56 protein-coding genes (1 of these 56 running past the window's edge) are annotated in these 57,671 nt (G+C 39.6%); 22 read left to right on the top strand and 34 right to left on the bottom strand.

What is annotated here, in order from left to right; all coding sequences use genetic code 11:
* From ETF27_RS05335 to ETF27_RS11655, 12 genes are all read left to right on the top strand, one after another.
* On the top strand, positions 1-1,061 hold the 3' portion of the coding sequence (locus ETF27_RS05335) for a glycoside hydrolase family 10 protein (protein WP_181951316.1). It extends 640 nt beyond the left edge of the window; 1,061 of the gene's 1,701 nt are visible here — the last part of the coding sequence; the start codon falls outside the window, past its left edge; the stop codon is at positions 1,059-1,061.
* A gap of 515 nt (positions 1,062-1,576) precedes the next feature.
* Positions 1,577-1,993, top strand: coding sequence for a methylaspartate mutase subunit S (gene glmS / locus ETF27_RS05330; RefSeq protein ID WP_130828806.1), 417 nt, complete (start codon positions 1,577-1,579; stop codon positions 1,991-1,993).
* The gene (gene glmL / locus ETF27_RS05325) at positions 1,993-3,375 is read left to right on the top strand and encodes a methylaspartate mutase accessory protein GlmL (protein WP_130828805.1); all 1,383 of its coding nucleotides are present in this window, start codon (positions 1,993-1,995) and stop codon (positions 3,373-3,375) included. The genes glmS and glmL overlap by 1 nt, the downstream gene beginning before the upstream one ends.
* A 23-nt stretch (positions 3,376-3,398) precedes the next feature.
* Entirely contained in the window at positions 3,399-4,862 is a 1,464-nt protein-coding gene (locus ETF27_RS05320) for a methylaspartate mutase subunit E (RefSeq protein ID WP_130828804.1), read from the top strand.
* Between the two features lie 121 nt (positions 4,863-4,983).
* Entirely contained in the window at positions 4,984-6,219 is a 1,236-nt protein-coding gene (locus tag ETF27_RS05315; protein WP_130828803.1) for a methylaspartate ammonia-lyase, read from the top strand.
* 123 nt (positions 6,220-6,342) lie between these two features.
* Positions 6,343-7,719, top strand: a complete 1,377-nt coding sequence (locus tag ETF27_RS05310) for an acyclic terpene utilization AtuA family protein (RefSeq protein ID WP_130828802.1) — start codon at positions 6,343-6,345, stop codon at positions 7,717-7,719.
* 22 nt (positions 7,720-7,741) lie between these two features.
* On the top strand, positions 7,742-8,062 hold the full coding sequence (locus ETF27_RS05305) for a DUF4387 domain-containing protein (protein WP_130828801.1): 321 nt from the start codon (positions 7,742-7,744) through the stop codon (positions 8,060-8,062).
* Positions 8,063-8,245: 183 nt separating this feature from the next.
* Positions 8,246-9,190: a P-loop NTPase family protein gene (locus ETF27_RS05300; protein WP_130828800.1), complete on the top strand. Its 945-nt coding sequence runs from the start codon at positions 8,246-8,248 to the stop codon at positions 9,188-9,190.
* Positions 9,191-10,033, top strand: a complete 843-nt coding sequence (locus tag ETF27_RS05295) for a fumarate hydratase (protein ID WP_130828799.1) — start codon at positions 9,191-9,193, stop codon at positions 10,031-10,033.
* Positions 10,034-10,052: 19 nt separating this feature from the next.
* Positions 10,053-10,613, top strand: coding sequence for a Fe-S-containing hydro-lyase (locus ETF27_RS05290; RefSeq protein WP_130828798.1), 561 nt, complete (start codon positions 10,053-10,055; stop codon positions 10,611-10,613).
* Between the two features lie 97 nt (positions 10,614-10,710).
* On the top strand, positions 10,711-11,940 hold the full coding sequence (locus ETF27_RS05285) for a hypothetical protein (RefSeq protein WP_240048132.1): 1,230 nt from the start codon (positions 10,711-10,713) through the stop codon (positions 11,938-11,940).
* Positions 11,941-12,060: 120 nt separating this feature from the next.
* On the top strand, positions 12,061-12,192 hold the full coding sequence (locus ETF27_RS11655; RefSeq protein WP_255418101.1) for a hypothetical protein: 132 nt from the start codon (positions 12,061-12,063) through the stop codon (positions 12,190-12,192).
* On the opposite strand, the gene ETF27_RS05280 is transcribed toward ETF27_RS11655, so the two are convergent.
* The 32 genes from ETF27_RS05280 to ETF27_RS05120 form a co-directional block, all read right to left on the bottom strand.
* Positions 12,170-12,595 carry a DUF6078 family protein gene (locus tag ETF27_RS05280; protein ID WP_130828797.1) on the bottom strand — a complete coding sequence of 142 codons (426 nt, stop codon included), beginning with the start codon at positions 12,593-12,595 and terminating at the stop codon, positions 12,170-12,172. The two genes, ETF27_RS11655 and ETF27_RS05280, sit on opposite strands and share 23 nt — an antisense overlap.
* Positions 12,596-12,780: 185 nt before the next feature.
* The gene (locus tag ETF27_RS05275) at positions 12,781-14,745 is read right to left on the bottom strand and encodes an NAD(+) synthase (protein WP_130828796.1); all 1,965 of its coding nucleotides are present in this window, start codon (positions 14,743-14,745) and stop codon (positions 12,781-12,783) included.
* 12 nt (positions 14,746-14,757) lie between these two features.
* Complete coding sequence (locus ETF27_RS05270; RefSeq protein WP_130828795.1) at positions 14,758-15,945, bottom strand: DUF2027 domain-containing protein; 1,188 nt, start codon at positions 15,943-15,945, stop codon at positions 14,758-14,760.
* A 13-nt stretch (positions 15,946-15,958) separates the two neighbouring features.
* Positions 15,959-17,230: an S-adenosylmethionine:tRNA ribosyltransferase-isomerase gene (locus ETF27_RS05265; RefSeq protein ID WP_130828794.1), complete on the bottom strand. Its 1,272-nt coding sequence runs from the start codon at positions 17,228-17,230 to the stop codon at positions 15,959-15,961.
* Positions 17,231-17,237: 7 nt separating this feature from the next.
* A complete protein-coding gene (locus tag ETF27_RS05260) occupies positions 17,238-17,939 on the bottom strand; it encodes a phosphatase PAP2 family protein (RefSeq protein ID WP_130828793.1) in 702 nt (233 codons plus the stop codon).
* 15 nt (positions 17,940-17,954) lie between these two features.
* Positions 17,955-20,522 carry a BatD family protein gene (locus ETF27_RS05255; RefSeq protein ID WP_130828792.1) on the bottom strand — a complete coding sequence of 856 codons (2,568 nt, stop codon included), beginning with the start codon at positions 20,520-20,522 and terminating at the stop codon, positions 17,955-17,957.
* Between the two features lie 6 nt (positions 20,523-20,528).
* The gene (locus tag ETF27_RS05250; RefSeq protein WP_130828791.1) at positions 20,529-21,200 is read right to left on the bottom strand and encodes a tetratricopeptide repeat protein; all 672 of its coding nucleotides are present in this window, start codon (positions 21,198-21,200) and stop codon (positions 20,529-20,531) included.
* The gene (locus ETF27_RS05245) at positions 21,197-22,222 is read right to left on the bottom strand and encodes a VWA domain-containing protein (RefSeq protein ID WP_130828790.1); all 1,026 of its coding nucleotides are present in this window, start codon (positions 22,220-22,222) and stop codon (positions 21,197-21,199) included. Before ETF27_RS05245 ends, ETF27_RS05250 begins: the two co-directional genes overlap by 4 nt.
* Before the next feature lie 29 nt (positions 22,223-22,251).
* The gene (locus tag ETF27_RS05240) at positions 22,252-23,223 is read right to left on the bottom strand and encodes a vWA domain-containing protein (protein WP_130828789.1); all 972 of its coding nucleotides are present in this window, start codon (positions 23,221-23,223) and stop codon (positions 22,252-22,254) included.
* A 12-nt stretch (positions 23,224-23,235) separates the two neighbouring features.
* The gene (locus ETF27_RS05235; RefSeq protein ID WP_130828788.1) at positions 23,236-24,300 is read right to left on the bottom strand and encodes a BatD family protein; all 1,065 of its coding nucleotides are present in this window, start codon (positions 24,298-24,300) and stop codon (positions 23,236-23,238) included.
* Positions 24,300-25,169: a DUF58 domain-containing protein gene (locus ETF27_RS05230; protein WP_130828787.1), complete on the bottom strand. Its 870-nt coding sequence runs from the start codon at positions 25,167-25,169 to the stop codon at positions 24,300-24,302. The genes ETF27_RS05235 and ETF27_RS05230 overlap by 1 nt, the downstream gene beginning before the upstream one ends.
* 50 nt (positions 25,170-25,219) lie before the next feature.
* Entirely contained in the window at positions 25,220-26,215 is a 996-nt protein-coding gene (locus ETF27_RS05225; protein ID WP_130828786.1) for an AAA family ATPase, read from the bottom strand.
* 242 nt (positions 26,216-26,457) lie between these two features.
* Complete coding sequence (locus tag ETF27_RS11455; protein ID WP_240048131.1) at positions 26,458-27,777, bottom strand: HU family DNA-binding protein; 1,320 nt, start codon at positions 27,775-27,777, stop codon at positions 26,458-26,460.
* Entirely contained in the window at positions 27,777-28,064 is a 288-nt protein-coding gene (locus ETF27_RS05210) for an HU family DNA-binding protein (protein WP_130828785.1), read from the bottom strand. Before ETF27_RS05210 ends, ETF27_RS11455 begins: the two co-directional genes overlap by 1 nt.
* 29 nt (positions 28,065-28,093) lie before the next feature.
* Positions 28,094-29,395, bottom strand: coding sequence for a 30S ribosomal protein S12 methylthiotransferase RimO (gene rimO, locus ETF27_RS05205; protein WP_130828784.1), 1,302 nt, complete (start codon positions 29,393-29,395; stop codon positions 28,094-28,096).
* Between the two features lie 39 nt (positions 29,396-29,434).
* On the bottom strand, positions 29,435-30,391 hold the full coding sequence (ftsY, locus tag ETF27_RS05200; protein ID WP_130828783.1) for a signal recognition particle-docking protein FtsY: 957 nt from the start codon (positions 30,389-30,391) through the stop codon (positions 29,435-29,437).
* A 250-nt stretch (positions 30,392-30,641) separates the two neighbouring features.
* Entirely contained in the window at positions 30,642-30,800 is a 159-nt protein-coding gene (locus ETF27_RS05195; protein ID WP_130828782.1) for a DUF4295 domain-containing protein, read from the bottom strand.
* 38 nt (positions 30,801-30,838) lie between these two features.
* Entirely contained in the window at positions 30,839-31,027 is a 189-nt protein-coding gene (gene rpmG, locus ETF27_RS05190; RefSeq protein WP_130828781.1) for a 50S ribosomal protein L33, read from the bottom strand.
* A 2-nt stretch (positions 31,028-31,029) separates the two neighbouring features.
* On the bottom strand, positions 31,030-31,293 hold the full coding sequence (rpmB, locus tag ETF27_RS05185) for a 50S ribosomal protein L28 (RefSeq protein ID WP_130828780.1): 264 nt from the start codon (positions 31,291-31,293) through the stop codon (positions 31,030-31,032).
* Between the two features lie 125 nt (positions 31,294-31,418).
* Positions 31,419-31,922: a CinA family protein gene (locus ETF27_RS05180; RefSeq protein WP_130828779.1), complete on the bottom strand. Its 504-nt coding sequence runs from the start codon at positions 31,920-31,922 to the stop codon at positions 31,419-31,421.
* Positions 31,923-31,952: 30 nt separating this feature from the next.
* On the bottom strand, positions 31,953-32,984 hold the full coding sequence (tsaD, locus tag ETF27_RS05175; RefSeq protein WP_130828778.1) for a tRNA (adenosine(37)-N6)-threonylcarbamoyltransferase complex transferase subunit TsaD: 1,032 nt from the start codon (positions 32,982-32,984) through the stop codon (positions 31,953-31,955).
* 9 nt (positions 32,985-32,993) lie between these two features.
* Positions 32,994-33,854 carry a type I methionyl aminopeptidase gene (map, locus tag ETF27_RS05170; RefSeq protein ID WP_130828777.1) on the bottom strand — a complete coding sequence of 287 codons (861 nt, stop codon included), beginning with the start codon at positions 33,852-33,854 and terminating at the stop codon, positions 32,994-32,996.
* Between the two features lie 411 nt (positions 33,855-34,265).
* Positions 34,266-34,745 (bottom strand): SsrA-binding protein SmpB, encoded by a 480-nt coding sequence (gene smpB, locus ETF27_RS05165; protein ID WP_130828776.1) that lies wholly within the window; start codon positions 34,743-34,745, stop codon positions 34,266-34,268.
* Positions 34,738-35,250, bottom strand: coding sequence for a DMP19 family protein (locus tag ETF27_RS05160; protein WP_130828775.1), 513 nt, complete (start codon positions 35,248-35,250; stop codon positions 34,738-34,740). Before ETF27_RS05160 ends, smpB begins: the two co-directional genes overlap by 8 nt.
* A 200-nt stretch (positions 35,251-35,450) precedes the next feature.
* Positions 35,451-37,091 carry a dipeptidase gene (locus tag ETF27_RS05155; RefSeq protein WP_130828774.1) on the bottom strand — a complete coding sequence of 547 codons (1,641 nt, stop codon included), beginning with the start codon at positions 37,089-37,091 and terminating at the stop codon, positions 35,451-35,453.
* Between the two features lie 27 nt (positions 37,092-37,118).
* Positions 37,119-38,759, bottom strand: a complete 1,641-nt coding sequence (locus ETF27_RS05150; protein WP_130828773.1) for a M23 family metallopeptidase — start codon at positions 38,757-38,759, stop codon at positions 37,119-37,121.
* A gap of 29 nt (positions 38,760-38,788) precedes the next feature.
* Complete coding sequence (locus tag ETF27_RS05145) at positions 38,789-38,992, bottom strand: hypothetical protein (RefSeq protein WP_130828772.1); 204 nt, start codon at positions 38,990-38,992, stop codon at positions 38,789-38,791.
* Positions 38,989-39,933 carry a DUF4296 domain-containing protein gene (locus ETF27_RS05140; protein ID WP_130828771.1) on the bottom strand — a complete coding sequence of 315 codons (945 nt, stop codon included), beginning with the start codon at positions 39,931-39,933 and terminating at the stop codon, positions 38,989-38,991. The genes ETF27_RS05145 and ETF27_RS05140 overlap by 4 nt, the downstream gene beginning before the upstream one ends.
* A 16-nt stretch (positions 39,934-39,949) precedes the next feature.
* Positions 39,950-40,618 (bottom strand): lipoprotein signal peptidase, encoded by a 669-nt coding sequence (locus ETF27_RS05135; RefSeq protein WP_130828770.1) that lies wholly within the window; start codon positions 40,616-40,618, stop codon positions 39,950-39,952.
* A gap of 55 nt (positions 40,619-40,673) precedes the next feature.
* Positions 40,674-41,057 carry a TraR/DksA family transcriptional regulator gene (locus ETF27_RS05130; protein ID WP_130828769.1) on the bottom strand — a complete coding sequence of 128 codons (384 nt, stop codon included), beginning with the start codon at positions 41,055-41,057 and terminating at the stop codon, positions 40,674-40,676.
* Positions 41,058-41,156: 99 nt separating this feature from the next.
* Complete coding sequence (ileS, locus tag ETF27_RS05125; protein ID WP_130828768.1) at positions 41,157-44,834, bottom strand: isoleucine--tRNA ligase; 3,678 nt, start codon at positions 44,832-44,834, stop codon at positions 41,157-41,159.
* A gap of 772 nt (positions 44,835-45,606) precedes the next feature.
* Complete coding sequence (locus ETF27_RS05120; RefSeq protein WP_130828767.1) at positions 45,607-45,828, bottom strand: hypothetical protein; 222 nt, start codon at positions 45,826-45,828, stop codon at positions 45,607-45,609.
* Between the two features lie 138 nt (positions 45,829-45,966).
* Between ETF27_RS05120 and nth the strand changes: the two genes are divergently transcribed.
* The gene (nth, locus tag ETF27_RS05115) at positions 45,967-46,617 is read left to right on the top strand and encodes an endonuclease III (protein WP_130828766.1); all 651 of its coding nucleotides are present in this window, start codon (positions 45,967-45,969) and stop codon (positions 46,615-46,617) included.
* A 10-nt stretch (positions 46,618-46,627) separates the two neighbouring features.
* Complete coding sequence (locus ETF27_RS05110) at positions 46,628-47,338, top strand: DUF2461 domain-containing protein (protein WP_130828765.1); 711 nt, start codon at positions 46,628-46,630, stop codon at positions 47,336-47,338.
* A gap of 62 nt (positions 47,339-47,400) precedes the next feature.
* Here ETF27_RS05110 and ETF27_RS05105 read toward each other — a convergent pair whose 3' ends face one another.
* Both ETF27_RS05105 and ETF27_RS05100 read right to left on the bottom strand, forming a co-directional pair.
* The gene (locus ETF27_RS05105; RefSeq protein ID WP_130828764.1) at positions 47,401-48,582 is read right to left on the bottom strand and encodes a clostripain-related cysteine peptidase; all 1,182 of its coding nucleotides are present in this window, start codon (positions 48,580-48,582) and stop codon (positions 47,401-47,403) included.
* A 97-nt stretch (positions 48,583-48,679) separates the two neighbouring features.
* Positions 48,680-51,373 (bottom strand): valine--tRNA ligase, encoded by a 2,694-nt coding sequence (locus ETF27_RS05100; protein ID WP_130828763.1) that lies wholly within the window; start codon positions 51,371-51,373, stop codon positions 48,680-48,682.
* A gap of 131 nt (positions 51,374-51,504) precedes the next feature.
* Here ETF27_RS05100 and mazG point away from each other — a divergent pair, with 131 nt between their 5' ends.
* The 8 genes from mazG (at position 51,505) to ETF27_RS05060 (ending at position 57,362) form a co-directional block, all read left to right on the top strand.
* On the top strand, positions 51,505-52,398 hold the full coding sequence (gene mazG, locus ETF27_RS05095; protein WP_130828762.1) for a nucleoside triphosphate pyrophosphohydrolase: 894 nt from the start codon (positions 51,505-51,507) through the stop codon (positions 52,396-52,398).
* A gap of 13 nt (positions 52,399-52,411) precedes the next feature.
* Entirely contained in the window at positions 52,412-52,969 is a 558-nt protein-coding gene (locus ETF27_RS05090; RefSeq protein WP_130829727.1) for a lipocalin-like domain-containing protein, read from the top strand.
* Positions 52,970-52,972: 3 nt separating this feature from the next.
* Positions 52,973-53,887, top strand: a complete 915-nt coding sequence (locus ETF27_RS05085) for a ribonuclease Z (RefSeq protein ID WP_130828761.1) — start codon at positions 52,973-52,975, stop codon at positions 53,885-53,887.
* A 130-nt stretch (positions 53,888-54,017) separates the two neighbouring features.
* On the top strand, positions 54,018-54,329 hold the full coding sequence (locus tag ETF27_RS05080) for a T9SS type A sorting domain-containing protein (RefSeq protein WP_130828760.1): 312 nt from the start codon (positions 54,018-54,020) through the stop codon (positions 54,327-54,329).
* 31 nt (positions 54,330-54,360) lie between these two features.
* The gene (locus ETF27_RS05075) at positions 54,361-54,909 is read left to right on the top strand and encodes an RNA polymerase sigma factor (RefSeq protein ID WP_130828759.1); all 549 of its coding nucleotides are present in this window, start codon (positions 54,361-54,363) and stop codon (positions 54,907-54,909) included.
* A 76-nt stretch (positions 54,910-54,985) separates the two neighbouring features.
* The gene (locus ETF27_RS05070; protein ID WP_205012816.1) at positions 54,986-55,372 is read left to right on the top strand and encodes a hypothetical protein; all 387 of its coding nucleotides are present in this window, start codon (positions 54,986-54,988) and stop codon (positions 55,370-55,372) included.
* Between the two features lie 28 nt (positions 55,373-55,400).
* Positions 55,401-55,814 carry a hypothetical protein gene (locus ETF27_RS05065; RefSeq protein WP_130828757.1) on the top strand — a complete coding sequence of 138 codons (414 nt, stop codon included), beginning with the start codon at positions 55,401-55,403 and terminating at the stop codon, positions 55,812-55,814.
* Positions 55,815-55,847: 33 nt separating this feature from the next.
* Positions 55,848-57,362, top strand: a complete 1,515-nt coding sequence (locus tag ETF27_RS05060) for a glycoside hydrolase family 10 protein (protein WP_130828756.1) — start codon at positions 55,848-55,850, stop codon at positions 57,360-57,362.
* Positions 57,363-57,671: the final 309 nt, after the last annotated feature.

Genomic DNA, 57,671 nt, shown 5'->3' with positions numbered 1-57,671 from the left:
CATATAGAAACGGCGACACACCGAACAACAGAAGAGAAAACATTACCAGAATTGTAAAAGCCGTACACGATAAAGTGAAAGCAATAAAACCATGGGTGAAAATATCATGTTCCCCCATCGGAAAGTATTCCGATCTTTCGCGCTACTCGTCAAAGAACTACAACGCAAGGGACAGAGTGTCTCAAGAGGCGCAAGCATGGGTAAAGGCAGGAATAATGGATCAGCTCTATCCCATGCAGTATTTCCTTGGGAATAATTACTACCCCTACTGCGCTGATTGGATGGAAAATTCCAATAATAAAGATATCATCTCAGGGTTAGGAACTTATTTCTTAGATCCACGGGAAGGCAAGTGGACTCTAAGCGATATCAGTAGGCAAATGTATGTTAGTCGGTCCTTGGGAATGGGACATGCCCATTTTCGTTCCTCATTTTTATTAAACAACCGAGAGGGAATTTTTAGCTTTGAAAAATATTTCAATGCATACCCGGCACTAACGCCTGCTATGACATGGCAAAGTAAATCTCTTCCAAATGTTCCTATACTGAAGAAAGATATTGATTTCATCACTTACACAACGAATAACGACGCAATTATTAATTGGCAAGGAAACGCACCTTATTATAATATATATATAGACACAAACTATCCAGTGGATATCACGAATTCAAGAAATCTGGTGATTTCCAGATACGATGGAACTTCATTCAGGCACAGCAATGCGCACGTCAAAAAAATATATTATGCCATTACCGCAATGGATCGGTTTGGCAACGAAAGTGCTCCACTTCAAGCAACAGCGAAACCTTCAGAAAAGAAAAAATTATTGGACAATAATGGCGCTGAACTCGAACTACCGAACGAATGTCAAGAAAACGATTTTAAATATTACACCATCGAGTCATTGGAAGGCGTGGTTTTACGAAAAATATTCGCAGACTATTCAAATGCAAGAACCATAGGAATATACATGCTTCCACAAGGTGTTTATTCCATTAGAGGACACAAGTCAAAACACAAAACTGGTAGCAGAATAGGTTTCTTCGCAATTAAAAAATAACATGAAAATTTTTAACAAGAAAGCAATTTTTATCAACTTCCTAAATTACTGCTAATCAACAACTTAAAAATCGCTATTTAAAAGCTAAGCAATTGCATCGCAATAGCTTAGCTTTTGCGTTTCATTTGCTAAGCTTTTACAATTCAAAAGGTAAGCTTTATAAACACAATCATAGAAAACAATTGACATTCCAAAAACTACCACCAACAGATTAACATTTCCAACCATTGAAAAGATGTAGCGAACAGATCCACCTACGAAATAAGCTATTGGAATACTTTTACGTTAGACAAAGCTATATTAACCTATTCGCATATTCTGATTTTGATAACTTCGCCAACAATAAAAAAGAAATGATGTCATTCTATTCTATTAAAAATAGAAACGATATGTAAATATATCTTAATAATTGAATTTTCTTGCAGGATTGTTTGTTCATGAAAAATTAAGATTGTAAGTTTGCACATAGATATGAAAATACCTAAACGGAAAGATTTATTTTTTAATTAAAAACTATGGAAAAGAAAACGGTTGTAACAGGCGTTATAGGTGCTGACGCTCATGCTGTAGGTAACAAAATCATTGCCTTTGCGTTAGAGCAGCACAATTATAACGTTGTCAATCTTGGTGTAATGGTGTCGCAAGAGGAGTATATATCCGCAGCAATTGAAACGAAAGCAGATGCTATTTTAGTTTCATCCATGTATGGTCATGGAGAAATAGACTGTCAGGGATTTCGTCAGAAATGCGATGAAGCAGGTTTGCAAGGCATTCCAATCTTCGTAGGAGGAAATCTTGTTGTGGGCAAACAGAACTTTGAAGACGTTGAGAAGAGATTTTTGGCAATGGGGTTCACGAAAGTATATCCTCCCGGAACCGACATTGAAGTTTCCATCAAAGACCTTGATAAAGTTTTAGGAAAGGAAAATTAATGAAATACTTGACAGTGGACTTTGGCAGCACTTATACAAAGCTCACGGCGATAGATTCCGAAGCGAGAAAGGTGCTGGGTACTGCGTCTGCGTTCACAACCATTGAAACGGATGTGATGGAAGGTTTTCGCAACGGCATGCGAAACTTAGAGGAGAAAATCGGAAAATTTGAATACGAAAGGCTTCTCTGTTGCAGCAGTGCAGCCGGTGGTTTGAAAATGGTCGCTTTAGGATTGGTTCCGGAGCTAACAGCAAAAGCTGCGAAAATGGCAGCCTCAAGTGCAGGAGCAAAAGTTGTGAAAACCTACTCGTTCGAGATTTCACAGGCGGAACAAGAGGAAATATACCAAATAAACCCCGACTTGGTTTTACTTTGTGGTGGAACAGATGGAGGGAACAAAGAGGTCATTCTTGCTAACGCAAAACGACTTTGCCAAATCGACCGTAACTTTTCTATTATCGCGGCAGGCAATAAAACAGCCTCCTACGAACTGGAAGAGATATTTAAGCATTCTGACAAGAAATGTGTAATCACGGAAAACGTGATGCCACAATTCAACGTTATCAACATCAATCCCGCAAAACAAAAAATCAAGGAGCTTTTCATTAGCCGAATCATCGAAGCCAAAGGTCTTACAAAGGTTCAGAAGATGAGCGGTTATGACATAATCCCCACTCCGTTGGCTGTATTAACCGGCTGCGAGCTTTTAAGTAAGGGAAACGGAAGAGACGAAGGAATAGGCGATTTAATGGCTGTGGATTTAGGTGGAGCGACCACCGACATTTATTCCATGGCGAAAGGTCAGCCCACCATCGGCGATGTAGTTACCAAGGGGTTACCCGAGCCTTACAGTAAGCGCACCGTTGAGGGGGATTTGGGCATGAGGTATAGTCTCACCGCTATGGCAGACGAGATTGACATGGAGCTCTTCTCAGATGAATTAGGAATAGAGCAGAAAAAAATAGAAGAGTGGATTGACAAATGTGCCAATAGTCCCGCTACCCTACCCGCTAACGAGGAAGAAGCGAGAATTGAACAAGGACTGGCACGTAACGCCGTGAAAGTTGCCGTGGAACGCCACTGCGGTTATTTTGAACCGGCATACACTCCCATGGGACAGGTATTTACACTTACGGGAAAAGACTTATCCGAAGTTCCATACGTAGTAGGAATTGGCGGTTCGATTATTAACAACTCCAATCCTGAAAAAATTCTTAGTGGAGCCGCGAAAGCAGCATCAAAAGATCCCATGTTTGCCAAACCGAAACATCCACAATATATGCTTGACAAGAAATACATCTTCGCGTCAATGGGATTGCTAAGCGCATTTGAACCCAAGTTGGCATTGTCAATATTGAAAAAGGAAATAACGAAAATTTAACATTTACAATCATTCTAATCGCGATGGAATTAAAGAATCAGAAACTAAGTAATGACGTGTTCTTCAAAGAACGGGAAGAGGTCTTGAGCCAATGGGAGACCGGTAAAGACGTGGATTTTGACGAAGCAGTAGAATACCAAAAAACCATCCCTGCCGAAAAGCATTTCTGCGCTAAGTTGCAGAAAGCAAAAGAAAACGGGGACACCCTAATTCAGCCTCGTGCAGGCGTGGCTCTCTATCAAGAGCACATAAAGTTGTTGCAATTCCTCGAAGAAGAGGGAGGAGCCGACTTGCTACCATCAACAATTGATAGTTACACGCGTTTGAACAGATACAACGAGTGCCAAATAGGTATAGACAAAAGTTTTGAAACAGGTCGGTCCATGCTGAATGGTTTTCCGGCAGTAAACTATGGTGTTAATATCTGTCGGCAAGTAACATCGGCAGTAAAAAGTCCGGTTCAGGTAAGGCACGGAACCCCCGATGCTCGCTTATTGACGGAAATAGCGATTGCCGGTGGATTTACATCCTATGAAGGTGGCGGTATTTCTTATAATATCCCTTATTCCAAGAATCACCCGATTGACAAAGTAATTCGTTACTGGCAATATACCGACCGACTCTGCGGATTGTACGAAGAAGCCGGCGTATCAATCAATCGTGAACCCTTCGGTCCTTTAACCGGTACGCTCATCCCTCCTTGCATCTCCAACGCCGTAGCGGTAATCGAGGCAGTATTGGCAGCCACACAAGGAGTAAAAGACTTAACAGTGGGCTACGGACAATGTGGCAACTTAATTCAAGACGTTGCTGCCATCCGCTCTCTTGACATCATGACAAGAAAATATCTTGATAAATTCGGATATAAAGATGCCAGAGTAACTACTGTATTCCACCAATGGATGGGTGGTTTCCCACAAGACGAAGCAAAAGCATTCGGCGTAATCTCATGGGGTTCCGCAGCAGGAGCATTAGCAAAGGCTACCAAGGTAATCGTTAAGACACCGCATGAGGCCATGGGTATTCCAACTAAAGAAGCTAATGCAGCCGGATTGCGCGCTACCAAGCAGGTGATAAATATGTTGAAAGACCAAAACTTCCGCGAAATCCCGGCGGTGGTAGAGGAGAGCGAAATCATCATGCAAGAAATGGACTGCATCCTCAATAAGGTTGAGGAACTTGGCAAAGGCGACTGGGCTGTTGGAACTTGTGCTGCAGTTGAGGCAGGAGTAATCGACATCCCATTTGCCCCCAACAAGTACAATGCAGGCAAGGTTCTGCCGGCACGCGACAACCAAGGTGCTATTCGTCTTCTAAATATGGGCAATATGCCTTTCACCGATGATTTGGTAATGTTCCACAGACAAAAGCTCGAAGAGCGTGCTAAAGCAGAAAATCGTCCCGTTAGCTTCCAAATGGTTATCGACGACGTCTATGCTATCGGTAAAGGACACCTTGTAGGACGCCCGAGAGACAATAATAACTAAAAGGCTTTCCCCGGCTTTGCAAACGCAAAGCATGGGGAATGTCAGCATATCAAAGAAGGATAAATTTATCCTGACATTGAGTTTTCAATAACATCTACAATATTAAATTATATTTCAAATTATGAAAATTAAGAAAGTTGTATGCGCTCCCGGCAAAACGGGTTTCTTCTTTGATGACCAAAAGGCCATCAAGGCTGGCGCCAAGAACGATGGTGCTTTCTATGAAGGAAAGCCACTAACACCCGGTTTCAAAGCTGTTAGACAAGCCGGTGAGTCAATCAGTGTAATGTTCATCCTCGAGAATGGAGCAATTGCACATGGCGATTGTGCTGCAGTACAATATTCAGGCGCAGGTGGTCGCGACCCATTGTTCCTTGCCGCGGATTTCATTCCCGTTATCGAAAAGGAAATTGCACCACTGTATGAAGGAAAGGAAATCACTTCGTTCCGTGAAATGGCCGACCTCGTTGATAAAAAAATAAGCGCAAACGGTAAGAAATACCACACAGCAATTCGCTATGGTGTTACACAAGCATGTCTTGATGCAGTTGCCAAGAGCCAATCAAAATTGATGGCAGAGGTCATTGCCGAAGAGTATGGCACAACGATTTCAAAGACCATGATCCCAATCTTTTCACAATCTGGCGACGACCGCTACTTGAATGCTGACAAGATGATCATGAAACAAGCTGAAGTATTACCACACGCCTTGTTCAACCACGTTGAAACAAAGGTTGGTTTGAAAGGCGAAAAGATTAAGGAGTACATTGAATGGCTGCGCGAGCGCATTATCAAGTTCCGCCCCACAGAAAATTATAAGCCAACCATTCACATCGACGTTTATGGTACTTTAGGACTTGTATTCAACAACGACTTTGAAGCCATTGCAAAGTATATCGGAGAAGTTGCCGAAGTGGCAAAACCTTTCCATCTGCGTGTTGAAGGTCCTGTAGATATGGGCGAGCGCGAAGCTCAAATCGAAGCTTTGGCAGCAATTCGCTCGGCTATGGAACGTGAAGGCATTGAAGCTGAAATCGTAGCTGACGAATGGTGCAACACATTGGAAGACATCATTGCTTTCTCTGAAAAGAAAGCCGGGCATATGGCACAAATCAAGACACCTGATCTTGGTGGTATTAACAATGCTATCGAAGCTGTTCTCTACTGCAAGCAACACGGCATGGGAGCATACCTCGGTGGTACATGCAACGAAACCAATCGCTCTGCGGAGGTTTGTGCAAACATTGCCATGGCAACGTCTCCTGTTCAGTATCTCGCAAAACCGGGTATGGGTGTTGACGAAGGCTACATGATTGTATATAACGAAATGAGCAGAATCTTAGCTCTGACTAAGTAATCAAAAAAAAGATTGACGAGTTAGCAAGTCTGCTGTAGTTTGTTATTTGCTTTTAATTAGCTAACAAGCAGCATACTTGCCAACTCGTTTACTTGTAATCTAAAAACATTAAAATTAGCAAAAATGGAAGAAATAAGAATACTTTCCACTACAGCGATATTGGGTTATGGTTTCCCAATGGAATCGTTTGAAGAGGGAATGAAGCGCAAACCACATGTCATAGCTGTTGATGCCGGTTCAACCGATCCGGGTCCATACTACCTGGGCGCGGGTAAATCGTTTACCGATCGTAACTCTGTTAAACGCGATTTGGAAATTATGATTCCTGCCGGCGTAGAGGCAAAAGTTCCTGTTATCGTTGGTACAGCCGGCGGTAGCGGTGCACATCCTCATGTAGAGTTCGTTTTGGACATCATTCGCGAGATTGCGAAGGAGAAGAAACTCTCTTTCAAAATGGCAGTGATTGAATCTGAATTTGAAAAAGATTTCATCAAGGAAGAACTTCGCAACGGAAAAATTACTCCACTTGCTCCGGCTAAACCTATCCAAGAAAAGGATGTTGATGAGGCCATCCACATCGTGGCACAAATTGGAGAAGAGCCCTATATCAAGGCCTTGGAATCAGGTGCAGATGTCATTATCGCAGGACGCTCTTACGATCCTTCCGTGTTTGCTGCACTCCCCATCAAGGAAGGATTCCCCAAAGGATTGGCAATTCATCTTGGTAAGATTCTTGAGTGCGCTGCTATCTGCGCCTTGCCGGGAAGCGGTAGCGACTGTATGTTTGGCTATCTCCACAAGGATGATTTCGTATTGGAGCCACTTTCATCGGCACGCAAATGTACCACGCTTTCCATCGCCGGTCATACGTTATACGAAAAGACCAATCCATACGTATTGCCCGGTCCAGGCGGTGCCATCAATCTTCACGAAGCTAAATTCGAACAGGTGGACGACAACAAGGTTCGCGTATCCGGAAGTAAGTTCGTTCCTACGGACAAATACTATGTGAAGTTGGAAGGTGTACGCCGTGTAGGATATCGCACGATGTCGCCTGCTGCCTGCAAAGACCCTATCATGATTTCCAAGATTGACGAAATCATCAAGAGTGTTCGCGAGCGCGTTGAGAATAACTTTGAGAAGTTCGGTATCACTGATTTCTTCCTTGACTTCAAAATCTATGGTAAGAAAGGTGTGATGGCAATGTTCAAGGGCGCAGAAGAGTCTCACTCTGATGAGTTGCTCATTATCATTGAGGCTGTAGCTGAAACTCAAGAAATAGCAAATACAATTTGCAGTTTCGCACGAAGCACCATGCTCCACTTCGGCTACGAAGGACGTTATTCTACATCCGGCAACCTCGCTTTCCCATTCTCACCTTCAGACTGCAAGATGGGCGAAGTATTCGAGTTCAATATTTATCATCTCTTGGAAGTTAAAGATCCGACAAGTCTCTTCCCAATTGAGTATGTAAACTTTGAAAACGGAGAATGCAAGTAATCAACAAAAAGAAGAAATAATCATGGCAAAATATAAATTAATAGATGTATCTTCTGTAATTCGCAGTAAGAACTCAGGACCTTATGAACTTACTTTCGATGTCATCTTCAAAGACTTCGACATTTACAATAAGGTAAAAGATGCAAAAATCTTCAATGAGGAGATGTTCTGCAACTTATATCATATACAGAAAGAAGACATTATCAATATTGTACACTTTGACCCGGCTAAAGCCATTAAAGTAACAATCGTTCGTCCAATCCCATCGGGTTCGTTAGGCGAAACTGACGTGTATGGAGCTCAGCAGCATACACCATTGATGAAGTTCGCTTTTGAACTGTAAGCATCCAAACAAGTTGATAAGTTGGCAAGTCCGCGGTTTTCTTGCACACACCGCAAATGGTGTAACGAAAGTCCACGAAAACTTGTAAACTTATCAACTTGTTTTTTTCATTCATGTATCATGTTGCCAACATGGTTTTGGCATATTCAAACAAACAAGACACAACCCAAACTCCCTCTCAGCATGATTAATCATATTCAGCAATATCTTATTTCAACCCAATATTTTGCCCCTCGTGGTAAAGAACGACTTATCATTCTCGGCGACCACATATCTCAACGACACCTTTTATTCACCGATCGGTTGATTGGAATAGTAGGAGATGCCGGTTCCGGAAAGTCATCATTAATAAAAGGTATGTTTCCCGGATTGGAACTTGCCAATGACGATGATGTCATCAATCCAAGAAAGATAATGGTTCTGCGTGAAGCCATTGCATTGGGAGAAGTAAAAGAATCGTCCTCTTTCCATCTTGATGTTCGTTTCCTTATGGGATTTTTGCAAATGTGGGAGATAGCGGAGTTCGTGAAAACCCTGCTGAAACATAACAAACGTGTCATCATAGAGCATTTCAATCTACTTCATCAAGCTTTGGGCAGAAATGCCGATTTGCTGGTGGGAATAGGAGAAGAGATTATCGTGGCACGCCCCAGTATGTTCGGTCCGTTGCCGGAGAGTATTTATGAGATTGTTCATGAATCCCTAAAATACAGAAAGATGGCGCATAGTGCCGAAGAAATTACACGTTATGTATTGGAGGACAGGTACGGAATATATCAGGACAGTTATTTCTTTTCAGATATTCGCAACGGTTTCGTTATGAAATTCTACAACAAGGAAGAGTTTGATATTTCTGAATTGGAGGCTGATGTCAAGGAAGTTATCGGGAAGAGTTTGCCTGTTGCCTACTATGATGAAGAACACATCACCATCGGGGATCGCGTTGTTGAATGTGGCGGTCCACGCTTGCAAGTAAGAAACACGTCGGAGATAACCGATTTTTCGCTTGTAAAAGAACTGATGTTTGACAATGATACCAAGACCTATTGCCTTATAGGCATTGTGGATAAGAATTGCGAAAATATTGAAAACAGAAATACTCAGTATTTCCTTACAAGAGACATTTAAATGAGAGAGATAGAAGCATCAAAAATTACGGAGTTAGTAGAAAAACTTTGTATAGAAGCATGTTACGTTTTGGCTGACGACATTTATTCAAAACTTGTTGTTTGTTCTAAAGCCGAAAAGTCTCCGCTGGCGAAGAAGATCATCGGGACAATCGTTAAGAACGCTGATATTGCCAAAACAGAAAGAAGTCCGATGTGCCAAGACACCGGCATGACAGTAGTGTTTGTGAAAATGGGACAAGATGTCCACGTAACGGGTGGATTTATTGAAGACGCCGTCAATCAAGGCGTAAGGCAGGGTTACAGCAAAGGGTATCTTCGCAAATCCGTTGTGAAAGATCCTCTTGACAGGGTGAACACCACCGACAACACTCCTGCCATCATTCACTATGAAATCGTTCCCGGCAAGAAATTTCACATAACGGTGGCTCCAAAGGGATTTGGAAGCGAAAATAAGAGTGGACTAAAAATGCTCACGCCGAGCGATGGTGTGCCGGGCATAAAGAAGTTCGTCATCGACACTATTTTCCATGCCGGCGGAAATCCCTGTCCCCCGATCATCGTAGGCATCGGTATTGGAGGAACAATGGAACGTGCTGCCTATCTGAGTAAGAAAGCACTTTTGCGTCCCGTGGGCAGTGTAAGTGATAATGAACAAGTGGCACGCTTGGAAAAAGAGCTCCTTGAGGAGATTAATAAACTCGGTATCGGACCTTGCGGATTTGGAGGAACAACGACAGCCTTGGCAGTGAACATCTTGACCAATGCCACTCATATTGCCGGCTTACCGGTTTCCGTAAATATTGGTTGCCATGCTACAAGGCATGCAGAAGGTGATTTGTAATTATTAGACTTAGAACATTATGGAAGAACAGAAAAGAATACTAACAGCCCCTTTCACGGACGAGAAGATAAAATCATTAAAAGCCGGTGATATGGTTTTCATCTCGGGCACGATATATACAGCAAGAGATGCTGCCCATAAACGACTTTGCGAAATGCTCAAAGCAGGCGAGCCGATGCCTTTTGACTTTAAGGGACAAGTTGTCTATTATGCCGGGCCATGTCCTGCCAAGCCCGGTCAGCCCATTGGGTCGGTAGGTCCCACGACCGGTGGCAGAATGGACGCCTACTCTCCCACCCTTATCAAGGAGGGATTACGCGTCATGATAGGGAAAGGGTCGCGAAGCGAAGAAGTGATCGATGCGCTCAAAAAGCACACCGGAGTTTATTTCGCTGCCATTGGCGGGGCTGCTGCTCTTATGGCGAAAGCCGTGAAGGAAGCGGAAGTCATCGCTTTTCCCGAGCTTGGCACTGAAGCGATACGCAAACTCAGAGTGGAGGAATTGCCCGTCATCGTGGCAATAGACCATGAGGGCAACGATATGTATAAATTGGGCGTTGCTCAATATAGACAGGAGTAAATGAAAGTGGGGTAAATGTGGCGGAGTGATTATCACCGATGATGCGATGCCACATTTACCTTTTCGGTATCTGCCAAAATATTAAAACCTTTTCCACATGAATAAAAAAGTATTTTTTCTAACCACGATTTTTCTTTTCTATCTTACTTCGGGCTATGCCTGCACAGCTGCCGTCGTAACCGGAAAAGTTACTGCCGACGGACGTCCTCTGCTTTGGAAAGTAAGAGACACCGATAATTTGCAAAACAGCATAAAGTTTTTTAACGGAACCAAGTATAATTTCTTTGGGATTGTCGATTGTAACGCTCGCAGCAATGAGGAAATTTGGATGGGTACCAATACCGCCGGCTTTTCCATCATGAACACACAGTCGTTTAACTTAGAGGAAACAATCAATGGTGTAGAGCCGGGCGATAAGAACGGAAACTTCATGTTCAGAGCCCTTAATGTTTGTGCCACGGTGGATGAGCTGAAGAACTTTCTCGACACGACCAGTCTCAAAGGTTTGTGTGCAAACTTTGGCGTAATCGATGCGAGAGGCGGCGCGGGGTGGTTTGAAGTAAGCACTCGCGGCTACAAGTTTTTTGATGCCAACGACCCTGCCATTGCACCCCACGGCTACATTGCACGCACAAACTTCAGCTTCACCGGTCCGGAACACAAGGGGTTGGGTTATGTCAGATACAGAACCGATGACGAAGCCCTTGCCGGAGCTGCCCAAAGCAAATCCATCGCTCCGGATTGGATTTTTACGTCATTGGCACGCTCATTTGTTAATCCACAACTCGGCATCGACCTCCGCGACGGCAATCACAATAAGCCCAAAACTGCGGGATGGTTTATCGATCAGGATTTCATTTCTCGCAGCGGTACGGCATGTTCCGCCATCATTCAAGGCGTACGGATCAACGAGAATCCTGAACTTACCACCCTATGGACGGTATTAGGTTATCCGCCGGTAAGCGTGGCGTTTCCCTTCTGGTTAAAAGACGCCGATACCCTTCTGCCATCCTTATACACGAGCAAGCCCAAAGAAGTTGTTACCCTCTTTGGTAAAAAAGTGGACAAGCTGAAAGAACAAGTCTATGCTTTCCATGAAGGCATTGGTTCAGACCGTTATTTCTATTGGGAGGCGCTCTACAATAAAGATGGGAATGGCATCATGCAGCAATTGGCTCCGGTAGAGAAAGAAATCTTCAGAATGACCAATGAAACGAGAGACAAATGGTATAAAAATGGAAAGATAAAAAGTTCGGAATTAAAAACACTATACGACAATCTTTCCGAATATGTCTCGCAAAGCTATCAACGATTGTTCAATTTATAAGCTCCAAATCAGGAAGACCACACAAAGACGGCTGATATTGTATGCTTCCGATAAGCTCTTGTCTTGTCAGAGTGCGAACAACCGTTCACTTCCCACCCATGGAACGTTTATATTCCACCCATGGAACGTTCACATTCCACCCATGGAACATTCATGTTCCTCCCATGGAACGTCAGCGTTCCACGAGAGGGATATTTCCGTTCCACGAGAGGAAACATTATCGCACGTGCTATTTTCGGCGAGGCGGCTTGATATAGTGCTCTTCAAAAGCCAGGAATTCTGGTTCCACCCCCTGCCCTGCCTCGGCAAAAACCTTGCGGATGTATGCTTGGTCATCGGGCGAAATGACCTCGTCGCCACGGCGCATACGTCCTATCAACGCATATCCGAAGTGGCTTTCCAACCTTTCATGTATCGCGTCCTGAGCATCGCTCGTGAGCGCACCGTAACGCCAGCGCATGCCACGAGCAAAACGTCGCAGTTCCCACCGGTGAAACACCGGACAATGGTCGTAGCCCCCTGCCTTTTCGATGATCCGCGGGTTGGCGATGGAAAGGAAGAATCTGTCCTGCTCCATCTCGCGCCGTGCGTTGTGCCAAAGCGTACATTCCTCATGGCGGGGACATTGAGGCGTGTAGCAAATATCGTATTCCATTTCTGATTGAAATTTAGTTCTTTGTTCCTACAACACGTGAATGCGTTTGTAGATTTCGTCGTCGCTCCGGTCGCAGAATTGTTTGAACCTCTCACTGATAATATCTGTCAAAAGAAGAAATAAGGTCGGAATACCGAAAGAGATGTTATCCGACCTTATTTCTCATACAATTCTGTTTTCCCACATCATTCCTTTTCCAATTCTGCGAGCCAATCTGTGGCCATGGCATCGGAGGGCATTCGCCAGTCGCCTCGTGGCGAGAGACTGACAACCGATGTCTTTGGCGCATCGGGCAGGCAGGAACGCTTGAATTGATGTTTGAAGAAGCGTTCAATAAATACTTTCAGCCACTTCTTGATAACTTCATTTGTATATACCCCCGCAAAGGCAGATTGAGCGAGGAATATAATCTTAGAAGGGCGGAAACCATAACGGAGAACATAATAAAGGAAGAAATCATGAAGTTCGTATGGGCCCACGATATCTTCAGTCTTCTGCTCAATCTCGCCCGCTTCATTTGCAGGGAGGAGTTCCGGAGAAATGGGCGTGTTGATAACATCTATCAAGCAGGTGCTGATGTCCTCGTTGTTCTCGTTGTTGGCATAATATCTAATCAAATCTTTGATAGTGGTCTTCGGTGCTCCCGCATTTACAGCATACATGCTCATGTGGTCGCCATTATAGGTGCACCACCCCAACGCCAATTCGCTCATGTCGCCTGTCCCCACAACAAATCCATTGCACTTATTACTCAAGTCCATTAAGATTTGCGTTCTTTCACGTGCCTGTGCATTCTCATACGTCGAGTCCTGAAGACTTAAATCATGTTCAAGATCTTTCAAGTGCTGAATGACAGAAGAGGTGATGTTGATTTCTTTCATCGTGATGCCCAATTCTTCCATGAGTTTGACGGCATTTTGATAAGTGCGCGCAGAAGTTCCAAACCCCGGCATGGTAACTCCCAAAATGCCTTTCCGGTCGTAGCCTAAACGGTCGAAAGCTCTTACACAGACAAGTAGCGCAAGGGTGGAGTCTAATCCGCCACTAACGCCCAAAACAACATTCTTGCTATGTGTATGCACCAACCTGCGGACAAGTCCAAACACCTGTGCATTGAACATCTCGTGACAGGCCGCATTCTTGTCAGCTCGTTCCGGCATAAAGGGGTGTGGGTCTATATGACGCGAGAGTACAAAGTCTTTCTCCGGATTATTGGGTGCGCCACATTTAATGGTATCCTTAATATTGAACGAAACATTAAGTCCCAACGGCTCTGTGCCGAGTGTGCGTTGAGCACCGCAGAAGGTGGTATTGTTGCGACGCTCACTTCGCAAACGATCGATGTCTATTTCAGCCACACGCAGTTGCGGCTCCAAACTGAAACGTTCGGAATGTGCCACCAAATTGCCACTCTCGTAGATTATGGCATTCCCGGCATTAACTATATCCTGGGTACTCTCGCCAAATCCACAACTGCTATATACGTAAGCCGCCATGAGGCGTGCGCTGTGCTGCATCAGCATTTCGTTAAGGTATTGATGCTTTCCGAACAACTCGTCAGTGGCCGACAAGTTGAATAGTATTTCAGCTCCTGCCAATGCAAGATAGCTGCTGGGAGCTATGGGAGCCCAAACATCCTCACATATTTCACATCCAAATTTCACACCACTGACCGTCTCGAAGATTTGCATTTCATTGGAAACCCGGATTGTTTGTCCTGCATAATGAATTTGCGTGGGATGTAAGTCTTTTGCGGAGGCAAACCAGCGTTTCTCATAGAACTCGTCATAGTTTGGCAAATAAGTTTTAGGGACTATGCCCAAAATCTTCCCTTGTTGGATGACGATGGCGCAATTTAAGGTTAAAGGTCCCACACTTACCGGAGCACCCACAACGGATATAATGTCTAATTGTCGTGTGAAGGCCAATAACATTAACACGGCGTGCTCTGCATTTTCAAGTAGAAGTTGTTGACGGAACAAATCCTGACAGGAATAACTTGTCAGCGAGAGTTCCGGAAATGCTATGATTTCTACACCTTTACCTTCAGCAATTGCTATCTGTTCTTCGATAGCTTCAAGATTAAATTTTGTGTCAGCGACTCGAACTGCCGGGATGGCTGCTGCCACTTTGATAAATCCATGTTTCATCGCATATAGTATTTAGGTTGTTATAGTAACTTGTGTTGCACCATATCCATATTCTCGAAATGATGCGTCTTGGTATTGATATTTTTTATATTTATAGTTTAACTCATGAATTAAGGCGTGTCTGAGAACGCCTTCTCCTTTTCCATGAATAAAGACAATCTTCTGACCGTTTTTATTCTTATATTGTTCCAGAATATTCCGGAAAACCTGAAGTTGATACTCCAAGATGTCATGCGCCGACATACCGGTTGTTGTTTCCAACAATTCATTGGCATGCAAATCTACAACAATTTTATCATTTTTCAGCAATTGTTTCGTACTATGTGTCCTTATTTGTCTCTTATCAGCTGTTTTTATGATTTTATTGCTTGTTGATGATGGTTTTGTTTCTATTTCTTCAGTATGACTACTTTGTAATTTAATGAATGTTTTATGCTTCTTTCCACTCAATCCGGGTAAAACTTTATCCTTGCCGGGTAAAGAAAACAAGATAGCAGGCGAGTCGAAAAAATCATTCTCAACAAAGGAATTTCTCTTGTAGAACTTGGTCCCATCCAAATGTATTTTTGTGTCAATGGTCGGTTGCAACTCAAAGCGTTTGTCCGGTTTGTAAGCAAAAATTTGTATGCTTATATCTTCTAAGTCATTCAGGTCGGAATAAAAAAAATCTTCAAGAAGCAATTTAGTGTTAGGGTCGATATGTCCGGTCGTTTTACACATCCATAGGTCTCCATCTTTTACGGCATAAGCATAATAAGCATGGTAATTGGAATCGTTCACCAAATAGGTGGAGAAATCAGTATTTGAAAGGTTGTTGAACGACTTGGGAAGAAAAGCCAAAAATAGTAGAAGCTCATCACCACCTTCGCGTTCATTCGTTGGATAGGAGACTTTTGTGGGTGATACGAAATCACAACTATCCTCCATTTCCTGAGACTCATTATCAAGGTCTGAATTATCCGTCAAGCGTGCTTTAATGGATTTAAACTCATTGGCATCCTTTTCGTGATTGGCTTTTTCGATGTTCTTAATTTTTGATTCCAACATTTCGTCATCGGGAATAACAACTATATCGTTAATCGGTGTCGGAATTTCAAAACCATCAGCATCTTCCACCAATACGATATTTTTATTTTGAAAGCCGGAAATTCTTCCGCCTCCCACTTCACTTAAAAATCTAACCTTATCTCCTATTTTCATTGTTTACATGCTTTTAAGGTATCAACAAACTGCTATCACCATAACTAAGGAAACGAAAATCATGCGAAAGAGCATAATCATAAACTTTTCGCCAATCACCATTCAGAAATGCACTCACAAGTAGTAAAAGCGTTGATTGTGGCTGATGGAAATTGGTTATTAGCATTTTAACGATTTTGTACTTATAGCCCGGAGCAATAATTATTTGCGTACTTGAATGTAGGGCTTTCAGCTTGTCATTATCCAAATAATCCAATAGATTCCGGATTGCTTTTGACACAGAGAGCGGTTTTCCATTAATAAGCACGTTTCCTTTCTCATCATGCTCATACTCATAAGGCTCCCACTGCTTTACATGCAAATCAGCTTCCGTTGCTGTGGGGTTTGCTTCAAGTTTCGCTCCCATGTAATACAGACTCTCAAGCGTTCGAACACTCGTGGTGCCAACGGCTATGGCCGAGCAATCATGCTCAAGCAGATGTTCCAAAGTATGACGATGAACTACAACATATTCTGTATGCATGTCATGTCCTTGTATCTCTCTGCTTTTTACCGGCTTGAAAGTACCTGCTCCGACATGAAGCGTCAATTCATCACGAACAATTCCGCAATCGTCAAGGGCTTGTAGGACAGAATTTGTAAAATGTAGTCCGGCTGTCGGTGCCGCAACCGAACCTTTAATCTTTGAATATACGGTTTGATAAGTAGTTTTATCGCTTTCTTGAGTTTCTCTATTAAGATATGGTGGAATGGGCAATTCGCCAACCGCCTCAAGAATTTCGGCAAATGTTACTTTATCATTATCCCAACTAAAATCCACCCAATAGTTAGTCCCACCCTTAGCTTCAGTAATCTTCGACTTATCAATGGTTGCAGTCAGATGAAGAGATTTACCATTGATTTCAAATGTGCGGGAAAGGGTTCCGGATTTCCATTTTTTCAAATTACCAATCATGCACAACCATGAGCAAGTGGCATTTGTTTGAAACATTAGCTCGTAATCGGTTGGTTGAGCAGGTTCCATCAAGAAAATCTCTATTAATGCTCCCGTGTCCTTGCGAAAATGCATACGAGCCTGAATTACTTTCGTGTTGTTGAAAACCATCAATGCTCCCTTCGGAAGATGGCTTTTAAGATTGTAAAACAAATCTTCCGAAACCTCTCCATGCTTATAGAGCAGAAGTTTGCTATGATCCCTTTGTGGTAAGGGGAATTTAGCTATTCTTTGGTCGGGCAGAAGATAGTCGAATTCCGAGATTTTAATATGTTTTGTTTCTGTTTTCATTTGCATACTATAAAAAACCTAATTGAATTACCGCACGAATGATGCAGTATAAGAGTGTAAAGATAAAGACTGTGATAATGATATCAACGTCCGAAAAATTATAACCCGATGGCGTATATTGTGAAGATATAAATGGCATTGTAGGGGTAAACTTCTTGGATATTCGCATATAGCCTCCATAGATAAAAACAGAAATGAGACTTCCCATCAACATTCCCACAACGACATCAAGAGGGTAATGAACGCCCAAATACAAACGAGTCCAGCTATTTAGCATTGCCCATCCTATGAGAAAGAATGAAAGCAGTTTACTTCTCACCAACAGACTGAAGAAAACAGCTATTGCGAAGGTGTTACAAGCGTGTGCGGAAAAAAAGCTAAACCCTGATCCGGTATAGTTTCTAACCAACTGTAAGTCGGTGATAAGATCCGGATCCAACGAAGGGCGAACTCGTCCGATAAACGGTTTTATTACCCCGCCATTAAAACCATTTGATATCAGCATACACAGACCGACCGATAGGATAATAAGAAATATCTTATTCCATGCGTCATTATTCTTAATAATGAGATATAAAAGGGCTAAATACAATGGAATCCATGTAAATCCTGATGTCAGCAACAATACAAAATCATCAATGAAAACGTTATCGCTTCCATTGAATAGTTGCAAGAAAGATTTATCAAAATTTATCAATTGCTCCATCATAAAAGTCCACCTACTTTAAATTTCTTCTATCATGTCAGACTTAATCCATCCACTATCTCCGTTTGCCAAAGTTATACCTCGCCAATCTCTGATATTTCTATCTGTAATATTTACTCTCGTCCCTTCATGAATAATCATCAATGAAGCTGATTTGTTACTTGGAGTAAGTTTTACCTCAGCCATGGGCGATATTACAATCGCAGAATCATTATTGAGTAATTCAGAACGTTGGTAGAGTGCAAACACATTTGAGAATATAAAAAGTAAAAAGCAAGACACTGCCAAAAAGAAACCAATTTTTTTCCATTTGAGTTTGCTTTCAAAAAGATACACAAGGGTTAATGCCAATGCGAAGAATAAAGAAATTAAGCCTAAATACGCCCACCCATCTATACTTAATAGATTAATCAAAGCCTTTGTCCAGCTTACAAAAAACATTTCTGGTTTTGGCGGAATGCGGTCAATCGTCTTGGATTGTGCCAAGTTAAGATTGAAAAGTATGTCTTCATCGCTGGGAGAGAGCCGTAATGCCCTCTCATAAGCTATTATAGACTTGGTAATATCGTTATGTTTATAATAAGCATTGCCCAAATTGTAGAATAAATCAGCAGTTGCTTCCTTTGATAAAAGAGATTGATAAATATGTATTGCCTGTTCGTAATTTCCTGATTGATACGCTTTATCCGCATCCGTCTTCTTTTGGGAGAAAGCGTTTGAACTCCACAGAATACAGATGAAAAATTGTATAAAAAACATCCATAAAAGTATGTTCGAATGTACATCTTTGGTCTTCTTTTTCATAGTCTCCTCTATATCCGTAATTGCTGAAAGTGCAGATTCGTATGTTGATTTCATATTCCCCCGTTCATCTCCCGGTGCATAACGTTGAAACTCACATTCATCAAGAGCTTCAATGAATTTATTGATAGTTTGCTCACCAACATTCTTTTGAGAAAAAGTTTCTCTGATATTATTCCGAGATAATCGTTCAACAGGAATATCAAGTTTGTTGCTGACATATCCCCAAAGGGCATGGAGAACCTCATCATAAAACTCTGTTGATTTTCCTCGTTCCATCAGTTGTCTGGCATTGTGCATACGCACGATTGCAACCTTTCGCGCATTTTTACCTTTTAAGAAAACTATGTCGGCTTGCATGTGAGAGCGTTTCTTTAACCATTGAAGCATAACCACAAATGATATAACGATGAAAAAGAGTGTTAGCCAGAAAAAAACAGAGCCAAAGAAAGAATAACTAAAGATATTCTTTGTCCTACCGGTTTTAATAGCTCGAATATCACTCCAATTATTTTTTGTTATTGCTGACAAATCGTCAAATATTCCGTTTCCCTTTGCAACTTTAATCTTAAAAGCTCGAGTCTGAATTGTTTTATAGCTGTTTGAGGACGTATCGAAATATATATATTCTATTGCCGGTATTTCATAGACACCTTTTTTGTGAGGAACCGCCATAAAATCATAGACTATACTTCCCTCAGTTCCATTTACTCCCAACGTTGTTTTATCCGATACTTTGGCATCGTAAACATCAAAATCTTTAGGAAAACCAACAATGGGTTGTTTGAGTAATTTTAAGTTTCCCTGCCCACTAATAATTACGCGTAAGTTAATTGGGTCTCCTTCTTTAACTTCATCATTATTTAATTGGGCGGTTATATTTAATTTCCCCACTCCACCGGAGAAACCAACAGGCTTTTGAGGTAATGGGATAATCTTTAGTGTTAGTCCCGGGGCAATTATATCCTTATTTATATCTCCTCCGTCAGACATGAAAGCAAAAGGATCAAAATCATCGAACCCCGGTCTTATTGTTCCGTGAAAGGTAATAGAAGGAATTTTAGTCTTTCCGGGAACAAGGGGAAATAATACATATTGACTCCATGTGGTGCACTGATACTTCCGCCCCTTTACGATTTCCGTATGGAATGACTTTTGTTGAGGCAGTTTAACCTCTTGAATGTGAAATCCTGTAAGGTCGGGCATTTTACCGGCTAAACTAATAAGATTAACAGAAGTATATACCTTATAAGTCAAGACGATGGGTTCCTGCTCATATACTTTTGTTTTGTTTGCAGAAACTTTAATAAAAAGATCCTTAGAACCTACCGTCTTGCTTTCAGGACGAGTAACTTCGATTTCATCCGCATATTGTCCCTTCCCATTAGCAGATCTATTAATGTTGGCATTTCCAAATGCAGATAGTTTAACCGGTGTCGAGGCCAAGTTTTGTCCGTTAATGGTTATTTTTGCCGGTGGAAGAGTAAAATTGCCTTTTTTGGTAGCTACGAAAACATAGTCGTATGTTATAGATGATGAACTGCTTGTATGCCCATTGATTACTTGATAGCTTGACTGTTTACCAATGTATGGACCGGCAAGTATTTCTATTCCGTCAGGAATTTTTGCCAATTTAAAACCATCAATATTATCTGTATATACTGTATATTCAACTTGGAACTCCTCGCCTACCACAACTTGGCGTGGAGCTGCGACTCTAATCCTTTGTGCAACTGTAATTGTTGGGAGTATAATTGCAAGCAATAAATAAATATAACGTTTCATAATGCACTACCAATTCTTATCAATATTTTTTGTACTTGGCTGCCGCATTGATTTTTTCAATCTTTGTTGAGTTTCTTTTTCCTCTTGCATCGCGGCATCAAGCAATTTCTCAGCTACATCCTTACTCAACCGATTATCTTCTTTATTTTGTTTAGCCTTTTCATTTTGATGGGATGTATTTTTATTTTGGTTGTTTCGGTTGTTCTTGTTTGATTTATTATTCTTCGCTTGATTATTATTTTGCGATTGGTTCTTTTGTTGCCTCATGCAAAGTATAAGGTTATATCGGGCGTTATCATGTTTTGGGTTCGCTCGTAATGCGTTCTTATAAGCTGCAATAGCATTAACATAATCTTTCTTATTCTGATAAATTGTCCCTAAATTATAAAAAGAACTTGCCTTTCGCTGTTTGTTCTGTTCGAGTTCAGCTGCATATTTATATTGTTGGATAGCTAAAGAATCCTTTTGCTGCGCCTGTAAAGCACAACCTAAATTATAATTGGCAATTCCATTACTCGCATTCTTACTTATTGCTTTTCTATAATTGGTTTCTGCTTGGACATAATTGTGCTGCCGAAAGAATTTATTCCCCTCACGAATCAATTGCCTATCATTTTGTGCTGTTACACTTAATGCCATCAACACCAATAGACTTAATATAGATAAAGTTCTATTCATATTTTTTTATGAAATATATTCCACCTACTAATTATTGGATTTTTCACCTCCAATATAATGACATCAATTATTAAAAGTAGAATTATAAGAATTGCAACAGCCTGAAACTGATCGTTATAATCGCTGTATGTCATATTCTGGAACTCTCCTTTATGCATGACCCCTAATTCTTTGTTTAGCCGTTTCTCCACAGAGAAAGTATTATCAATATGAAGATACAGTCCGTTTCCAATTGATGCCAACTGTTTACACATCGGTTCATTGAGATGTGTTATAACCGGAGTTCCTGTTTTGTCTTTTAGATAATCTCCATTCTCTAAAGGAATTGGAGCACCATTCGCAGAACCTACACCAAGTATAAACACCCTAATACCAATTTTGCTTGCTTTTCGGGCTAAGTTTTCGGCATTTCCTTCATGATCCTCACCATCTGTAATAAGGATGATTGCTTTACCCGTTTTCTCATCTTGCGAAAAACTATGTATAGCTAAATTCAAAGCTTCACCTATGTCAGTTCCTTGTGTACCAATTAACGATGGGTCTATATTGTCAAGAAACATTTTTGCCGATACGTAATCCGCGGTAATGGGCAATTGAACATACGCATCACCGGCAAAAACAATGAGCCCAATTCTATCTTCTGTCAGATTATCTACAAGATTTTCAACCATCATCTTAGACCTTTCTAATCTTGATGGCGCAACATCCTGACAAAGCATGGAATTACTAATGTCCATTGCAATAATGGCTTCTATACCTTTGTGTTTATTGCTTATGCTCTTAACCCCAATTTGTGGACGAGCCAATAAAACACATATTAGGGAAAGCGAGATTTCAAGTAACACGAACTTTACTGTGGGACGATACTTGGAAACATCAGGAGAGAGTTGCCTTAATAAGGTTAAATCACCAAATTTCGACATTCGCTTTCTTCGTTTACGTATAGAGGCATAATAGATGGTTGCCAATATAGGTATTAGCAATAATAACCACAAGCAAAGCGGATTATCAAATCTAAACATTATGCTTTTATTTTTTTTGTTACATTCTACTATGGAATCCGTTTGAGCACGGTTATCCTAAGTAGTATTTCCATGAGAAAAATTATCAGGGCAAAAAATGCGAATGGCATATATGCCTCATAGCGTTTCCCATAATTTTTATTCTCTATCTTTGTCTTTTCCAATTTATCAATATCCTTGTAAATCTGTGAAAGCTCTTGCCTACTCTGTGCTCGATAAAATTCTCCGTTTGTCAAAACAGCGATTTCTTGCAGTGTGTTGTAGTCAATTTCTCCGACAGTCTTTGAGGATGCATCCATTGGTTGATCGCCTCCCAGGCCTATAGTATAAATTCTTATGCCAAACTTTTTTGCAATCTCTGCAGCCGTTTTAGGAGAAATATCGCCCATGTTATTGCTTCCGTCCGTCAAAAGAATAATTACTTTGCTTTTAGCCTTAATATTTTTAAGGCGACTTATGGCATTTGCCAAGCCCATTCCGATAGCCGTTCCATCTTTAATCAAACCATTGGCAGAGATATCCGGCCGAATGTTCATAAGCAAATTTGTCAAAGACACGTGGTCTGTTGTCATTGGACATTGCGTAAATGCTTCACCGGCAAATATCGTAAGTCCTATATTATCAGTAGGACGGCTACTAATAAACTCATTAGCAACATCTTTCGCCACTTCCATTCTATTGGGAGCTACATCTTGCGAGAGCATACTTGTTGAAACATCCATCGCAAGCATAATATTGATTCCATTGGAATAATCTTTACTCAATGGCTGATGAGTCTGTGGACGTGCCAATACCATCACTACAAGTGCAAATGTAAGAGAACGAAGAAAGATCGGAAGGTGAATTATCTTCATTTTAAAACTCTTCCTTCCGTACTCGTAGGCATATGTGTCTGCCATTCTAAGTGTAGGTTCTTTCCCTCTATTGCGTAGAAAATACCACAATACATAAGGAACAAGCAGAAGCAGCAGTAACAAATATTCTTTATTTGCAAATTCCATCTTCACAATGTTTTAATTGCTTAAAAGACTATAAATATTCCATGACACGAAACAAAAAAGTCCGGCGGTAATTATAAGGAAGGTCAATATAAGCAGTTTAAGAATGACTCGTTGTTTTCGATCATTCCCCACTTTGACTTTAGTCTTTTCATTCTCATTTGCTATTACTCCATGTTCAGATTTGGTTCCTTCAATAAATTTAGCAATATTGGTAAGATAATATGCATATTCTGATGTAGCGGTAGAAAATTTAGCAAATTTCACCAAGTCGGCTATTTCAAAAGCTGTCTGCAAGTAGTTCTCTTTCGTGTTGTAGCCATGGGCTTTTAGATGGTTTATGATTTCCTTGGACGTCATTTCCATCGCATTGAGACCAAACCTTTCGTATAAGTATTCACGCAAGACATTGATTAGGCGCGTATAATATAATTTTTGTTCGTCTTCATTTTTGAAACTTCCTATTTTCAACGTATTGATATTCGCAAGTGCTTTGACATGTGGTAAAATTGTCTGTCTTCTCCGTTTCATGGAAATTAAAGGTTTCGCATTGTTTAATCGAAGTCGAAGGAAATAAACCAAGAACAGATTCAATATCATCAATGTCGTCAGCCAAAATAAAGGCATCCATTCCGAGATGGCGAAAGGATTATTTTGAATGTCATCCGACGGACGTATTGTCGCAATGGTAGTTGTATCTATCTCTATAGTTGTTACCTTTAACTTTACGGGATTAGAATTCTGCTTTTTTTTGTTTACATATACCGGCACGGCAGGAAGTTTGTAGTTGCCTTCCTTCCATGATGTAATGGTGTAATTAAGCCGAACTATCACATTTTTCGTATTTGATATGGTATCTATCTGATGACCAAGAATCTCTATATTATCAGGTAGAGCTGACGCAAATTTTTCTTTTTGAAAAGATATATTCACTCCTTTGGGCGCTTTTACGGTAATTGCCCAATGAGTTTGAGATCCTATCATAATAGATGTGCTATCCAAAACAGCATCTATTTTCACTTGAGCACAAGAGAAGAGAGCTTGAAGTAGCAAAATCTGTATGAATATATATCTTTTCATTATCCTCTTTTTGCAAACAATATCATAAGTTTCTTAACAAAATCTTCACCCGTTGCTATGGAAATATTATCTACCTCACACTTGGAAAAAGTGTCGCGAAGATTTTCTTGGTGTCGAATCCAATATGCTTTATGTTCTTGGCGAACTACTTTACTTCCGGTGTCTATGAACATTTCATGTCCGGTTTCTGCATCTTTTATTTTCATCAATCCCACATTCGGTAATTCTTTAGAGCGGTGATCGTAAATTTGCAGTGCGATAACATCATGTTTACGGTTGGCTATTGTTAGTTCGTCTTTAAAACTCGACCGTACATAAAAGTCACTAAGCAAGAAAGCAGTACAATGCCTTTTTAAGGCTTTTATCAAAAATTCCAATGGAATCTTTAAGTTCGTACGTTGCCCGGAAGGTTGAAAGTCGAGCATTTCTCTAATGATGTAAAGAATATGCTTCCTACCTTTCTGTGGAGGTATAAATTTCTCTATTCGATCTGAGAAAAAGATAACACCGATTTTATCATTATTCTGTATTGCAGAAAAAGCTAAAGTTGCAGAAATCTCGGCAACCAAGTCCTTTTTTGTTTGTTTAATTGTTCCAAAATCCAGCGAACCACTTACATCAATTAGCAACATAACGGTAAGCTCACGTTCTTCTTCATAAACCTTGACAAACGGATGGTGGAAACGTGCCGTTACATTCCAGTCAATATCCCTGACATCATCTCCGTACTGATATTCGCGCACTTCGGAAAAGACCATACCTCTACCTTTGAAAGCAGAATGATACTGACCTGCAAAGATATTCTGACTAAGGCTGCGTGTCTTAATTTCTATTTTTCGTACTTTTTTTAATAAATCCGTGGTGTCCATTCAATTTGTCAAACAATAATGCTTTTCATCAGAAGTAAACAACTAACAAATTAGGGAACTTCAACTTTATTAATGACTTGGCGGACAATTTCTTCACTTGTGATATTGCTTGCCTCGGCTTCATACGATAAACCGATTCTATGGCGAAGAACATCATAAGCAACTGCTCGAATATCTTCAGGAACAACGTATCCACGACGTTTTATAAAGGCATAAGCCCTACTTGCTTTTGCCAAATTTATACTTGCGCGGGGACTGCCTCCGAAAGTAATCATTTGCTTTAATTCGCCCAAAGCATATCTTTCCGGAAAGCGTGTGGCGAAAACTATATCAGCAATATACTGCTCAATTTTTTCATCTATATAAACTTCCTTTACAATAGCTCTGGCATTCAGAATTTCCTCAGCGGTTGTAACTGCATCAACACGGAAATCAGTTTCTGCAAGGTTTTTCCGAATAACAAGCTTTTCTTCTTCCAACGTAGGGTAGTCAATGACAACTTTCAACATGAAGCGATCTACTTGCGCCTCAGGAAGCATATACGTTCCCTCTTGTTCTATCGGATTTTGAGTTGCCATCACCATAAAAGGAGTTGGAAAGGTGAAGGTTTGATCGCCTATCGTTACTTGATGTTCTTGCATCGCTTCAAGTAATGCACTCTGAACTTTAGCAGGTGCGCGATTTATTTCGTCAGCTAAAACAAAATTTGCAAAAATAGGACCTTTTTTGACGTGAAATCGTTCATCTTTTTGTGAGTATATCTGAGTTCCAATAACATCAGCAGGCAAAAGATCCGGAGTAAATTGAATGCGGCTATATTTCGATTCTATCAATTGTGAAAGAGTTTTGATAGCTAAAGTTTTTGCCAACCCGGGGACGCCCTCTAACAGGATATGTCCATTACTAAGCAAACTGATAAGTAAGGAATCAATTAAGTGTTGCTGACCAATAATTACTTGCCTCATACCTGTAATTAAATTGGTGATGAATGCGCTTTTTTGTTCAATCCGCGTATTTAATTCACGAATATCTAAAGCTTCTGTCATAACTAAATCAATTTATATCTTCATTATTTTATTGTTACGCAAAAGTAATACAAATAAAGTAATATGGATACAATTTACAGACTAAATAATATTAAAAAAGTTTCTTAAAGGTATCTTTTAAGAAACTTTTTAGTTATTTTCAAAATAGGCAACTCTTTTTCTGGAGATAACCCACCTGATGTATATACAATGCAACGTGCTATGCTTAAAAATATCATCATAACGTTGCAACCCCACCCTTTTTACCTCTTTTTTCTGTATTCAGGGCGGAGTTCAACTTTTGGAACTTTCATTGTATCGCCTTCTTTCATAGTCTCTGCATTATTGAGTACTTGGAAATAGCCTACCATGTCCGGTCCTAACGTCTTTTTACTATACGAACTCATATTTTCCCCTTTCTTAAGTACTACTTCTTTTTCAACTCCTACGATGTCATACGCACCATATCTGATTTTCGGGTTTGAACTTAACAATTTGTAATCCGATTTCTTAGTTGTTTTATCCTTTAGAGTATCAATGGAATTATCCTCTTTAACTATATCACTTTTAGGTATATTAGGTTTTACTACAACTTTATGTTTGGAAGTTGAAGTCAGTTGCTTTTTCGAGGCATCTGCATGTTTTCCTAAAGTGTAAATTCCAAAAATCACGCTCGCAAGGAAGATGGCTGTCAAGATGGTTATCCACGCCTTGTGCCTATTTTTTGGTGATATATCATGAGACGTGTCAAAGATACCATCATCACTCCCTGTTTCCTCACTATTAACGTTGTAATTCACGTTTGATACCCCCATGTTATTTGATGAAACCGTTGGAGCTTCATCCTGTACCTCATCCTTAATAATATCACATTCCTTTAGGTGTAAATTGTTTTTAGGGGAATCACTTTTGTTATTGATCACCTCTTTGGTATCATTGTCATACGTGGTGTTAGCTATATCAGGAACTTCTTCTTGCTGTCCAATCGCTGAGTTTTCTTTTGTATTGCTATCTGTTATATGAATTAAATCTGAGTTGTCATTTTCTTTATCTTCAAATGGATGAATGGGAATATCTACTTTCGTGTCGGATGACACCTCTATCTCGCCATCAGAGAGTGGCATAGTCTCATTGCCATTGTGTTTCGTTGCTTTCTGTTGATGGAGTGCATCGATTTTTGACAAGCTTCCGTTTGAATCATCAGAATACTGTATGAACTCTTTGTCTTCTTCATCCAAAGAAGACGCTTCCTCAAACTGAACCCCATCATTGAGTACTACTGTCTCAAAGTCGGAAAAAGGTTTATTTACCATTGCCTTCATGTAAGCATCAGGGGTGAAGCTCACCTTCTCATGTCTTTCTATAACGACTCTCTCGCCTGTATTGACATTAATGCTCTCACGTGCTTTTACAGATTGTATTTTAAAAGTTCCCAATCCCTTTATTTTTACAATCTTATCTTCTTTTAGACCTTGCTGAATCGTCTCAAAAAAAGCAGAAAGAAATTTATCAGCTTCTTTTATGGTAAGGTTATGCTTTTTAGCTACAAATTCAGTAACAATTTGAAGTGATGTTTTGCCCATTATTCATTCCCTCCATATCTTAATCTTTCCTTAATGGAAGCAGCCGGTCTGAAGCCCAGTACTAACTTTGGGGGGATAAGCATTTTTTGCCCTGTTGCCGGATTAACCATCACTCGTTCTACCCTCTTTTTTACCTCAAAGGTACCAAAGCCGGAGATGAGTAAAGAGTCACCGGTGTCGAAGGTGTTCACCATTCCAGCAAGAACAGTTTTCACTAATTGCTGAGTTTCTTCTTGAGAATAATCAGTTTGATTTGATAATGTTGCTATAAATTCTTTATTATTCATAAACAGAGGGCATAATAATCTTACGAATGTTACGTAAAAGTGATTTCTCCATACAAGTCAAATTCATCCGAATCGGTTATTCGAATGTTGTAGAATTTTCCAACTCTCAAATCATTATCTGCTTTGATCAAAACTTCCGGATCAACCTCAGGAGAACAGAATTCGCTTCTTCCCACATAATATTCCCCTTCTTTCCTATCAATAATCACTTTCATTTCCTTGCCAACTTTTTCAGCTTCAATCTCTGATGAGATTTGCTGTTGAAGTGCCATGAGGTCGCTTAAACGTTGCTGTTTAACGGATTCAGGTACATCGTCTTGATAATGTTTTGCACTGTAAGTTCCTTCTTCGTGTGAATAGGCGAAAGCTCCCATTCGCTCAAAACGTGCCCATCTTACAAATTCCATCAGTTCCCGGAAGTCATCTTCTGTCTCACCCGGAAAGCCAACCATTAGCGTTGTACGTAAATGTATTCCGGGCACTTTCCTTCTTACTTTCTTAATAAAATCAATCGTTTCTTGTTTTGTAACGTTACGTTGCATACGAGAAAGAACATTGTCAGAGATATGCTGTAGGGCGACATCCAGGTATTTGCACACTTGAGGCTTTTCACGTATCACATCCAAAAGATTGGTTGGGAATTGGTTTGGATAGGCATAATGCAGCCTTATCCATTCGACACCGGGTAAATCTGCCATGCGAGAAATCAGTTCGGATATATGTTGTTTTCCGTCAATATCCACCCCATAATAGGTCAGTTCTTGCTCAATAATTTGAAACTCCTTTGTTCCTTCAGCTGCAAGTTCTTTTACTTCTGCTAAAATCTCGCTCATCTGTCGAGAACGATGTCGTCCGGTGATGAGCGGAATAGCGCAATAAGCGCAATGACGATCGCACCCTTCAGCAATTTTAATAAATGCGTAATGATGCGGTGTGGTAAGGTGGCGTCGGTTGTTACATGATTTAATTTCCGCTTTCCCTAAATCCGTCAGAAGCTCTTTGTAATTAAACTTTCCATAAAATTTATCAACTTCCGGTATTTCCTTTTCAAGCTCGTTTTTATATCGCTGAGAAAGACACCCCATCACATAGAGTTTGTTAAGGCAACCGTTATTTTTCCTACTTACAAACTCTAATATAGTGTTGATACTCTCTTCTTTGGCAGAAGCTATAAATCCGCAAGTATTGATTACAGCTATTTCACCTTGAGGATGGTTGGGGTCATGAACACAATGATAGCCATTGGCCTCAAATTGTTTCATGATTAGTTCAGAATCAACTAAATTCTTTGAGCATCCTAATGTGATAATATCTATTTGGTTTTGCTTCATGTGATATTTTATTCAAAGAGAGAAAAATAGTTAGTAGTATTAATCTTGTTTAAACAGACTATCCACAAACTGCTCTTTGTTAAAGAGTTGAAGGTCTTCCATGCCTTCTCCAAGACCGATATATTTAACTGGTACTTTCAATTGATCGCTGATTCCGATAACAACACCGCCCTTTGCCGTTCCATCGAGTTTTGTGATGGCAAGAGAAGTTATTTGGGTTACGGATGCAAATTGTTTGGCTTGTTCAAAAGCATTCTGTCCCGTACTCCCATCCAAAACCAACATAACTTCATCGGGTGCTGATGGGAGAACTTTTTTCATGACATCCTTAATTTTCTTTAGCTCATTCATCAATCCAACTTTGTTATGCAATCGCCCTGCTGTATCAATAAGCACAACATCTGCATTATTTGCTTTTGCGCTTTGTAGCGTATCAAAAGCAACACTTGCCGGATCGGATCCCATTTGCTGTTTAATCACTGGAACGCCAACACGTTCTCCCCAAATGGAAATTTGCTCTACAGCCGCCGCTCTAAAGGTGTCGGCAGCCCCTAAATAGACCTTCTTACCCGCATTCTTAAATTGGTACGCTAATTTTCCAATGGTTGTGGTCTTACCTACGCCATTCACCCCTACCACAAGGATAACATAAGGTTTATGGTCAGATGGAAAATCCCAGTCCTCGGTATTCTCTGTATTATTTTCAGTAAGAAGTTTAGCTATTTCTTCACGTAAAACGCCATTGAGTTCTGTTGTGGAAACATATTTATCTCGAGCTATTCGTGATTCAATGCGCTCAATGATCTTCAAGGTCGTATCAACTCCTACATCAGAAGTAATAAGTATCTCTTCCAGATTATCTAAAACCTCATCATCAACTTTTGACTTACCGGCAACTGCGCGCGTCAATTTTGAAAACACGCTTTGTTTTGTCGTTTCAAGTCCTTTATCTAAAACTTCTTTTTTTTTCTTATTGAACAGTCCGAAAAATCCCATAATTAGCTAATTTGATGCAAAGTTAGCACAATTCACGCAAAAAAACGAATAAAAGAGTATGTATTGATTCGATGGAAAACTTACTTAATTCCAAGTGAGTCAAAAAAACAAATAAATTGTTGAGAATGAAACAACCATCCGGTGTCGAGCAGAAAGATATTGTAGTTATAATTCAAGGGGGCTTCCTTAATAAAAAATAAGGATTGCAATGTTTACAATCCTTATAGTTTATTATAAAATTTCTCAGTTATTAGTTCTTAAAGAAATCTTTAACTTGTTCGTTAGGAACCATTTGCTCGTCAAAAATATAAGCACCAGTCTTTGGGCTTTTTACCATTTTGATAACTTTTGTATATGCGCGACCATCCGTTGAGCCTTCGTGGAGGGTAGCGACCGCTTTCTTTGCCATAGTTTATTTGTTTTGACTATTAACGTAACAATACGATCTTACTTGATTTCCTTATGGAGAGTCATTTTCCTCAAAATCGGATTATACTTCATCAGCTCAAGACGCTCTGCAGTATTCTTGCGATTTTTTGTAGTGATATAACGACTTGTACCGGGAAGACCGCTATTTTTCATTTCCGTGCACTCAAGAATGACTTGCACTCTGTTTCCTTTAGCTTTTGCCATGATTCTTAGTCTCCTATTACTTTAATATCCTTCCAGTCAACATAACCTTTGGATACAGCTTGCTTCAATGCTTTATCCAAACCGACTTTATTGATTAAACGAAGACCAGCTGCACTAATCTTCAATGAAATCCAGCAACCTTCTTCTACATAGTAGAATTTCTTGCTGAAGAGGTTTACGTCAAAGCTGCGCTTTGTGCGATGCTTTGAGTGAGACACATTATTGCCCAATTGTGCCTTCTTACCGGTGATTTGACAAATCTTAGACATTTCTATCTTTGGTTTTGTGATTCGTTAATTGATACCTATTCCAAACAGGTTGCAAAATTACAAAAAAAAATCAAGTATGCAAAGGAAAGTCTTAGATAATCTATAGAATTAAGCTTTTTTTAAGATTACAATTCTTTGGAAAGTTTCTCATTCAGAAAGTCAAGCATCAATCTCATCGCTTTATTCGTTGCTATTGCCAAATTGATGTCACGTCCGAAATTCTCGGTTAGTCGAAATGTTCTGACGTCCTCAGCATTTCCATATCCCAGCCATATTGTACCCACGGGTATTTCTTGTGTTCCTCCACCGGGACCGGCTATTCCCGTTGCTGAAATAGCGAAATCGACATCAAGGCATTTAATAGCCCCTTTGACCATTTCTTGAGCTACCTCTTCGCAAACGGCAGTCTTCGCTTGTAGCGTATTGGGCGACACGCCTAAAATATTGGTTTTAATTTCATCTGAATATGAAATAATCCCACCTTTGAAATAATTGGATGCACCGGGAATTGACACGATGGCTTCGCTTATTCTTCCCCCCGTACAACTCTCAGCTGTTCCAAGTGTTAAACCTGAGTCGTATAACAAATCGCCAATTTGGCGAGAGATAATCTTACTTTCAAATTCCATTATTGTTTTATTTTGCTGTAATTTGCTTATTTATTCAAATGTCACCTTGCTAAATGCGGGTACATTTATCGTGGTAAACTTCTTTTCTCCATATTTAAATGTGCCTACACATGCAATCATTGCTGCGTTATCAGTGGTATAGCTGAACTTAGGAATATAAATGGTCCACCCATATTTTTTTGCATGTTCGTAGAACGAATTTCTTAGACCGTTGTTGGCAGAAACTCCACCGGCTACGGCGACATGCTTTATACCCGTATCTTTGACAGCTTTACGAAGTTTCTTCATTAAAATATCTACTATCGTAAATTCAAGACTGGCGGACAAATCTTTCTTATGATGCTCCACAAAATCAGGATCGGTCTTCACCCACTCTCTTAAATTATATAGAAAAGAGGTTTTAAGTCCGGAAAATGAATAATCATAACCTCCAACATTTGGTTCTGAAAACTTGAAAGTTTTCGGATTGCCCTGTCGTGCAAGTTTATCAATGATTGGTCCCCCGGGATAGCCGAGTCCCATCACTTTAGAACATTTATCAATGGCTTCGCCCGCTGCGTCATCTATGGTTTGTCCAAGCACTTCCATGTCATCATAGGCATTCACTTTTACAATTTGTGAATTTCCACCGGATACTAATAAACAAATAAATGGGAATGGCGGCATATGCGTGTCTTCCTCATCCTCTTTGATGAAGTGTGCTAAAACGTGTCCTTGCAAATGGTTTACCTCAATAAGTGGGATGCCCAATGAACGTGCAAAGCCTTTTGCAAAGCTTACTCCTACCAGCAAACTACCCATAAGCCCGGGTCCACGCGTAAAAGCGATTGCCGAAAGCTGTTCTTTGGTTATCCCGGCACGTTTGATGGCTTGGTCAACAACAGGAACCACATTCTGCTGATGCGCACGTGATGCCAATTCCGGAACTACGCCTCCGTATGCTTTATGAACGTCCTGAGAGGCAGTTACATTGCTAAGGATAATACCATTTTTTAGAACTGCTGCACTCGTATCGTCGCAACTACTTTCAATACCCAATATGTAAATGTCTTGTTTTATCATCCCATCAACTTAATGTGTCAAGATTTCGACTCCATGTTCTGTCATTACAAATGTATGTTCCCACTGAGCGGAAGGAAGTTCGTCCCCTGTTATTATTTCCCATCCATAAGGGTCATCAGCGTCGAGAAAGACTTTCCATGTTCCCATATTAATCATTGGCTCAATGGTAAAGACCATTCCGGGCACAAGCAACATTCCGGTTCCGGCATGTCCAAAATGAAGTACTTCGGGTTCTTCGTGAAAATCTAAACCAACACCATGTCCACACAGGTCGCGAACAACCCCATAGCCATTCTTCTCAGCATGCATTTGAATGGCATGACCTATATCGCCAACAAAGGAGTAAGGCTTTGCTGCTTCTGCACCAATCTCAAGACATTCTTTAGCGACACGGACTAATTTTTCTTTTTCCGGAGTTGTCTTACCTATAATAAACATACGGCTTGCATCGGCATAAAAGCCATCCATGATACAGGTCATATCGACGTTTACGATATCACCTTCTTGTAAAAACTCATCATCCTTTGGAATGCCATGACATACAACTTCATTGATACTTGTACATACGCTTTTGGGAAAGCCTTCATAATTCAAACAGGCAGGGGTTGCATTGTGGTCTTTGCAATATTGCATACAGATATCATCTATTTCCTGTGTAGACATACCTATGTGAATGGCATCGGCAACAGCATCGAGACAACCTGTGTTTACCTCTCCGGCTCTTTTGATACCTTCAATCTGCTCCGGTGATTTTATCAACTCACGTGTGGGAACGAGCTTACCTTTTTTTTCGTAAGCCATGATTCGTAAATCCATTTCGGTAGGTTCTTGTCCCTTGAGACAATGCCATCTTTTTTTCTTTATTATCATCTGATTAGTATAAACTTTCTGCAAAAATAATATAAATTGCAAACTTTGCAAAAGAATTAACCCTAATTAATTGAAGTGTTACAGACTTCCAATCGCTCTTTTCCGGCTTTTATTGCCATCAAGAACTATTCAATTTCCGGGGGAAGGGTACTGGTAGTTCGATGAGAAAAGATTGAAAAAAGCAAGATACGACACTAACTATTGCGTTTGTTCACTATTGTTTAGGTATTTCAAATCATTAACCAAAAACGAATGTAAGTGTCATGTAAATAATTGATTTTTAGACACTTCATAATAGTTGAAAATGTTTACTTCACAATCGCTAAGCGTTTACAATTTAAAAGCTAAGCTATTGCATTGCAAAAGCTTAGCAAATGGCATGTAAAAGCTTAGTTTTTGAATCTGCCCCCTCTAATAGTGCTTCATTGCTCGCTCCATTTCTCGTCTATCTTCTTTCTCTTTAAGAGTTTGTCGCTTGTCGTATTCCTTTTTACCTCGGCAAAGAGCTATATCCACTTTTGCTCTTCCATGATCATCGATGAAGACCAAGATTGGGACAATCGTATAACCAGGATTCTTAATCTCGGTTTCTAATCGTTTTATCTCCCTCTTCCTCAACAAGAGTTTTCGTGTGCGTTTTGCTTCGTGGTTGGAATACGAACCATAAAAATAGGGGGATATATTCATTCCTGACAGCCACATCTCACCTTTATTAATTAAGCAATAAGAATCTACCAAGGAGGCTTTCCCCGCCCGAACGGATTTTATTTCCGTTCCGGTAAGCACAATGCCCGCAGTGAGTGTATCGATGAAATGATATTCAAAAGAAGCTTTCTTGTTGCGTATTTGTATAGGCGACTTTTTTCTCAATGCCAATTCGTCCTTATTCATTCTTCTCAACTATTACAAAATTGCTGATATGCTCATCGATATATTCCGCTATCATTTGCGTCCATTCTTCTTCATTTAAGACAAATTCATCATCAGATTCATCGAACTGCGGCATTTGCTCATAAAGAGCCATAAACTCATCGTCAGTCATTTCCACCTCGATTCTCTCGTGATACTTTTCGTATGCTTTTCGAGCATGTTGAATGTGAGAATACAACTTCTTCAACCCCCATTCTCGAAGGACTCTTGCAAATGGATTCTCAAAGATGAAAGCACCATAGCCGTTATAAATAAGTTGTATATATCCTCCTTCCATTACTTCGTCGTGAAGATAACTCCATCCCAGCAATGTAATCTGATCAGAAGATAGCTTCTCCATGTTTTCAGGTGTTAAAACACCGTTCACTGCTGAATTAATAGAATCGATAAAAACTCCCACAAATGCATCCATGCCTTCTTCCGCGGCATTACGGAGCAGCGATTCTTTTACCTTTATTTCAAGCATACCATGATTTTTTATCGTTTAAATTGCAAAGATAGCGGTTTTTATTGAGATTTGCTCTTGTAGATTCAAAGTTTTTTGGATTCTTCCAAAAACTAAGTCTCAATTCGGAATACGATAACGAACGCTAAGAATGCGTGATTAATAAAAATCCCTCAGAACCATGTTCTGAGGGAGAAAGAGTGATGAAACAAACTTTGAGTTTATTTGTTCTCCGGCATCAAGAACTTATCTCCGGTTTGTTCTATGAGAGCTTTTCTGGCATTTTGACTCATTCCCGGTCGTTCAGGCTTTGCGCCCCAACCTGTAGAAGTAATTTCAAACTTACCATCTTTTTCGGGTTTAATAATCATGTCGTTGTATTTAACAATGAGGTAATAAGCTAACTGACGCCATCTGCTAATCATTTCATTGCCTTTCTCTACGGAATAGTCGTTAAGATATTTTATGGCAGCAGCCTTGTCATTACTGTACAGCTCTTGTGCTTTAGCCTCTATCTTTTGTTGATTTGCAAAATAAGAGTTGTCCAATGAGTCGCGCACCTCTTTCAAGGATGGGAACATTTGGGAATAACGCGGATAGACCATATTGCTTACCCAGTTGCAGACCCAATATGCATTCTTATCAGAGAAATGTACAGCATCTGCTCCGGGAGTATTAAAACATTCTGAGCGTTCTGTTGAGCAACAATAAATGGGGACATAAGCTGCCATGTTGCCATCGTCGTTAGCAAACCAGATAATACCACCTATTTCACGAGGCAACCATGAACGTAATTGGGCTACATACGAGAATGCGCTTTGTTGTGTGGAAGTAGGACGCTCCGTGAAATATTTCTTGCCGTTATATTCGTAATTTAAGGGTGTAGGACGATACGGCATATCCCAATTTCCTTGTCCGAGGTCATTATTCAAACTTAATGGAGTGCCCTCATAATGATCGCGCATGCAATTTTCCATATCGCTAAGTTCAATCTTTTTATTCGGGACTATCCATAATGGCATATCTTCGGCATTGGGATCTTTCCCAAGCGCCCACGGCAACCAACGAGACATATCTTTAAAATGATTGAAATAACTCCATACACGTGCTTCACAAAAACGTCTTCCACCAAAATCAGGAGCCGCATAAGTCATTTTCCAGTTAAAATCCTTGTCTTTGCCTGTAAACCATCCTTTAGAACGTGCAAATTTTATGCAGTTCTTAGAGCTCATTACTTCAGTATTATAAGTTGAGAATTGTCCGATACGTGCTTGATTTGCATGTCCGGAAATAGTTCCATCAGGAATGCGAACTGCGACCCAAACGATCTTTTGTTTTGGGTCTCCTCCACATCCCATCATCTCAAGAATCCATGCTTCATTAGGGTCGGCGATGGTAAAACTTTCTCCACTTGAATTATAGCCATACTTGTTGGCTAAATCCGTCATTATCTTAATGGCTTCGCGAGCTGTCTTGCTTCTTTGCAGCCCGAGATACATCAATGAGCCATAGTCAATGATACCGCTCTTGTCTATCATCTCCTCGCGTCCACCATAAGTTGTTTCACCTATGCTTACTGCGTATTCATTAATATTTCCGATAACATTATAAGTCTCTGGGGCTTCATCAATAAATCCATGACTCACTCCGGAATCATAATCAATAATTTCTCTTTTTGTTCCTTTCGCGTGTATTCCTGCCGGATAATGGCACAGTTTCATAAACGAGCCATAATCATCGGCACTGTAAGTAACAAATACAGAACCATCTTTTGTCGCGCCTTTGGTCGCAATAAAGTTTGTACACGCTTCTGCCACCATAAAGGATGTTGCGAGAAGTACTGTCAATAATAGTTTCTTCATAATCTATAGTTTAAAATTAATAATTCTCTAATATTTGATTATTGCCTTGAATTGCTTTGTGTTTCCCACATTATCCTTGGCTATCACTTTTAATTCTCTTTCTTTCTTAGCTGGTAGTATCGGAGTATCGAACAAATTACATCGAATAACTCTGCTGTCTTTGCCGAATGTAAAAAGAGCGAATTGATTGTCGATATAACATTCATAGCTTCTAATTCCACTGGCATTATCTGCAAGTTTTATAATTATATCTCTCGGATTGGTATTCTTGAGTTGGATGGTAGGGGGAATATCGTCATACGCAGCATAATATATTTTGCCTAAATCTCGTATTTTCCCACTTACCCAGCCGTTTTTATACGTAGAAGAGAGAAAGCGAAGATTGGCAGAGATTTCATTCATGGACCCACAGGAAGCGATAAATAATTTTGAGGGGTCTGGTATATTTTTATTTATCTTTATGTGAATCGTCCCTTCTCCTAACAGGAATGTTGAATTAGGTTGGAAGCGATAACCGAAAGATACTGCATCTGAAATAGGCAAAATTTGAGGATGTAGCAGATAATTCTTTGAAAGTAAGTATTTACCCACTTCTAATTTTACACTCTCAAATCGTAAAATGTTATGGCGTGTTGGCTGTATTAAATAAGGAGAATTGTTTTTCACCATCTGGACAATTTTTTCCGGTCTTCCACGCACTATAAACTCCTTTTCACTCTTATTACCATAATAATCCTTCAGAACATATTTTAAGTGATAATCGCGCGATTGATTAAAATTGATGATTCCTTTATCCTTATCAGCCCACAATATTGGCAAACGATTTGAAGGTTCTATAAATGACTTTAAGAACCAGATGTGGCTGCGCTGATAATGCTCAAAATCACCCCATACATTTATCATCGGATTGTTATTCGCCGGAATTTCGTTCACATTGCTGGAGAAAACCAATTTTCCGTCACAATACAACTGGATATAGCGTACACCAAGATTGTTATAGACTGAGTCCATGTTATCGTGAGCAAAAATAGCAAATCCGACTTTACCCCAAGCTTCAAATTTTTGTTTGGAAAATCCAAAGACGCGAGATTCTTGTGTATGTTGAAATACGCCTTCGCCGGGTAAAGGAAAACTCTTGAAAGAATAAGCTGTCGGGGGAGTGTTATCCGTTAATATATGACTTAATGGAATGAGCGGATCAAGCATTACCCCGGTCTTGGTTTCATGATATTCCAAATGAAGATGTGGCGCTTGGGACGCACCGGTGGAACCACTTAAACCAATAAATTGCCCTTTGTGAACTGCGATCTGTCCCGGAGTAAAAGAGATGTCGCCGGAAAATTGATGATTCTTATATTGCCATTGTTTTACGGCTGCCTCTATCTGAGGGGCAAAACGATTTAAGTGAACGTAAATGCTGGAATGTCCATTGGGATGTGCAATAACTAATGCATAGCCAAAGCCGTATTTCTCCACGATTACTCTTGCTACATATCCATCTGCAACGGAATAAACACCAAAATTAACACCTCTGTCAGTTTTTATATCAATTCCCCCATGAAAATGATTGGGGCGCGGTTCTCCAAAATTTCCCGCAAGTTGAACGGGAATGTGAACCGGAGAGCTGAAAGATAATGCTGCCAACAGAAAGCCCAATATATATTTCATGTGTATGATTGTTTACTATTCATTTCTGATTAACCCAAAAGGGCATTATCGTAATACGCCTTAAGGGTATTGTCGTCTTCTAAAATCTCAATGGTTCCTCTCAACCACATCGTCATAGCAATTTCTTCAGTTAGCTTATAATGAGCTGTAACTCTACCATTGTTAATTTCAACAACCCCCGGCTTGTGAACTGTACCGGCATAAACAACTCTATGTGCTGCAAAACGTTTCATCTTGGCACTCGTTCTGGAATATTCCGCTCTCTCATGGCTTCTTGAGGAGTTCGTTGCTCTTTCAACTCCTCGTCATAAGGTTTCAGAGGTAAGTGAGGATTGACGGGATTATCACCAACCATTCGAATATCTCCAGTTGCCTTCATGGAGTCAGGCTGATTGCCTTCCGAACCACGGACGTGCATCTTGATTAGACGTATATTTGTAAGTATCAACAACTTAAATGTAGAACTCAATTCTTGAGGTTTTGCCATTAAGAAATAGCCATAAACCGACTTTATGCCTAATCCGTCATTATCTTCCAATACCAATGATTGGTGGGAATCAGAGTTGATGTGCAACGTTTGTGAAGAGATGCTATCGTTCTTGAAAACAACATTTAATACAACAATAGCATTGCGAGTGCCATCTTGAATGATAAATTTTGAATCAAAGTTGAGCATTAGCTTATCACCCTTGTGGAAAGAAGTATCCGCTTTAATGGTGAAATACTCATAATTACGTGGAGCGTATGGTGTTAAGATCATAGATTTAGCTTTGTTCCATATATCGGCTGTGTCCCCTTGCAACATCGATGAACCATATTGATTCAAATCATTTTCAGAAATCCCTTGTATTCTGGCTTCTTCTTCAAATCTCAATGATAAGTTTTCATAGATTTTGTGAAGTTTTTCCGTATGTCTCATGTAATACCGCATGGATAATTCGAACTGGCTCTCTGATACGCCATGCTTTTTCAGAGCCATCAACTTGTAGGTTTTTTGAATTTGCGAAGAGTTTCCTTTTTGTGTTGCCAAAGACATTGCCAAATGATAATCATAAAGGATTTTTTCCATATCGCCCGGTTGAATATAATTGGAAGGAACAGTAGGTTTACATGATATCAATAAAAAAAATGATATCATTAAATAAACATACAATACTTTTTCGTTTCTTATCATATTCAAACAAATATAATCATCCTTCGTATGACTTCACCCCTTCATTTTCTTGTTGGCAGTTAGGTATATATCCGTTAAAATCTTTCCTATAGAAAAGTAGGAGGATGAAAACCGCTACACTAATACATGCATCAGCAAAATTAAAGATGGCAGAAAAAAACAAAAATTCCTGTCCGCCAACATATGGAATCCAAGTCGGGAACGTGCCGTGAAAAAGAGGAAACGAAAACATATCAACTACCTTTCCATGCAGTATTGAAGCATATCCATTACCCCACTCCACTAAATGTGCAGGAGGGAGATTTAAATAATAAGGATGCGATTCCGTAAATATCTCACCATATATTAATGAGTCAATAATATTTCCGAAGGCACCCGCGTAAATCATACAAAGAACTATGACATAGCCGAGCCTTGCTCCATCTTTTATCTTCTTCCAAATATACCATGTTAATCCACATACGGCAACAATTCTGAACAAACTCAGAAAGAGTTTGCTTCCCAGTTCCATACCGAAAGCCATGCCACTATTTTCTATGAATTCAATGTGGAACCAATCGAATATTTCAATTGATTCCCCAAGATTCATGTTGAGCTTTACAGCGATTTTTATTACTTGATCTATTGCTAACAAAAATAGAATGAGTGAACAAGCAATAATTGTTTTCTTTCCTCTGTTTATCATTTCCTTAAAAGAAACTGTTTTCCATGAGAAGATAAGTTTCCGGATAATTGACAAATTAGTGATCTTTATTTGCCTGTTTAGAAGCTACGCTCAAAGTAGCATGAGGCACCACGCGCAATCTTTCCTTTGGAATCAATTCTCCTGTTATACGGTCAATTCCGTATGTTTTATTGTCAATACGAACAAGGGCAGCCTGCAATCCTTGAATAAATTTCTGTTGTCGTTGTGCCATTTGCACAAGTTCTTCTTTCGTCTGATTGGAGCTACCTTCTTCCAATGCCTTGTAAGTCGGTGACGTATCATCAATGTCATTTGTATTCTTGTTCATGAGTACTTTCATTGTTTCCTCATAATCCGACTTCGCGATTTTCAGTTTTTCATTTACTATGACTCTGAACTCATCAAGTTCCTCATCACTATAGCGTTTCTTTATGTCCATAAGGTTATATGTTTATTGAATTAATAGATTTGTTTGAGAGCTGTAAATATTACGTACGATGAGCATTTTATATCCAATCATTGTTTTTTATACTCCTCACTAAGCCTTGTTTACAGTTATTCTAAGTTTGAATCCATCAAGATCAACTTCTGTTCCGTTATTGTCAGCAATAACAATGTCATTGGCAAGAACCTGATTTTTAATTAAATCGCTGAAGCTGTCCAATGCAGCATTGGTTTTTTCATGAGACTCGATAGTAACAATGATGCGGTCGGTAATCTCAAATCCGGTTTCTTTCCGTAGGTTTTGAATTCTGTTGATAAGCTCACGCGCCATCCCCTCATTACGAAGTTCATCTGTCAGCTCAACTTCCAATGCCACAGTGAGGTTTCCTTCATTGCTGACCAGCCAACCGGGAATATCCTCAGATATAATCTCAACATCGGCTATATCCACAATCACGTGTTCGTCTGATAAGTCAAATTCATAGAATCCAGTCTTTTCAAAAGCAGCGATATCATCTTGAGTAAGGCTATCCATTTGAGAAGCTACTGCTTTCATCCGCTTTCCAAACTTTTTGCCCATTACGCGAAAGTTGCACTTCACTTTTTTAACTAATATTCCTTGACTTTCGATAAAGTTAAGTGCCTTCACGTTCACTTCAGATTTAACTAATTCTGAAACAGCTTGAATATGTCGTTTCTGAGTGTCGTCAATTGCCGGTATCATTATTTGAGCCAATGGCTGACGTACTTTAATATTCACTTTACGCCGTAAAGCCAAAACCATTGAAGTGATACGCTGTGCCATATCCATTTTGGTCTCCAATTCTGCGTCGATGAAAGAAGCGTTCACTTTAGGCCAATCTTCCAAATGTATACTTTCCTTTGTTCCTCCCAAATCGAGATACAGTTTATCTGAATAGAAAGGAGCTAAAGGTGCCATCAACTTGGAAATGGTCATCAAACAGATGTAAAGACAATCATAAGCACTCTTCTTGTCAGCACTCATTTCTTTGCCCCAGAAACGTTTGCGATTTAGACGAACATACCAATTACTCAAATCATCATTAACGAAATTATCAATGAGCCGACCGGCACGTGTTGGATCGAAGCGTTCCAATTCTTCAGTTACATGTAATATCAAGGAGTTCAATTTGGAGATAATCCATCTATCAATCTCCGGCGCATCGCTATTCAGCACGCACTCATTGTCTCCTAAATCGGGAGCTACATATTTATCCACATTCGCATAAAGAGCGAAGAAGCCATAGGAATTGTACAATGTGCCAAAGAATTTTCGGCGGCACTCATCAACCCCTTTTGGGTCAAACTTCAAGTTATCCCATGGAGCACTATTCGTCAGCATATAGAAACGAACAGGGTCGGCACCATATTTCTCTAACATTTCAAAGGGATTGGTTACATTACCCACATGCTTACTCATCTTATTCCCCTTAGCGTCAAGAACCAACCCTGTGGAAATAACATTCTTAAATGCGACGGAATTAAACACCATCGTAGCTATCGCATGTAAGGTAAAGAACCATCCTCGCGTCTGATCAACTCCCTCGTTGATGAAATCGGCAGGATAAAATGCCGGAGGTACCGGTATTCCCTTATATTCGGAATTTATCAATTGGCTACGACATTCTGTTTCAGTTAGTCCGGCTTCCTTCATGGATGTTTCATCCAATTCACCTTCAAACGGATAATGTAACTGTGCATACGGCATGGAGCCACTGTCAAACCACACATCAATTAAATCGTTTTCACGGTACATTGGCTCTCCGTTGTCGTTTACCAAAATAATATTATCTACATATGGACGATGTAAATCTATCTTATCATAATTTTCGCGACTGTAATCACCAATTATGAAACCTTCCTCTTTCAGGGGATTCGACTTCATAATTCCCGCTGCGACTGATTTTTCTATCTCATTGTACAGTTCCTCTATTGAGCCAATACATTTTTCATTACGTTTGTCATCTCGCCAAATCGGAAGCGGAGTTCCCCAAAAACGCGAACGACTTAAATTCCAATCATTCAAATTCTCGAGCCAATTTCCAAACCTTCCCGAACCGGTTGATTCCGGTTGCCAATTGATGGTCTTGTTAAGAGCCACCATTTGGTCTTTTTTTGCCGTATCCTTTATAAACCAACTATCAAGTGGATAATAAAGAATGGGTTTATCCGTGCGCCAACAATGCGGATAATTATGTACGTGCTTCTTAATGGCAAATGCCGTACCCTCTTTTTTCATTTCCAAAGACATAATGATATTTAAGTCTTCAGATTTCTCACTTGCGACTTTATCCCATACACCATTTTGATTGAACTTGGGATCGTAAGCATTCTTCACGTAATCACCCGCATGAGTTCCATAAGCCTGTTCATTTACACAGCATCGGATAAAATTGTGATCTAAGTCAGTTATGGAATAATATTTACCTTGTAAATCCACCATTGGGCGCGTCTCACCCTTTTTGGATATCAGGTATAGAGCCGGGATATTAGCATCCTTACAAACTTTGGCATCATCGGCACCAAATGTAGGGGCGGTGTGCACGATACCCGTACCATCTTCTGTTGTAACGTAGTCGCCAAGAATAATGCGGAAAGCCTCGCTCGACATTTCGACAAAGCTGTCGCGTCCGTCTTCACTATCAAAAACTTTCTCCGGATGGGCTTGGGCGTAGTCATTAACAAATTTTGCAGCAAAGTCTCCAGTTTTCTCTACGGGTTTAATCCATGGCATAAGTTGCTGATACCTAACACCTTCAAGTTCACTTCCTTTAACCTTTGCTATAATGCGATATGGTAAGATTTTGTCACCTGAAGCGTAATCCGGCAACTCTTCACCTTCTTTAATTTCTCCTTCTGGTTTGAAATAAGCAGAAACCCTTGATTCGGCAATGAAAACTGAAACTCTCTCTGCCGTGTATGGGTTATAAGTTTCTAAAATGACATAATCAATTTTTGGACCCACACACAATGCCGTATTAGATGGTAATGTCCAAGGAGTGGTTGTCCATGCCAAGAACGAAGGCTCTCCCCAATTATTCCATTTAATGCCATGTTTCTTAACGAATGCCTCCCAATCGGAAGCAACGATTTTAAATTGCGCGGTAACAGTAGTATCTTTTACATCACGGTAACAACCGGGCTGATTGAGTTCATGGCTCGACAAGCCGGTACCTGCCGCCGGAGAATAGGGCTGAATGGTATAGCCTTTATACAGCAGCCCCTTATTGTACAGCTGCTTAAGCAGCCACCATAGGGTTTCTATATATTTATTGTCATAAGTAATATATGGGTGATCCAAATCGATAAAATATCCCATTTCCTCCGTAAGTTTACGCCATTCTTCCGTAAACTTCATGACGTTTTCCCGGCATTTCTTGTTGTAATCCTCAGTTGAAATATATTTTTCAGAGGATTTGTTGTCGATATCTTTTTTTGTAATACCCAATTCTTTCTCAACTCCCAGCTCAACGGGTAATCCATGTGTGTCCCATCCGGCCTTACGGTGAACTTGGAATCCTCGCATGGTTTTATAGCGGTTAAACGTATCTTTTATGGTACGCGCCAGAACATGATGGATGCCCGGATGACCATTCGCTGATGGAGGTCCTTCAAAAAAAATGAACTTTGGAGCTCCTTCACGTTCATCAATACTCTTATGGAAAATATCGTTTTCTTTCCATTGCTCCAACACATCTTTGTTGGTTTTAACCAAATCCAGGCCATTGTATTCGGCGAATTTTTTAGCCATATTATTATTCTTCTAAATCTATTATTCTACGAGTATGCAAAGATATAAATAATAGTCGAAACAACCAAAAAAATAAAATGTAATAGGTTTAGATAGCGCACTTAATCATTCGATATGGCTGCAATCTGTGTTTTCTGAATATGCCTTTGACACATTTTCAATCGTTTAATGTTTGCCTGAGAACGCTATCTCATTTAAGGGGCAGTCAATGATTTTAATCATGCAATTCAAAATCAGTAAACAAACAGAATTCTCAAACCACCAACGCCCAAGGCATGCTTTATTTATCATGACAAACCGACTTGCGTGGTACACTTAATTATTGTTGTAATAAAGCTTTGATAATAAGCGATTTAGAGTTCCGTTTTAAAAGCTTATCTTTTGCCTCTCAAAAGCTTATCTTTTACCCTCCAAAAGCTAAGCTTTTGAAAAGCAAAAGCTGACCTATTGCTAATTTGATGGCTGACAAAGCATTGAATTTTTCATTTTGCAGGTATGGTGGCACGTATTTGCAATTACGAGTGAAGCTCCAATATAACGATTTGAGTTGGAAACAATGCCCCCATTATCAATCTATTCTCGATTATATTGATGATAAAAAATATCGGAGATGAGATGGTACAATCTGTAGTAAATATGTAATGACCTCTCACATCAACTTTTACTTAAAACTTGCAAACGGTGTCTTCAAAGAGAAGGAGATAAAAAAAAGCATTTCCATGCCTATCATATCGTAACAGGGAAATGCTCTTTATTCGATCGAAACTAAGGCTTAAATTGATTGATAACCTTTGGTGCAATTTTTCTTCACCAAGTCTTTCAGTGTTAGTTCTTTATTGCCATTTGTCTCAAAAGCCTCTTTCATTTCTGCTACACCTTCTGCTTCTTCATCCGAATGTGAGAAGAGGATTATTTTACTCTTAGCTTCAGCAATCGCCCAGCCTATCAAGGCAATTATAAACAAAGCCGCCAATCCTATCAATGCTGTTGTCATAATACTTTAATTATTTGTATGCTTTGCAAAATTACGTTATCTTTGGCAAAACACCAAATTTTCTCCAAGTTTTTACTATCTTTGCACATATTATGTTAGTTATTTCAATTGAAATATTTAAAGTTTGGTAAATCGAACATGACAAGAAAAGAACGATACGATTACATATTGGAGTATTTTCGTAAAAACGTAGGTCCGATTTCGACAGAGCTTATGTTTGGATCCGCGTTTCAACTTCTATGCGCCACGCTGCTATCGGCACAATGTACGGATAAACGCATAAACGAAGTAACTCCCGCACTGTTTGAACGTTATCCCGACGCAACAACAATGTCTCGAGCAGAAGTGGAAGACGTGTTTGAATATGTAAAAAGTGTATCTTATCCCAATTCTAAAGCAAAACATTTGGTGGAAATGTCTCGGAAATTAGTTTCGGATTTTAATGGAGAGGTGCCTTCCAATCCTGATGAGCTGACAACCCTACCGGGCGTTGGTCGGAAGACCGCGAATGTAATTCAAGCTGTATGGTTTGGTAAGCCCACTTTAGCTGTTGATACACATGTATATCGTGTCAGTCACAGAATGGGACTTGTACCTCGCAAAGCTAACAATCCGAGAAAAGTGGAAGATTACCTCATGAAGAATATTCCTTTGAATGAAGTATCTTCGGCGCATCACTGGCTGCTATTACACGGCAGATATATTTGTAAAAGCATGTCTCCACAATGTGCCAAGTGTCAATTTGAATTCCTCTGTCCCAAAATTTTTGAAGGCAGTAAATTATCATAAGCATCTACTCATGAATACAACTCTGATATTAAATTTCTTGAATGACGTTGCAATCAATAATAATCGCGAATGGTTTCAGGAACATAAAAACGATTACGAGCTTGCGAGACAAAGTTTTGAATTAGGTATAGCCGAAGCCATTAGGGCTTTGGCAGGTTTCGATGATGAAGTCTCGCATTTGGATGTTAAAGACTGCACTTATCGTTTTTATCGCGACATAAGATTCTCACCGGATAAAAGTCCGTACAAACGCCATTTTGGTGCCTACATTTGCGCGAAAGGTCGGAAAGCTCTAAGGGGTGGTTATTACATTCATGTCCAACCAAGTAACTGTCTGATAGCCGTTGGCTCTTATTGGCTTCCCACGAATATTCTTACGTCATGTAGAAACGAACTGATGGTAAATATTGAGAATTGGCGTAGTATAGTGGAATCAGAAGAATTTGTAAAGACCTTTGGACTCCCCAACAGTGGTCATTGGGAAAATGACAAGGTTACGGAAAGGGGATTTGGTCTTGCGGCATTGAAGACGATGCCTAAAGGTTTTCCGAGAGACTATGAATTTGCCCAATATTTGAGAATGAAAGATTATTGTTGCTGGAAAAAAGTTTCTGATAACTTTTTTGAAGGAGAAGGATGGATAGAGGAATTTGTTGAAATTTGCAAATTAGGTAAACCCATGATGGACTTCATGAATAGTGTCATTGATGATTACGAATAACAATAGTACTGCTTACCAATATTCGGTATTGCGCTACCTTCCTCCTCCTATTTCATTAATTATTAATGTGTGGCTTTCCACCAACGGGTTTGCAATTTGTTCTTGAAAGTGCTCGGACTTGTTGCCGGGTCGCTGATGGTTATTCCGGAATATGCTCGCACAGTATAAGAACTGCCTCCAAAATACATGGTATAGAGTTTTTCCGTTTTAATTTTGTACGGAACAAGGTTTATCAACGCATCATTATATCTGATGCTATCCTTTCCTTGTGAGAACAACTTCAGGTTGTATTTTCTGAGATAGTCGCCAAGATCATAATAATTATGATTCTCCATTTCGTATGGATCTTGAGGTGCTACTTCTGCGCCAGATGGAGCATCTGTTCCGGAATGATTAAATTGTCGAATGACACGTGCCATATCCTCAACATAATTACAATCAATAACCGAGAGACTCCCATACGGATAAGGATTTGGTGCCGAATAATAACTCAAAAAACCTTTCACGATGGCCTCATAATTAGGTTCGCCGGACGCCATATATCTGTACACGGTCTCGTAAGGAATGCCAGTATCCATAACCTCACTCGTAGATGCTATGATGTATCGCGTTACGTCTTTCAAGTCGTATGCCACTTCCACGTTCGACATATAGCAATCATCGAAGCACAAGAATTGGAGCTTTATCCCATTCATAGCAATGGCATCGGCAATCTCTGATATATCAAACTGCTCGGAAGCTGTAAGTCCACCAATGCTACGTGTTCTTCTTCGTGTTTTGTTCTTGGGTATCCATCCTGACCCATGTGCACCCATAATCATCGAATAAGTGCGTGTGGGTGAAATTTGTTTGATTTTGGAAATCACATTAGACAACCCATCACGATTGGTTTGCAAATTAACATAGTGATGAAGTGTGTCTCTTGTACATTTCCCATTTTGATAAAGTATCTCAAAAAGATAAGCAGAAGAAGGCTTGTCGGATATAAGAACGAGTGTGCGAGTTTTTTGCGTGGAACCTAACGTCTCTATCGCCCTCTCTACACTTTTAATATTCTCGTTAAACAAGTCGTAAAGTCCCATATAAATAGGTTTGCCTTTACTGTTAAGATCGCTTCCTCCCGTCCATGGCAGATACATAAAGATGGTTTTATCCGCCTCTATTTTTAGCGGTTCCGGCTCATCGTTTTGGGTACATGAAAACATTACCAACGAACAAAACAAGAATAAGATTTTTTTTACCATCTCTATACTTTATTTATGTAATTCGCATATTCTCACAATGGAAACAAGCGAACACATAAAGAAAAACCTTATGTATTCGCTACTTGGTATTGCTGGTTTATTTTGCTTTAAGTTCTTCAATATCTGCTTTGATAGCTGCTATCTTCTCTTCTGAATCGCTTTGCTTTTTGCGTTCCTTAGCAATTATAGCCTCCGGCGCATGAGCAACAAAATTAGCGTTGGAAAGTTTGGCGGTAACACCTTTTAAGAAACCTTCTAAGTGTAATAACTCTTTTTCGAGTTTCTTGATTTCTGCATCAACATCAATTAAATCACCAAGAGGCACGGCAAAGCTATCCGTTTCAACCATAAAGGCGGAGGCATCAGAGCTTTTCTCCTTTACGACATTGATTGACTTGAGGTTAGCCATCTTGGTAATTACACTGTTATATTGCTCAAAATTGTTTGTTCCAACGATTTCAAAGTTCAGCTCAACTTTCGGTGCGATGTTCTTCTGATTTCTAATCGTTCGAATACCACTCACGATTTGCTTCATGCTCTCAATCTGCTCAACTAATTTCTGTTCTTTCTCTGAAGGAGATTGAAGCGTGAGCCTTTCCAGCATAATACTTTGACCATCGCCACGTTCGAAGATATGCTGCCATAATTCTTCCGTGATAAAAGGCATGAATGGATGGAGCATCTTTAGCAAAGTCTCAAAGAAACGAAGCGTTGCATCGTATGTCTTCTTATCAATGGGGCATCCATATTGTGGTTTAATCATCTCCAAATACCAACTTGAGAATTCATCCCAGAAAAGTCGGTAAACCGTCATTAAAGCCTCGGAAATACGATAGCCTTTGAATTGCTCTTCCAACTCTATATTGACTGCTTTTAATTTTGCATCGAACCAACTGGTTGCTATCTTATTGGCTTTCGGCTGATCAATATCGGCAACACTCCATCCTTTTACGAGACGAAATGCATTCCATATTTTATTATTAAAGTTTCTACCTTGTTCACAGAGACTCTCATCAAACAAAATGTCGTTTCCGGCAGGTGCGCAGAGCATCATACCCATACGAACGCCATCCGCACCATATTTGTTGATAAGTTCCAAGGGGTCGGGTGAATTCCCTAAGCTCTTGCTCATCTTGCGCCCAAGGTTGTCGCGTACTATTCCTGTAAAATAAACATGTTTGAATGGGAAATTCTTTCGATATTCGTAACCTGCCATTATCATTCTTGCTACCCAAAAGAAAATAATGTCAGGACCTGTTACTAAATCACTTGTCGGATAATAGTATTTTATTTCTTCATTATCAGGTTCATTAATACCATTAAAGACAGAGATTGGCCATAGCCAGCTCGAAAACCATGTATCCAAACAATCGCTTTCCTGCTGAAGATCGGCAAGAGTTACATTTGGGTTGATGGCTGTAGCCAATGCCAATGCCTTTTCTTTATTCTCGGCAACCACGATAGCATTTTTGCCTTGAATATCTTTGAAATAATAAGCAGGAATACGGTGTCCCCACCATAACTGACGACTAATGCACCAATCTTTTATGTTCTCCAACCAATGGCGATAGGTATTTTTATATTTCTTGGGATAGAATTCTATGTCATCTTTCATGACTGGTTCGAGAGCAATATCAGCGAAGTGTTGCATTTTAAGGAACCATTGGGTAGAAAGCTTTGGCTCTATGGGAACATTAGTGCGCTCTGAATAGCCAACTTTGTTGTTGTAGTCTTCAATTGACTCCATGAGCCCGGCTTTTTCTAAATCAATAGAGATCTGTTTGCGAACATCCATGCGATCTTGACCTACATAAAGACCTGCCGCATTGGACATGGTGCCATCATCATTGAATATATCGATAGTTTCCAAATTATGCTTTAACCCAAGCGCATGATCGTTTATGTCATGAGCCGGGGTTACTTTCAAACAGCCGGTACCAAAATTGATATCCACGTATGAATCATTAATGACCGGAATGCAGCGATTTACCAAAGGAACTATCACATGTAGATTTTTCAGCCAAGTAGTTTTCTCATCTTCCGGATTAACACACATTGCTGAATCGCCCATAATGGTTTCCGGACGAGTTGTTGCCACCACTGCGTAGTATCCTTTATTATCTTTATGCATTACATTTTCGTCCGATTTACGTTGAACCTTATTTTGATCTTCCGGCGCAATGTAATATTTTAGATAATAAAGTTTTGAATGTTCGTCTTTGTAGATGACCTCTTCATCAGAAAGGGCTGTTTGCGCACTCGGATCCCAATTCACCATCCTGACACCACGATAAATCAACCCTTTATCATAAAGGTCGCAGAACACTTTTATCACACTTTCACTGCGTTCCTTATCCATGGTGAAAGCCGTTCGCTTCCAATCGCACGAACATCCCAACTTGCGTAATTGCTTTAATATTATTCCACCATGTTCATCTGTCCACGCCCAAGCATGTTTCAAAAAGTCTTCACGAGAAAGATCTGATTTGTTGATGCCATCTTTGGCGAGTTTATTTACCACTTTGGCTTCAGTTGCAATGCTGGCATGGTCAGTTCCAGGCACCCAGCAAGCATTTTTACCTTCCATTCTTGCATGGCGAACGAGTATGTCTTGGATGGTATTATTAAGCATGTGTCCCATGTGTAATACACCTGTAACGTTTGGAGGAGGAATTACTACTGTATAAGGTTGACGTCCATCAGGCTTAGAACTGAAAAGATCGTTTTTAAGCCAATAATCATACCATTTAGATTCCACGTTCAGCGGATCGTACTTGCTTGCTAATTCCATTATACTTGTATTATAATTTCTTTATTAAAATTAAAATCGATGCAAAATTACGAAAAAATCGGATGAAACTTGTATCTTTGCATAACAAATACAAATAAATAGTATTACTTTTAACTTTAGATTTCCAAAAATTGCATACAAAAGAAGAAAAAATAAAGGCTTTCGAACGATTGCTCGACATACAGGAGCGATTGAGAAAAGAGTGCCCCTGGGACAGAAAACAAACTTTTGAAAGCCTGCGTCCCAACACGATTGAAGAAACTTTCGAGTTGGCGGAAGCATTAATAAACCAAGACTATAAAAACATCTGCAAAGAACTTGGAGACTTAATGGAGCATATCATATTCTATTCGTTGCTTGGTAGCGAAATAGAAAAGTTTGATGTAGCGGATGTCTGCAATGCCCAATCCGACAAATTGATGTTCAGACATGACTTTATAGATTGGAGAGGTTGGTATCTGACAGATAAAGATATGACTATCAACACTGAAGGACGTGTTGTTTATAAAGATGAATTAATACAAAAGCACAATGGATCTATTCCGAATAAAGCACCAACTACTGCCAACCAGGTAGAATCAACTTGGGAGCAACGGAAGCAAATGGAACGCAATGGAAATAAAACAGTTTTGTCAGGTGTTCCTGATGCACTACCATCCATCATAAAGGCATATCGCATCCAAGACAAAGCTCGGAATGTAGGCTTTGATTGGAAACAAAAGGAAGATGTATGGGAAAAAGTAGAAGAAGAATTGCAAGAGTTAAAGCAGGAACTATCAAAAGATGACAAGAAAAACTCAACAAAAGAATTGGGAGATTTCCTTTTTTCGGTTATCAATGCCGCGAGACTTTATAAACTTAACCCTGACAATGCGCTTGAACAGACTTGTCAAAAATTCATTTCACGCTTTTCCTATGTGGAAAAACAATCAAAGAAAATGGGCAAATATCTGAAAGATATGACGTTATTTGAAATGGATAAATTATGGAATGAAGCAAAATCACTTGAGAGACATGAATTATAAAACAACAAATATTATGAGAAAACTACCTTTCTTATTTGTAATCGCTATTTTAGCAATAACCGTTATTGGTTGCAAAAACAATAAATCCAAACAAGTTTTGGTGCAAAACACTTCAAACTCCGACTCACTTAATGCAGGAGACAGTACAATTTATGGTGTTATGCTGGACGGTGGAATGAACTCAATACTGTTGCTTACAGACGCAGGTGATACTATTGAATTTCTTGAAAACCCGGACGATACATTGGAAGTGGTAAAAGGCGGAAAACTCGTTGGGGACAGATTTGCAGTCATCGGATATAAACAATATGGTGATTTGATATTGCGCAGTGCTGTCAATTTAACCTCTTTGCTTGGAAGTTGGAATAGTTTGGATAAAGATTTTGAATTGAAAGAAGGTGGAGCCATTGTTTCAAAAATAGAGTCTGAACGAAACCCTTGGAGTTCATGGAAGATGTATAATGGTCAGCTTGTTCTGTCAAAAGACACATTCGACATTCTTCAATTGGGTGCCGATACCCTATCGTTGGAAAATAAAGATGGCATTTTCATATTCACTCGTAAGAAGTAATCATTGGAACCGTTCAGAATACACATTTTAGGGTGTGGGAGTGCTTTACCCACATTACGACATAACGCTTCGTGTCAAATAGTGGAGATACGAGGCAAGATGTTCATGATAGATTGTGGAGAAGGAACGCAAATACAAGTAAGGCGTTCTAAAGTACACTTTTCTAAGATACAAGGGGTCTTCATCTCACATTTACATGGCGACCATTGTTTTGGATTGCTTGGAATGATATCTACGTTTGGCATGACAGGACGGACAGCTCCTCTTCATGTTTATGCTCCTTCGGCTTTCAAAGAGTATTTTCTTCAATCCCTAAAACTTTTCTGCGACAGTTTAGAATATGACGTGGCTTTTCATTCCATAGATGCTGATAGAAGCGAGATTATCTATGAAGATAGAAGCCTCACTGTTGAGACAATCCCTCTCGAACATAGAATACCTTGTTGTGGGTTTCTTTTCAGAGAGAAGCAATATATGCCACATATCCGACGGGAAATGATAGATTTTTACAATATACCCGTTAGTCAAATTAACAATATCAAGATGGGCGCGTCATGGGTAACTGAAGATGGAAAAAAAATATCCAACGATAAATTAACATTCCCAGCAGAACCGCCAAGGAGTTATGCTTACTGCTCGGATACACGCTTTATTGACACTTTGTACAAAAAAGTGGAAAGAGTTACTGTCCTTTACCATGAAAGTACTTATGCCGATGACTTCCAAGAACGTGCAAAGCTTTATTTCCACAGTACTGCAAGAGAAGCCGCAATGGTCGCAAAAAAAGCCAAAGCCGGAAAATTGCTTTTAGGTCATTATTCCGCAAGATATACTAATGAAGAAATATTATTAAGTCAGGCACAAAGTATTTTTCCAAACAGCTCACTTACCAACGAGGGGATGGTGATAGATATATAAGACACTGCCGGATAGAGGCATTGATAGTTTTGTTCTCTTAATTTATATTAAATTTACAAGTAATAGCTATGTAAAATATAAGGTTGCGAAATAAAATTCCTATCTTTGCATAAATAAGTTGTTATAGTGTATGGCAAAAAAAATACTTTATTTAATTCTCGCTTTTATATCACTGAATTTCGTTTTTCCAAATACTGTGAAAGCGGAAAATGCTCTTGAGATCATTAGTCAAGATTTTAGAAATATTACTATTTCAATATCAGGCTCTGTGCTTCGAGTAGAGGGAGCAAACGACGAGATGCTCTATATCTATAATGTTACAGGTGTTCGGGTAATGAGCGTTAAGGTAGATGGGCAAGACAAACGATACAATCTCAATTTGCCCAAAGGATGTTATATAGTAAAGGTTGGCAACGTAACTCGCAAAATCATTATCAGATAAAGCGATATTTAATAAGACATAATCTTACGTTGTGCCTCATATCGAAGATACCGAACTCCTTAAGCTAATCGCTGCTCCTCAAACACGAGAAAAAGCTTTTTCTTTATTGGTAGAACAATATAGTAATCCATTATATTGGAAAATTCGTAGCTTTGTATTATCTCATGAAGATGCCGATGATATTCTTCAGAACACCTTTTTAAAAGCTTGGAAAAGTATTGGGGATTTTAAGAACAAATCAAAGTTATCTACCTGGCTTTACCGGATTGCCATTAATGAATCCTTAGATTTTCTAAGGCATAAAAAACATACTGCTTCGGTTGGAAAAGACGATATGGGCAATATAATGAACAAACTGGTGGCGGACAACTATTTTGATGGTGATAAGAGTCAAGCATTGCTTCAAGAGGCTATCTCCACACTTCCGGAAGTCCAAAAAACTGTCTTTTTACTACGTTACTATGATGAACTGAAATACTCGGAAATCCATGAGCTATTAGGCACAAGTGAGGGTGCGCTTAAAGCTTCTTATCACATCGCCGTACAAAAGATTACAGATTATATAAAAAAGTGCCAATAAATAAAGTTTTCCTTTTTAAACTTTCAGAATGATATATAGTCCCATTAAAAAGGAATATACTTGAAAACAATATGTGATGGACTTAGAAAAACAATTACTATCCAAATATGGGAATAACAGACCATTCAAAGCTCCTGCAAGATATTTTGATACTCTGTCAGGCAGAATAATGGAACAGCTTAAAAATGATGTGGGTTCAATTGGATGTGAACGTCCCAAACATTCTGACTTTTTAATCAGGCTCAAACCGTTCTTTATTGCAGCTACGGTCATTTGCTTTGTATTCATTATCTTTCTTTCATTTAGAGCATTCTTAACCGGTAACGAAACACACCACGAGGAAATTACCTCCACACAGGATAGAATGATAATATCTAAGCCCTCGTCAGATGATTTGGATGAAGCTGTCGATTATATGATGATGGATGAAACAGATATGTACGCAAGTTTGATTGATAATTAATATTCTCGCAAAACCAAGAATTAAAGAAATGAAAAAGATATTGTCCGCATTAATTATTTTTTTCTTGTGCACGCTGAACATCAGTGCGCATTGCAAGTTTGACCCGGAAAAGTTTAGGGCAGAAATACATCAGTTCATCATATCGTCTGCCAATCTTACCGGAAAAGAAGCTGATAACTTTTTCCCTTTATATGATGAGATGAAAGCTAAACAGCAAAAATTACATAAACAGCTGCGCAATTATCAAAGAAGCACTCCAACGAGCAATGCTGCGGCAAGAAATGTTATTCTAAAAATTGATGATTTGAATTTTAGAATTAAACGTATTGAAAAAGAATACCATGACCGAATGCTAAAAAAACTACCAGCCATGAAGCTAAACACAGCTTTAAAGGCTGAGCGAAAGTTCTATAGACAATATTTTCGCAAAGTTGCCAAATAAGAAATAAACTCTATAAATCAGAAAAACGAGACAATGAGAAAAATTCATTTACTCAGAGTTGCAATGCTTGCCATAACCGTCATGTTGTGTGCAAGCACTTTTGCTTTTCAGACTTCACATCCCAAACGACAATTTAGAGGAGCGTGGATTCAATGCGTGAACGGACAATTTGAGGGGATAGGTACGGCAAAAATGCAAGCTACTCTTATTTCACAATTAGATGAACTTCAAAAAATAGGTGTCAATGCCATTATTTTTCAAGTCCGTGCCGAATGTGATGCACTTTATCCAAGCAAATACGAGCCTTGGAGCAAATTTCTCACCGGCAAACAAGGTAAGGCACCATTTCCTTATTGGGACCCCTTGCAATGGATGATAGAAGAATGCCACAAACGAGGCATGGAGCTACACGCTTGGATTAATCCCTATCGGGCGAAAACAAAATCAACGATGGAGTTAGCTGCCAATCACATTGTTCTGCAACATCCAGAACGCATTTTCTCATATGACGGGCTATCCATCCTTAATCCGGGAATACCTGAAAATAGAAATTACATCTGTAAAATCGTAGAAGATATTTTGCAGAGATATGACATTGATGGATTGCACATCGATGATTATTTTTATCCCTATCCGGTTTCTGGATTAAGTATTCCTGACATAAGAGAATTTAGTATTTATGGTGGCGGATTTGGAAATATTAAAGACTGGCGACGAGATAATGTTGATAGATTTATCAAGGATTTGTCCGAGACGATACATAAAATTAAGCCTTGGGTAAAGTTTGGTGTATCCCCTTTTGGGATTTACAGAAATATTAAGAATGCCCCCAATATCGGAAGCAAAACAAATGGACTACAAAATTATGACGAACTGTATGCCGATGTATTAAAATGGATAAATAATGGTTGGGTAGATTATTGTGTCCCACAACTTTATTGGGAAATCGGACATAAGGCAGCCGACTACAAAGAATTAATCCAATGGTGGAATCGGTATGCAGGAAATCGTCCATTGTATATAGGTGAAGATGTGCTTAGAACAGTTAGGCATGCAGATCCTCAAAACCCAAGATTGCACCAATTACCCGCGAAACATCGCTTGCATCAACAGTCGGAAAACGTGCAAGGTACTGTTTTATGGTATTCCACATCAGTTGTTAAAAATCCCGGAAACTATGCAACTTTATTACGCACCAACTATTGGAAATATCCTGCTTTACAACCACTCATGCCGTTCATCGATGATAAGGCACCTAAAAAACCACGGTCGGTGAAAACAAAATGGTCAAAAGATGGGTATTACCTGACATGGAAAGCACCAAAGGCAAAACAATGGAATGATGAAGCTTACAAATACGTTATATACAGGTTTGCCCCAGATGAAACCATAGACACGGAGGATGCTTCGCATATTTTAGCAATAACTTGTGATAATCGAATCAAACTCGATTATGAGAAAGGTAGCACAAAATATACTTATGTTATTACTGCTCTTGACAGAATGAGCAATGAAAGTGCAGGGAAAAAGAAAAAAGTAAAATTATAGTTTGACTTTATACTTCCAACTATTTGCAGTCAGATTTCAAATTATAAACGAATACTGACAAGTGTATCTATATGCCAAGTCCTTTTACCAACTATTGGTAATCCCTTTACCAACCATTGGTAATCCCTTTACCAACCATTGGTAATCCTTTTTATTACTGTCCGCTAAACATAGAAATCCTCATTCCAACTCATTGAGACACAATAGTTCGGATGACAGCATGTTAGTGACAAGCCCCCTTATTCATTTTCTGTTACCTCGGGTGGCGATTCAGCCGCTGCTTCAAGCATGAGTTTCATGTCGGCATCC

It is taken from the genome of Prevotella brunnea, from assembly GCF_008016795.1.
GTDB classification, from domain to species: Bacteria; Bacteroidota; Bacteroidia; order Bacteroidales; family Bacteroidaceae; genus Prevotella; species Prevotella brunnea.
This window is presented reverse-complemented; position numbering and strand designations above follow the sequence as displayed.

Coding starts and splice junctions, on each gene's coding strand:
- glmS (WP_130828806.1), top strand. CDS start 1,577: ATGGAAAAGAAAACGGTTGTAACAGGCGTTATAGGTGCTGACGCTCAT.
- glmL (WP_130828805.1), top strand. CDS start 1,993: ATGAAATACTTGACAGTGGACTTTGGCAGCACTTATACAAAGCTCACG.
- ETF27_RS05320 (WP_130828804.1), top strand. CDS start 3,399: ATGGAATTAAAGAATCAGAAACTAAGTAATGACGTGTTCTTCAAAGAA.
- ETF27_RS05315 (WP_130828803.1), top strand. CDS start 4,984: ATGAAAATTAAGAAAGTTGTATGCGCTCCCGGCAAAACGGGTTTCTTC.
- ETF27_RS05310 (WP_130828802.1), top strand. CDS start 6,343: ATGGAAGAAATAAGAATACTTTCCACTACAGCGATATTGGGTTATGGT.
- ETF27_RS05305 (WP_130828801.1), top strand. CDS start 7,742: ATGGCAAAATATAAATTAATAGATGTATCTTCTGTAATTCGCAGTAAG.
- ETF27_RS05300 (WP_130828800.1), top strand. CDS start 8,246: ATGATTAATCATATTCAGCAATATCTTATTTCAACCCAATATTTTGCC.
- ETF27_RS05295 (WP_130828799.1), top strand. CDS start 9,191: ATGAGAGAGATAGAAGCATCAAAAATTACGGAGTTAGTAGAAAAACTT.
- ETF27_RS05290 (WP_130828798.1), top strand. CDS start 10,053: ATGGAAGAACAGAAAAGAATACTAACAGCCCCTTTCACGGACGAGAAG.
- ETF27_RS05285 (WP_240048132.1), top strand. CDS start 10,711: ATGAATAAAAAAGTATTTTTTCTAACCACGATTTTTCTTTTCTATCTT.
- ETF27_RS11655 (WP_255418101.1), top strand. CDS start 12,061: ATGGAACGTTCACATTCCACCCATGGAACATTCATGTTCCTCCCATGG.
- ETF27_RS05280 (WP_130828797.1), bottom strand. CDS start 12,595: ATGGAATACGATATTTGCTACACGCCTCAATGTCCCCGCCATGAGGAA.
- ETF27_RS05275 (WP_130828796.1), bottom strand. CDS start 14,745: ATGAAACATGGATTTATCAAAGTGGCAGCAGCCATCCCGGCAGTTCGA.
- ETF27_RS05270 (WP_130828795.1), bottom strand. CDS start 15,945: ATGAAAATAGGAGATAAGGTTAGATTTTTAAGTGAAGTGGGAGGCGGA.
- ETF27_RS05265 (WP_130828794.1), bottom strand. CDS start 17,230: ATGAAAACAGAAACAAAACATATTAAAATCTCGGAATTCGACTATCTT.
- ETF27_RS05260 (WP_130828793.1), bottom strand. CDS start 17,939: ATGATGGAGCAATTGATAAATTTTGATAAATCTTTCTTGCAACTATTC.
- ETF27_RS05255 (WP_130828792.1), bottom strand. CDS start 20,522: ATGAAACGTTATATTTATTTATTGCTTGCAATTATACTCCCAACAATT.
- ETF27_RS05250 (WP_130828791.1), bottom strand. CDS start 21,200: ATGAATAGAACTTTATCTATATTAAGTCTATTGGTGTTGATGGCATTA.
- ETF27_RS05245 (WP_130828790.1), bottom strand. CDS start 22,222: ATGTTTAGATTTGATAATCCGCTTTGCTTGTGGTTATTATTGCTAATA.
- ETF27_RS05240 (WP_130828789.1), bottom strand. CDS start 23,223: ATGGAATTTGCAAATAAAGAATATTTGTTACTGCTGCTTCTGCTTGTT.
- ETF27_RS05235 (WP_130828788.1), bottom strand. CDS start 24,300: ATGAAAAGATATATATTCATACAGATTTTGCTACTTCAAGCTCTCTTC.
- ETF27_RS05230 (WP_130828787.1), bottom strand. CDS start 25,169: ATGGACACCACGGATTTATTAAAAAAAGTACGAAAAATAGAAATTAAG.
- ETF27_RS05225 (WP_130828786.1), bottom strand. CDS start 26,215: ATGACAGAAGCTTTAGATATTCGTGAATTAAATACGCGGATTGAACAA.
- ETF27_RS11455 (WP_240048131.1), bottom strand. CDS start 27,777: ATGGGCAAAACATCACTTCAAATTGTTACTGAATTTGTAGCTAAAAAG.
- ETF27_RS05210 (WP_130828785.1), bottom strand. CDS start 28,064: ATGAATAATAAAGAATTTATAGCAACATTATCAAATCAAACTGATTAT.
- rimO (WP_130828784.1), bottom strand. CDS start 29,395: ATGAAGCAAAACCAAATAGATATTATCACATTAGGATGCTCAAAGAAT.
- ftsY (WP_130828783.1), bottom strand. CDS start 30,391: ATGGGATTTTTCGGACTGTTCAATAAGAAAAAAAAAGAAGTTTTAGAT.
- ETF27_RS05195 (WP_130828782.1), bottom strand. CDS start 30,800: ATGGCAAAGAAAGCGGTCGCTACCCTCCACGAAGGCTCAACGGATGGT.
- rpmB (WP_130828780.1), bottom strand. CDS start 31,293: ATGTCTAAGATTTGTCAAATCACCGGTAAGAAGGCACAATTGGGCAAT.
- ETF27_RS05180 (WP_130828779.1), bottom strand. CDS start 31,922: ATGGAATTTGAAAGTAAGATTATCTCTCGCCAAATTGGCGATTTGTTA.
- tsaD (WP_130828778.1), bottom strand. CDS start 32,984: ATGATAAAACAAGACATTTACATATTGGGTATTGAAAGTAGTTGCGAC.
- map (WP_130828777.1), bottom strand. CDS start 33,854: ATGATAATAAAGAAAAAAAGATGGCATTGTCTCAAGGGACAAGAACCT.
- smpB (WP_130828776.1), bottom strand. CDS start 34,745: ATGAATAAGGACGAATTGGCATTGAGAAAAAAGTCGCCTATACAAATA.
- ETF27_RS05160 (WP_130828775.1), bottom strand. CDS start 35,250: ATGCTTGAAATAAAGGTAAAAGAATCGCTGCTCCGTAATGCCGCGGAA.
- ETF27_RS05155 (WP_130828774.1), bottom strand. CDS start 37,091: ATGAAGAAACTATTATTGACAGTACTTCTCGCAACATCCTTTATGGTG.
- ETF27_RS05150 (WP_130828773.1), bottom strand. CDS start 38,759: ATGAAATATATATTGGGCTTTCTGTTGGCAGCATTATCTTTCAGCTCT.
- ETF27_RS05145 (WP_130828772.1), bottom strand. CDS start 38,992: ATGAAACGTTTTGCAGCACATAGAGTTGTTTATGCCGGTACAGTTCAC.
- ETF27_RS05140 (WP_130828771.1), bottom strand. CDS start 39,933: ATGATAAGAAACGAAAAAGTATTGTATGTTTATTTAATGATATCATTT.
- ETF27_RS05135 (WP_130828770.1), bottom strand. CDS start 40,618: ATGATAAACAGAGGAAAGAAAACAATTATTGCTTGTTCACTCATTCTA.
- ETF27_RS05130 (WP_130828769.1), bottom strand. CDS start 41,057: ATGGACATAAAGAAACGCTATAGTGATGAGGAACTTGATGAGTTCAGA.
- ileS (WP_130828768.1), bottom strand. CDS start 44,834: ATGGCTAAAAAATTCGCCGAATACAATGGCCTGGATTTGGTTAAAACC.
- ETF27_RS05120 (WP_130828767.1), bottom strand. CDS start 45,828: ATGACAACAGCATTGATAGGATTGGCGGCTTTGTTTATAATTGCCTTG.
- nth (WP_130828766.1), top strand. CDS start 45,967: ATGACAAGAAAAGAACGATACGATTACATATTGGAGTATTTTCGTAAA.
- ETF27_RS05110 (WP_130828765.1), top strand. CDS start 46,628: ATGAATACAACTCTGATATTAAATTTCTTGAATGACGTTGCAATCAAT.
- ETF27_RS05105 (WP_130828764.1), bottom strand. CDS start 48,582: ATGGTAAAAAAAATCTTATTCTTGTTTTGTTCGTTGGTAATGTTTTCA.
- ETF27_RS05100 (WP_130828763.1), bottom strand. CDS start 51,373: ATGGAATTAGCAAGCAAGTACGATCCGCTGAACGTGGAATCTAAATGG.
- ETF27_RS05090 (WP_130829727.1), top strand. CDS start 52,412: ATGAGAAAACTACCTTTCTTATTTGTAATCGCTATTTTAGCAATAACC.
- ETF27_RS05080 (WP_130828760.1), top strand. CDS start 54,018: ATGGCAAAAAAAATACTTTATTTAATTCTCGCTTTTATATCACTGAAT.
- ETF27_RS05070 (WP_205012816.1), top strand. CDS start 54,986: ATGGACTTAGAAAAACAATTACTATCCAAATATGGGAATAACAGACCA.
- ETF27_RS05065 (WP_130828757.1), top strand. CDS start 55,401: ATGAAAAAGATATTGTCCGCATTAATTATTTTTTTCTTGTGCACGCTG.
- ETF27_RS05060 (WP_130828756.1), top strand. CDS start 55,848: ATGAGAAAAATTCATTTACTCAGAGTTGCAATGCTTGCCATAACCGTC.